This window comes from Streptomyces aculeolatus (genome assembly GCF_020400605.1).
Lineage (GTDB): Bacteria > Actinomycetota > Actinomycetes > Streptomycetales > Streptomycetaceae > Streptomyces > Streptomyces aculeolatus.
In genome coordinates this window covers 1-56,554 of record NZ_JAINRD010000031.1, presented here as the reverse complement: position 1 = coordinate 56,554, position 56,554 = coordinate 1, and the positions used below count along the sequence as shown (strand labels likewise).

Annotated in this window: 51 protein-coding genes, 3 tRNA genes and 1 pseudogene (1 of these 55 cut by a window edge); 24 read left to right on the top strand and 31 right to left on the bottom strand. The window is 70.0% G+C overall.

Going from position 1 to position 56,554, the window contains the following annotated elements; genetic code table 11:
• Window positions 1-2,164 carry the 3' portion of an ATP-dependent Clp protease ATP-binding subunit gene (locus tag LG396_RS34975; protein WP_018839279.1) on the top strand. The gene continues 365 nt to the left of window position 1, outside the view, so the window shows 2,164 of its 2,529 coding nt (coding positions 366-2,529); its start codon lies off the left edge, out of view; the stop codon is at window positions 2,162-2,164.
• 197 nt (window positions 2,165-2,361) lie between these two features.
• Here LG396_RS34975 and LG396_RS34970 read toward each other — a convergent pair whose 3' ends face one another.
• Window positions 2,362-2,922 carry a TetR/AcrR family transcriptional regulator gene (locus LG396_RS34970; RefSeq protein WP_100300546.1) on the bottom strand — a complete coding sequence of 187 codons (561 nt, stop codon included), beginning with the start codon at window positions 2,920-2,922 and terminating at the stop codon, window positions 2,362-2,364.
• 102 nt (window positions 2,923-3,024) lie between these two features.
• Here LG396_RS34970 and LG396_RS34965 point away from each other — a divergent pair, with 102 nt between their 5' ends.
• The 3 genes from LG396_RS34965 to LG396_RS34955 all read left to right on the top strand — a co-directional run bounded on the left by LG396_RS34965 (window position 3,025) and on the right by LG396_RS34955 (window position 5,741).
• Window positions 3,025-4,617 (top strand): MDR family MFS transporter, encoded by a 1,593-nt coding sequence (locus tag LG396_RS34965; RefSeq protein WP_225797805.1) that lies wholly within the window; start codon window positions 3,025-3,027, stop codon window positions 4,615-4,617.
• Window positions 4,618-4,854: 237 nt separating this feature from the next.
• Entirely contained in the window at window positions 4,855-5,241 is a 387-nt protein-coding gene (locus LG396_RS34960) for a helix-turn-helix transcriptional regulator (RefSeq protein ID WP_018844544.1), read from the top strand.
• Between the two features lie 59 nt (window positions 5,242-5,300).
• On the top strand, window positions 5,301-5,741 hold the full coding sequence (locus tag LG396_RS34955; protein ID WP_018839275.1) for a VOC family protein: 441 nt from the start codon (window positions 5,301-5,303) through the stop codon (window positions 5,739-5,741).
• 66 nt (window positions 5,742-5,807) lie between these two features.
• On the opposite strand, the gene LG396_RS34950 is transcribed toward LG396_RS34955, so the two are convergent.
• The 8 genes from LG396_RS34950 to LG396_RS34915 form a co-directional block, all read right to left on the bottom strand.
• The gene (locus LG396_RS34950) at window positions 5,808-6,764 is read right to left on the bottom strand and encodes an iron-sulfur binding domain-containing protein (protein WP_018839274.1); all 957 of its coding nucleotides are present in this window, start codon (window positions 6,762-6,764) and stop codon (window positions 5,808-5,810) included.
• 94 nt (window positions 6,765-6,858) lie between these two features.
• Window positions 6,859-7,464 carry a response regulator transcription factor gene (locus LG396_RS34945; RefSeq protein ID WP_100300550.1) on the bottom strand — a complete coding sequence of 202 codons (606 nt, stop codon included), beginning with the start codon at window positions 7,462-7,464 and terminating at the stop codon, window positions 6,859-6,861.
• Window positions 7,461-8,900 carry a sensor histidine kinase gene (locus tag LG396_RS34940; protein WP_372483625.1) on the bottom strand — a complete coding sequence of 480 codons (1,440 nt, stop codon included), beginning with the start codon at window positions 8,898-8,900 and terminating at the stop codon, window positions 7,461-7,463. Before LG396_RS34940 ends, LG396_RS34945 begins: the two co-directional genes overlap by 4 nt.
• Window positions 8,897-9,718 carry an ABC transporter permease gene (locus LG396_RS34935; protein WP_018839271.1) on the bottom strand — a complete coding sequence of 274 codons (822 nt, stop codon included), beginning with the start codon at window positions 9,716-9,718 and terminating at the stop codon, window positions 8,897-8,899. The genes LG396_RS34940 and LG396_RS34935 overlap by 4 nt, the downstream gene beginning before the upstream one ends.
• Window positions 9,715-10,740 (bottom strand): ABC transporter ATP-binding protein, encoded by a 1,026-nt coding sequence (locus LG396_RS34930; RefSeq protein WP_037743714.1) that lies wholly within the window; start codon window positions 10,738-10,740, stop codon window positions 9,715-9,717. The genes LG396_RS34935 and LG396_RS34930 overlap by 4 nt, the downstream gene beginning before the upstream one ends.
• A 129-nt stretch (window positions 10,741-10,869) precedes the next feature.
• Window positions 10,870-10,942, bottom strand: a tRNA-Gly gene (locus LG396_RS34925).
• A gap of 73 nt (window positions 10,943-11,015) precedes the next feature.
• Window positions 11,016-11,087 (bottom strand) — tRNA-Gly (locus LG396_RS34920).
• A 166-nt stretch (window positions 11,088-11,253) separates the two neighbouring features.
• Window positions 11,254-11,571 (bottom strand): histone-like nucleoid-structuring protein Lsr2, encoded by a 318-nt coding sequence (locus tag LG396_RS34915; protein ID WP_027745315.1) that lies wholly within the window; start codon window positions 11,569-11,571, stop codon window positions 11,254-11,256.
• 325 nt (window positions 11,572-11,896) lie between these two features.
• On the opposite strand from LG396_RS34915, the gene purS reads away from it, so the two are divergent.
• The 4 genes from purS to LG396_RS34895 all read left to right on the top strand — a co-directional run bounded on the left by purS (window position 11,897) and on the right by LG396_RS34895 (window position 16,793).
• Window positions 11,897-12,166, top strand: a complete 270-nt coding sequence (purS, locus tag LG396_RS34910) for a phosphoribosylformylglycinamidine synthase subunit PurS (RefSeq protein WP_018839268.1) — start codon at window positions 11,897-11,899, stop codon at window positions 12,164-12,166.
• Window positions 12,163-12,843 carry a phosphoribosylformylglycinamidine synthase subunit PurQ gene (purQ, locus tag LG396_RS34905; protein ID WP_018839267.1) on the top strand — a complete coding sequence of 227 codons (681 nt, stop codon included), beginning with the start codon at window positions 12,163-12,165 and terminating at the stop codon, window positions 12,841-12,843. The genes purS and purQ overlap by 4 nt, the downstream gene beginning before the upstream one ends.
• Before the next feature lie 94 nt (window positions 12,844-12,937).
• Window positions 12,938-15,187, top strand: a complete 2,250-nt coding sequence (gene purL, locus LG396_RS34900) for a phosphoribosylformylglycinamidine synthase subunit PurL (protein ID WP_225797803.1) — start codon at window positions 12,938-12,940, stop codon at window positions 15,185-15,187.
• 187 nt (window positions 15,188-15,374) lie between these two features.
• Complete coding sequence (locus LG396_RS34895; RefSeq protein ID WP_225797802.1) at window positions 15,375-16,793, top strand: WD40 repeat domain-containing protein; 1,419 nt, start codon at window positions 15,375-15,377, stop codon at window positions 16,791-16,793.
• A 28-nt stretch (window positions 16,794-16,821) separates the two neighbouring features.
• Here the strand turns inward: LG396_RS34895 and LG396_RS34890 are convergent, their stop codons facing one another.
• The gene (locus LG396_RS34890; RefSeq protein ID WP_018839264.1) at window positions 16,822-17,370 is read right to left on the bottom strand and encodes a PH domain-containing protein; all 549 of its coding nucleotides are present in this window, start codon (window positions 17,368-17,370) and stop codon (window positions 16,822-16,824) included.
• Window positions 17,371-17,388: 18 nt separating this feature from the next.
• Here LG396_RS34890 and LG396_RS34885 point away from each other — a divergent pair, with 18 nt between their 5' ends.
• The gene (locus tag LG396_RS34885) at window positions 17,389-18,234 is read left to right on the top strand and encodes a sterol carrier family protein (protein WP_225797801.1); all 846 of its coding nucleotides are present in this window, start codon (window positions 17,389-17,391) and stop codon (window positions 18,232-18,234) included.
• A gap of 129 nt (window positions 18,235-18,363) precedes the next feature.
• Here the strand turns inward: LG396_RS34885 and LG396_RS34880 are convergent, their stop codons facing one another.
• From LG396_RS34880 to LG396_RS34870, 3 genes are read right to left on the bottom strand one after another with little or no spacing between them, the layout of a single operon-like run.
• Window positions 18,364-19,659, bottom strand: coding sequence for a hypothetical protein (locus LG396_RS34880; RefSeq protein WP_225797800.1), 1,296 nt, complete (start codon window positions 19,657-19,659; stop codon window positions 18,364-18,366).
• Window positions 19,646-21,064, bottom strand: a complete 1,419-nt coding sequence (locus LG396_RS34875; RefSeq protein WP_225797799.1) for a hypothetical protein — start codon at window positions 21,062-21,064, stop codon at window positions 19,646-19,648. The genes LG396_RS34880 and LG396_RS34875 overlap by 14 nt, the downstream gene beginning before the upstream one ends.
• Window positions 21,064-21,798, bottom strand: coding sequence for a hypothetical protein (locus LG396_RS34870; protein ID WP_225797798.1), 735 nt, complete (start codon window positions 21,796-21,798; stop codon window positions 21,064-21,066). Before LG396_RS34870 ends, LG396_RS34875 begins: the two co-directional genes overlap by 1 nt.
• Window positions 21,799-21,958: 160 nt before the next feature.
• Here LG396_RS34870 and LG396_RS34865 point away from each other — a divergent pair, with 160 nt between their 5' ends.
• Window positions 21,959-22,510, top strand: coding sequence for a YciI family protein (locus LG396_RS34865; protein WP_225797797.1), 552 nt, complete (start codon window positions 21,959-21,961; stop codon window positions 22,508-22,510).
• 47 nt (window positions 22,511-22,557) lie between these two features.
• Here the strand turns inward: LG396_RS34865 and LG396_RS34860 are convergent, their stop codons facing one another.
• Together LG396_RS34860 and LG396_RS34855 are read right to left on the bottom strand one after the other, a co-directional pair.
• Window positions 22,558-23,010, bottom strand: a complete 453-nt coding sequence (locus LG396_RS34860) for a DMT family transporter (protein ID WP_225797796.1) — start codon at window positions 23,008-23,010, stop codon at window positions 22,558-22,560.
• A 47-nt stretch (window positions 23,011-23,057) separates the two neighbouring features.
• A complete protein-coding gene (locus LG396_RS34855) occupies window positions 23,058-23,378 on the bottom strand; it encodes a DMT family transporter (RefSeq protein WP_018854353.1) in 321 nt (106 codons plus the stop codon).
• A 144-nt stretch (window positions 23,379-23,522) separates the two neighbouring features.
• On the opposite strand from LG396_RS34855, the gene LG396_RS34850 reads away from it, so the two are divergent.
• The 4 genes from LG396_RS34850 (at window position 23,523) to LG396_RS34835 (ending at window position 27,170) form a co-directional block, all read left to right on the top strand.
• Window positions 23,523-23,882 (top strand): MerR family transcriptional regulator, encoded by a 360-nt coding sequence (locus LG396_RS34850; RefSeq protein WP_018844532.1) that lies wholly within the window; start codon window positions 23,523-23,525, stop codon window positions 23,880-23,882.
• Window positions 23,883-23,993: 111 nt separating this feature from the next.
• On the top strand, window positions 23,994-24,761 hold the full coding sequence (locus tag LG396_RS34845) for an SDR family oxidoreductase (protein ID WP_225797795.1): 768 nt from the start codon (window positions 23,994-23,996) through the stop codon (window positions 24,759-24,761).
• 40 nt (window positions 24,762-24,801) lie between these two features.
• Window positions 24,802-25,725: an RNA polymerase sigma-70 factor gene (locus LG396_RS34840; protein WP_225797794.1), complete on the top strand. Its 924-nt coding sequence runs from the start codon at window positions 24,802-24,804 to the stop codon at window positions 25,723-25,725.
• A gap of 194 nt (window positions 25,726-25,919) precedes the next feature.
• A complete protein-coding gene (locus LG396_RS34835) occupies window positions 25,920-27,170 on the top strand; it encodes an NsdA family TPR-like regulatory protein (protein ID WP_225797793.1) in 1,251 nt (416 codons plus the stop codon).
• 47 nt (window positions 27,171-27,217) lie between these two features.
• Here the strand turns inward: LG396_RS34835 and LG396_RS34830 are convergent, their stop codons facing one another.
• Window positions 27,218-27,568 carry a YdhR family protein gene (locus tag LG396_RS34830; RefSeq protein WP_225797792.1) on the bottom strand — a complete coding sequence of 117 codons (351 nt, stop codon included), beginning with the start codon at window positions 27,566-27,568 and terminating at the stop codon, window positions 27,218-27,220.
• A gap of 219 nt (window positions 27,569-27,787) precedes the next feature.
• Between LG396_RS34830 and purF the strand changes: the two genes are divergently transcribed.
• Complete coding sequence (gene purF / locus LG396_RS34825) at window positions 27,788-29,305, top strand: amidophosphoribosyltransferase (protein ID WP_225797791.1); 1,518 nt, start codon at window positions 27,788-27,790, stop codon at window positions 29,303-29,305.
• A 74-nt stretch (window positions 29,306-29,379) separates the two neighbouring features.
• Entirely contained in the window at window positions 29,380-30,465 is a 1,086-nt protein-coding gene (gene purM, locus LG396_RS34820; protein WP_037743747.1) for a phosphoribosylformylglycinamidine cyclo-ligase, read from the top strand.
• Between the two features lie 218 nt (window positions 30,466-30,683).
• Here purM and LG396_RS34815 read toward each other — a convergent pair whose 3' ends face one another.
• Together LG396_RS34815 and LG396_RS34810 are read right to left on the bottom strand one after the other, a co-directional pair.
• Window positions 30,684-30,962, bottom strand: coding sequence for a DUF3073 domain-containing protein (locus tag LG396_RS34815; protein ID WP_018839252.1), 279 nt, complete (start codon window positions 30,960-30,962; stop codon window positions 30,684-30,686).
• A gap of 394 nt (window positions 30,963-31,356) precedes the next feature.
• Window positions 31,357-32,439, bottom strand: coding sequence for a Leu/Phe/Val dehydrogenase (locus tag LG396_RS34810; RefSeq protein ID WP_018844526.1), 1,083 nt, complete (start codon window positions 32,437-32,439; stop codon window positions 31,357-31,359).
• A gap of 196 nt (window positions 32,440-32,635) precedes the next feature.
• On the opposite strand from LG396_RS34810, the gene LG396_RS34805 reads away from it, so the two are divergent.
• The gene (locus LG396_RS34805; protein ID WP_018839250.1) at window positions 32,636-33,469 is read left to right on the top strand and encodes a DUF8083 family protein; all 834 of its coding nucleotides are present in this window, start codon (window positions 32,636-32,638) and stop codon (window positions 33,467-33,469) included.
• A gap of 649 nt (window positions 33,470-34,118) precedes the next feature.
• The gene (gene bldC, locus LG396_RS34800; RefSeq protein WP_003949541.1) at window positions 34,119-34,325 is read left to right on the top strand and encodes a developmental transcriptional regulator BldC; all 207 of its coding nucleotides are present in this window, start codon (window positions 34,119-34,121) and stop codon (window positions 34,323-34,325) included.
• 353 nt (window positions 34,326-34,678) lie between these two features.
• Here bldC and LG396_RS34795 read toward each other — a convergent pair whose 3' ends face one another.
• From LG396_RS34795 to hrpA, 3 genes are all read right to left on the bottom strand, one after another.
• A complete protein-coding gene (locus LG396_RS34795; protein ID WP_100300568.1) occupies window positions 34,679-34,870 on the bottom strand; it encodes a DUF6274 family protein in 192 nt (63 codons plus the stop codon).
• A gap of 177 nt (window positions 34,871-35,047) precedes the next feature.
• Window positions 35,048-35,122: transfer RNA gene (locus LG396_RS34790), tRNA-Asp, on the bottom strand.
• Between the two features lie 69 nt (window positions 35,123-35,191).
• Window positions 35,192-39,220, bottom strand: coding sequence for an ATP-dependent RNA helicase HrpA (gene hrpA / locus LG396_RS34785; protein WP_225797790.1), 4,029 nt, complete (start codon window positions 39,218-39,220; stop codon window positions 35,192-35,194).
• A gap of 276 nt (window positions 39,221-39,496) precedes the next feature.
• Between hrpA and LG396_RS34780 the strand changes: the two genes are divergently transcribed.
• The gene (locus LG396_RS34780) at window positions 39,497-40,543 is read left to right on the top strand and encodes an ABC transporter permease (RefSeq protein WP_225797825.1); all 1,047 of its coding nucleotides are present in this window, start codon (window positions 39,497-39,499) and stop codon (window positions 40,541-40,543) included.
• Between the two features lie 5 nt (window positions 40,544-40,548).
• Window positions 40,549-41,238: a GNAT family N-acetyltransferase gene (locus tag LG396_RS34775; RefSeq protein ID WP_225797789.1), complete on the top strand. Its 690-nt coding sequence runs from the start codon at window positions 40,549-40,551 to the stop codon at window positions 41,236-41,238.
• Between the two features lie 69 nt (window positions 41,239-41,307).
• Here the strand turns inward: LG396_RS34775 and LG396_RS34770 are convergent, their stop codons facing one another.
• Together LG396_RS34770 and LG396_RS34765 are read right to left on the bottom strand one after the other, a co-directional pair.
• The gene (locus tag LG396_RS34770; protein WP_225797788.1) at window positions 41,308-41,451 is read right to left on the bottom strand and encodes an aromatic-ring hydroxylase C-terminal domain-containing protein; all 144 of its coding nucleotides are present in this window, start codon (window positions 41,449-41,451) and stop codon (window positions 41,308-41,310) included.
• On the bottom strand, window positions 41,448-42,947 hold the full coding sequence (locus LG396_RS34765; protein ID WP_225797787.1) for a hypothetical protein: 1,500 nt from the start codon (window positions 42,945-42,947) through the stop codon (window positions 41,448-41,450). Before LG396_RS34765 ends, LG396_RS34770 begins: the two co-directional genes overlap by 4 nt.
• A gap of 402 nt (window positions 42,948-43,349) precedes the next feature.
• On the opposite strand from LG396_RS34765, the gene LG396_RS34760 reads away from it, so the two are divergent.
• A complete protein-coding gene (locus tag LG396_RS34760; RefSeq protein ID WP_225797786.1) occupies window positions 43,350-44,609 on the top strand; it encodes a M20 metallopeptidase family protein in 1,260 nt (419 codons plus the stop codon).
• A 724-nt stretch (window positions 44,610-45,333) separates the two neighbouring features.
• Here the strand turns inward: LG396_RS34760 and LG396_RS34755 are convergent.
• The gene (locus tag LG396_RS34755) at window positions 45,334-45,534 is read right to left on the bottom strand and encodes a hypothetical protein (RefSeq protein ID WP_225797785.1); all 201 of its coding nucleotides are present in this window, start codon (window positions 45,532-45,534) and stop codon (window positions 45,334-45,336) included.
• Window positions 45,535-45,979: 445 nt separating this feature from the next.
• Between LG396_RS34755 and LG396_RS34750 the strand changes: the two genes are divergently transcribed.
• Both LG396_RS34750 and LG396_RS34745 read left to right on the top strand, forming a co-directional pair.
• Complete coding sequence (locus LG396_RS34750) at window positions 45,980-47,350, top strand: AAA family ATPase (RefSeq protein WP_225797784.1); 1,371 nt, start codon at window positions 45,980-45,982, stop codon at window positions 47,348-47,350.
• Between the two features lie 77 nt (window positions 47,351-47,427).
• On the top strand, window positions 47,428-48,249 hold the full coding sequence (locus LG396_RS34745) for a hypothetical protein (protein ID WP_225797783.1): 822 nt from the start codon (window positions 47,428-47,430) through the stop codon (window positions 48,247-48,249).
• Window positions 48,250-48,297: 48 nt separating this feature from the next.
• Here the strand turns inward: LG396_RS34745 and LG396_RS34740 are convergent.
• The 3 genes and pseudogenes from LG396_RS34740 to LG396_RS34730 form a co-directional block, all read right to left on the bottom strand.
• Window positions 48,298-48,482: pseudogene (locus LG396_RS34740) on the bottom strand (IS3 family transposase); the annotation flags it as partial.
• A gap of 219 nt (window positions 48,483-48,701) precedes the next feature.
• Entirely contained in the window at window positions 48,702-51,473 is a 2,772-nt protein-coding gene (locus LG396_RS34735) for an NACHT domain-containing protein (protein ID WP_225797782.1), read from the bottom strand.
• Between the two features lie 193 nt (window positions 51,474-51,666).
• Window positions 51,667-52,239: a hypothetical protein gene (locus tag LG396_RS34730; protein WP_225797781.1), complete on the bottom strand. Its 573-nt coding sequence runs from the start codon at window positions 52,237-52,239 to the stop codon at window positions 51,667-51,669.
• 153 nt (window positions 52,240-52,392) lie between these two features.
• Between LG396_RS34730 and LG396_RS34725 the strand changes: the two genes are divergently transcribed.
• Window positions 52,393-53,316 carry an FkbM family methyltransferase gene (locus LG396_RS34725; protein ID WP_225797780.1) on the top strand — a complete coding sequence of 308 codons (924 nt, stop codon included), beginning with the start codon at window positions 52,393-52,395 and terminating at the stop codon, window positions 53,314-53,316.
• 69 nt (window positions 53,317-53,385) lie between these two features.
• Here LG396_RS34725 and LG396_RS34720 read toward each other — a convergent pair whose 3' ends face one another.
• The 4 genes from LG396_RS34720 to LG396_RS34705 form a co-directional block, all read right to left on the bottom strand.
• Complete coding sequence (locus LG396_RS34720; protein ID WP_225797779.1) at window positions 53,386-53,724, bottom strand: SAM domain-containing protein; 339 nt, start codon at window positions 53,722-53,724, stop codon at window positions 53,386-53,388.
• Window positions 53,725-53,923: 199 nt separating this feature from the next.
• Window positions 53,924-54,835, bottom strand: coding sequence for a GntR family transcriptional regulator (locus LG396_RS34715; protein WP_225797778.1), 912 nt, complete (start codon window positions 54,833-54,835; stop codon window positions 53,924-53,926).
• A 534-nt stretch (window positions 54,836-55,369) separates the two neighbouring features.
• Window positions 55,370-56,128, bottom strand: coding sequence for a glycosyltransferase family 2 protein (locus LG396_RS34710; protein WP_225797824.1), 759 nt, complete (start codon window positions 56,126-56,128; stop codon window positions 55,370-55,372).
• A 5-nt stretch (window positions 56,129-56,133) separates the two neighbouring features.
• On the bottom strand, window positions 56,134-56,554 hold a 421-nt coding region (locus tag LG396_RS34705; protein WP_225797777.1), incomplete at its 5' end, for a UTRA domain-containing protein.

Below are 56,554 nucleotides of genomic sequence, written 5' to 3'. Positions count from 1 at the left end.
GGTCCTCGTGAAGCTGGGCGCCGATCTGAACCGGGTGCGGCAGCAGGTCATCCAGCTGCTCTCCGGTTACCAGGGCGGCAAGGAGACCGCCACCGCCGGCGGCCCCGCGGAGGGCACGCCGTCGACGTCCCTGGTGCTCGACCAGTTCGGCCGGAACCTCACGCAGGCGGCCCGCGAGTCCAAGCTCGACCCGGTCATCGGGCGCGAGAAGGAGATCGAGCGGGTCATGCAGGTGCTGTCCCGCCGTACGAAGAACAACCCCGTGCTCATCGGCGAGCCCGGCGTCGGCAAGACCGCCGTCGTCGAGGGCCTGGCGCAGGCCATCGTCAAGGGCGAGGTGCCCGAGACCCTGAAGGACAAGCACCTCTACACCCTGGACCTCGGCGCGCTGGTCGCGGGCTCCCGCTACCGCGGTGACTTCGAGGAGCGCCTGAAGAAGGTGCTCAAGGAGATCCGCACCCGCGGCGACATCATCCTGTTCATCGACGAGCTGCACACCCTGGTGGGCGCGGGGGCCGCCGAGGGCGCGATCGACGCGGCGAGCATCCTCAAGCCGATGCTGGCCCGCGGCGAGCTGCAGACCATCGGCGCCACGACGCTCGACGAGTACCGGAAGCACCTGGAGAAGGACGCGGCCCTGGAGCGCCGCTTCCAGCCGATCCAGGTCGCGGAGCCGTCGCTGCAGCACACGATCGAGATCCTCAAGGGTCTGCGCGACCGGTACGAGGCGCACCACCGCGTGTCCATCACGGACGCCGCCCTGGTCGCCGCGGCCCAGCTCGCCGACCGGTACATCTCCGACCGCTTCCTGCCGGACAAGGCGATCGACCTGATCGACGAGGCGGGCTCGCGGATGCGCATCCGCCGGATGACCGCGCCGCCGGACCTGCGGGAGTTCGACGAGAAGATCGCCGACGTGCGGCGCGAGAAGGAGTCCGCGATCGACTCGCAGGACTTCGAGCTGGCCGCAGGGCTGCGCGACAAGGAGAAGCAGCTCCTGGCGCAGAAGGCGCAGCGGGAGAAGGAGTGGAAGGCCGGCGACATGGACGTCGTCGCCGAGGTGGACGAGGAGCTCATCGCCGAGGTCCTGGCCACCGCCACCGGCATCCCGGTCTTCAAGCTGACCGAGGAGGAGTCCTCGCGGCTGCTGCGCATGGAGGACGAGCTGCACAAGCGCGTCATCGGGCAGGAGGACGCCATCAAGGCGCTCTCCCAGGCCATCCGGCGTACGCGGGCGGGCCTGAAGGACCCGAAGCGCCCCGGCGGTTCGTTCATCTTCGCCGGCCCGTCCGGCGTCGGTAAGACGGAGCTGTCGAAGACGCTGGCGGAGTTCCTCTTCGGCGACGAGGACGCGCTCATCCAGCTCGACATGTCGGAGTTCAGCGAGAAGCACACCGTCTCGCGGCTGTTCGGCTCCCCGCCCGGCTACGTCGGGTACGAGGAGGGCGGCCAGCTGACGGAGAAGGTGCGCCGGAAGCCGTTCTCGGTCGTCCTCTTCGACGAGGTCGAGAAGGCCCACCCGGACATCTTCAACTCGCTGCTGCAGATCCTGGAGGACGGCCGCCTGACCGACTCCCAGGGCCGGGTCGTGGACTTCAAGAACACGATCATCATCATGACGACCAACCTCGGCACCAAGGACATCTCCAAGGGCTTCGGCCTGGGGTTCGCCGCCGGGGGCGACGTCAAGACCGGCTACGAGCGGATGAAGTCGAAGGTCAGCGAGGAGCTCAAGCAGCACTTCCGGCCGGAGTTCCTCAACCGTGTGGACGACATCGTGGTCTTCCACCAGCTGACCCGGGACGACATCATCGAGATCGTCGACCTGCGGCTGGCCGAGCTGGACAACCGGCTCAAGGACCGCGACATGGCCATCGAGCTGTCCACCGAGGCCAAGGACCTGCTGTCCAAGCGGGGCTTCGACCCGGTGCTGGGCGCCCGGCCGCTGCGCCGCGCGATCCAGCGGGAGATCGAGGACGTGCTCTCGGAGAAGATCCTCTTCGGCGAGCTGCGCCCGGGCCACATCGTGGTGGTCGACACCGAGGGCGAGGGTGACGACGCGACGTTCACCTTCCGCGGCGAGGAGAAGTCGGCGCTGCCCGACGCCCCGCCGGTCGACGCCGCCGCCGGCGGCGCGGGCCCGAACCTGAGCAAGGAGGCGTGAGCCCGTAGCGGCTCGGCTTCCGCCGTACGACGCAGAGCCGCCCCGGACCGTGTGGTCCGGGGCGGCTCTGCGTGTACGTGCCGGGTGCGCCCGGGTGCGTAGGGGAGAGGCCTGCGGGAGGCGTACGGAGCGGTGCGTACGGGCGCGTACGTGACGCCCGTGCGGGCAGCGGCGCGGTACGCCGTGCCGTCTCCGGGTCAGCCCTTGTAGCCCGCCGTCACCAGCTCCTGCGCGACCTCCAGGCAGGCGAGGCGCTTCTCCTCCGGGTCGCCCTTGGCGTCGGCCAGGGCGAACATCCCGGCGTGCATGGTGAAGATCGCGGCGACGCTGCGGGCCTGGTCCTTCAGGTCGGCGTCCTTGTCGCGCAGCATGCCGATGATGTCGCCCATGCGCGCCTTGAAGGTTTCGCCGAGGCTCAGCTCGCGGATGCTCGCCTGGTTCTCCTGCATGAACCGGAAGAGGGTGCTGCCGCCGGAGAGCAGCGCGCTGTACCGCGCCAGCAGCTCCAGCCTGGTCTCCAGCGTGGCCGGCTGGTCGCGCCCCCAGGCGATCAGCTCGTCGACCCGCGCGAAGTGGTCCTCGACCAGGCTGACGAGGATGTCCTCCTTGGTCTTGAAGTGGTAGTAGAGCGCGGCCTTCGTGACGTCGAGCTGTTCGGCGATCTCGCGCAGGGAAGTCTTGTCATAACCCTTGTCGGCGAAGAGCTCCAGTGCCACGTCCTGGATGCGCTGGCGGGTGTCGCCCCTGGTCGTCCCCATGATCCCTGCTTCCGTCAGATACTTACTTGACGCCCGGCAAGTAGCGGCGTACGTTCTCATGGTACCCACTAGCCGGGCGGCAAGTAAGTAGGGAGAGGGCCCATGGCGGAGACCAAGGATCAGGAGGCGGTTCCAGCACCGCCGCGCAACGTCAGGGTGATCATGCTCGGCCTGATGATCACCATGATGCTCGCGATGCTCGACAACCTGATCGTCGGCACCGCGATGCCCACGATCGTCGGCGAGCTCGGCGGCCTGGACCACCTCGCCTGGGTGGTCACCGCGTACACCCTGGCCATCGCCGTCTCCACGCCGCTGTGGGGCAAGTTCGGTGACCTCTACGGCCGCAAGGGCATCTTCATGTCCTCCATAGTCGTCTTCCTGATCGGCTCCGCGCTCTCCGGCATGGCCCAGGACATGGGCCAGCTCATCGCCTTCCGCGCGATCCAGGGCCTGGGCGGCGGCGGTCTCATCGTCGGCGTCATGGCGATCATCGGCGACCTCGTACCGCCCCGCGAGCGCGGCCGGTACCAGGGCATGATGGCCGCCGTCATGGGCATCGCGACCATCGGCGGCCCGCTGGTCGGTGGGACGATCACCGACCACCTCGGCTGGCGCTGGGCGTTCTACATCAACCTGCCCCTGGGCGCCGTCTCGCTCTTCGTCATCTCGACGGTCCTGCACCTGCCGAAGAAGCGCATCAAGGCCCGCGTGGACTACACGGGAGCAGCCCTGCTCTCGATCGGGCTGACCGCGCTGGTGCTCGTGACCTCCTGGGGCGGTACGGAGTACGACTGGGGGTCGGTGCAGATCGTCGGCCTGTCCGTGCTCGGCGCCGCCTCGCTCGCGGCCTTCGGCTGGGCCGAGACCCGCGCCGCGGAACCGATCATCCCGCTGCGCATCTTCCGCAACGGCAACTTCACGCTGATGAACGTGATCGGCTTCATCGTCGGCTTCGTGATGTTCGGCGGCGTCACTTTCCTGCCGCTGTTCCAGCAGAGCGTCCAGGGTGCCTCGGCCACCAACTCCGGGCTGCTGCTCCTGCCGATGATGCTGCCCGTCATGGTCGTCTCGCTCTTCGTCGGCCGGGCCGTGACCAAGACCGGGCGCTACAGGATGTACCCGATCATCGGCGGCGCCGCCCTGACCGTCGGGCTGTACCTGCTGTCCACGATGGGCACCGACACCTCCCGCCTGACCTCCGGTCTCTACATGGCGGTGATGGGCGCCGGACTCGGCTTCATGATCCAGATGTCGATGCTCGTCGGGCAGAACAGCCTGGAGATGCGCGACATGGGCGCCGGCAGCTCGACGATCACCCTGACCCGCACCATCGGCGGCTCCTTCGGCGTCGCGCTGATGGGCGCGATCTTCAGCAGCCGGGTCGCCGACACGATGGCCGAGGAGACCGGGCCCGCGGGCGAGAAGGCGGTGGGCGGCGGGCAGTTGACCCCCGAGCTGATCGAGCAACTGCCGACGCACATCAAGGACGGGTACCTGAGCGCCGTCTCGAACGGCACCCACCAGGTCTTCCTGTGGGGTACCGCGGTCGCGGTGCTCGCGTTCCTCGCCTCGTGGTTCGTCAAGGAGGTCCCGCTGCGCGGGGCCGCCCCGGCGAAAGAGGACGCCGGACCGGCCGGGGACGCCGGTCCGGGCTCCGCGCAAGCGGAGGCGGAGGCCCCGGTGAAGGTCTGAGCGGACCGGGGCCCCCGATGGCGGGCCGTGCGCCTCCGGCGGTAGCGGGCGGGGGGCGCGCGGCCCGTCCGTGCGTTCACGGCCTTCCCGAGGATCTTTGCCCCCGCGTACGGGCCCTCCCTGCCCCGTCCGTGCGTACGGGCCGGAGGCCGGCGGCGGTCCGCTGTCAGTGGCGCGTGCCATGCTCGAAGAGTGCTTCGCCCCGATCTGCGCGCACTGCGCAGCGCCAAGGACGCCATGGACCGCGACTGGGCCGACCCGACGGTCGACCTGGACGCGGTGGCGACGCACGCCGGCTACTCCCGGTACCACTTCATCCGCGCCTTCAAGGCCGCCTACGGCGAGACTCCCGGCCAGTACCTGACGCGCCGCCGCCTGGAGCGCGCGGAGCACCTACTGCGCACGTGCAACCTCTCCGTCACCGAGGTCTGCCACCTGGTCGGCTTCTCCGCCCTCGGCACGTTCTCCGCGAGCTTCAAGCGGCGTACGGGGCTCTCCCCGAGCGCGTACCGCGACGCGCACGTGGGCCGCGGGACCGCGCTCATACCCGGCTGCTTCGCGCTGCTGTGGGCCGGCGGGTTCGACCCGCGGATCAGGGAGCGCAACTCTGAGGAAGCGGGCTGAGGCCGCGCCCGCCTAGCGTGGCCGCAGTACCGAAGCACCACCCCACCAGGGAGAACGCCATGATCACGAACCTGGCCATCACCACCGTCTGGACCACCGATCAGGAGCGCAGCCGCGACTTCTTCGCCGACAAACTCGGCTTCGAGGTCCGCGACGACATCGAGATGGGGGAGGGCATGCGCTGGATCACGGTCGGGGTCCCCGGCCAGCCGGACGTCATGCTGGCCCTCATGCGGACCACGGGGCCCGGCCTCGACCCGGAGTCGGCCGAGGCGCTGACGACGCTCGTCAGCAAGGGCGTGCTGGGCGCCGGCGCGTTCCACACCGACGACTGCCGGGCGACGTACGAGAAGCTGCGGGAGCGGGGCGTGGACTTCATCCAGGAGCCGCAGGAGCGGCCGTACGGAACCGAGGCGATCTTCCGTGACGACAGCGGCAACTGGTACTCGCTGACGCAGCGTCAGGAGGGCGGGCTGGACCACAGCAAGCCCTGGGCCTGACGCCGAGCGCGCCCGCCCGCCGGCGGCGGCGGGCGCGCCGTCCGCTGTCCGGGGAGGCGGCGGCCGTCAGCTCTGCGGCAGCCGGTACAGACCGTCGGCCAGCGGTTCCACCAGGCCGTCCGACACCAGGCTGTCCAGCGCCCGCGCCCGCTGCACCGGCTCGTGCCACACGGCGTCCAGCCGCTGCTGCGGCACCGGCCCGTCCGCGTCCCGCAGCACCGCCAGCAGCCGACCGCGCACCTGCCGGTCCGTGCCCGCGTACGACTGCGTGCGGCGCGGCGGGCCCGCATGCGCGGGGTGTCCGGCGAGCCGCCAGGCGCACAGCGTCGCCACCGGGCAGTTGCCGCAGTCGGGCTTGCGGGCCGTGCAGACGAGCGCGCCCAGCTCCATCGTCGCGGCGCCCCAGCGGGCCGCCTCGGCGTCCTCGTCGGGCAGCAACTCGCGTGCGACGCGGCGCTCCACGGCGGTCGTCGCGCCGGGCGGGAACTCGGTGCCGCCGACCAGCCGGGCGTAGACCCGGCGGACGTTGGTGTCGAGCACGGCGTGCCGCTGCCCGTACGCGAAGGAGGCGACGGCGGCCGCGGTGTACTCGCCGATGCCGGGCAGCGCGAGGAGCTGCGGGTGCCGCTTGGGCACGTCGCCGTTGTGCCGTTCCTTTATGGCGGTGGCGGCGGCGTGCAGCCGCAGGGCGCGGCGCGGGTAGCCGAGCCGGCCCCAGGCCCGCACGGCCTCGCCGGGTGCCTCGGCGGCCAGGTCGGCGGGGCGGGGCCAGCGCTTCAGCCACTGCGTGTAGACGGGGAGCACGCGGCTCACCGGCGTCTGCTGCAGCATGAACTCGCTGACCATGACGCCCCACGGGCCGGCTTCCGGCCGGCGCCACGGCAGGTCGCGGGCGTGCTCGTGGAACCACTGGAGGACTGGCCCGTGCAGCGCCGCGGGCTCGGGCGCAGACGCGGGCGCGTGGGCGGGCGCGGCGCCGGCGGAGGCGGGCGCGGATGCGGTACTTGCTGTGGTCGCAGTCATGGCACCCCTGATCCTGGCACAGAAAGGGGCGGGGCCCCGGGCAGCGCCAGGGGCCTTGCGTGTTGTGCCGCGGGGAGGTGCGGAGCGGGCGGTCTCACAGCCAGCCGCGCTCCCTCGCCAGCCGGGCCGCCGCGTGCCGGTTCTCCGCGTCGAGCTTCGTCATCGCCGACGACAGGTAGTTCCGCACCGTCCCCGGCGTCAGCGACGCGCGCCGGGCGATGTCCGAGACCGGGGCGCCGTCCGCCGCCAGCTCCAGCACCTCCGCCTCCCGCGGCGTCAGCGGGGAGTCGCCCGCCGCGATGGCGTCCGCCGCCAGCTCCGGGTCCACGTACCGGCCGCCCCCGTGCACCGTGCGGATCACCTCCGCCAGCCGCTGCGCCGAGACCGTCTTGGGCACGAATCCCCGCACCCCCGCGGACAGCGCCTGCTTCAGCGCGCCCGGGCGCCCGTGGCTGGTGACGATCATCGCCGCGCAGCCGGGCGCCGCCGTACGCAGCGAAGCCGCCACGGCGACGCCGTCGAGCCCGGGCATCTGCAGGTCCAGCACGGCGACGTCCGGCTGGTGGGCGCGGGCCATGGCCAGCGCCTCGTCGCCGCCGGCCGCCTCGGCGACGACCGTGAGGTCGTCCTCCAGGGCGAGCAGCGCGGCCAGCGCGCCGCGGATGAGGTGCTCGTCGTCGGCGAGCAGGACGCGGATCACGACGCCTCCAGGTCGATACGGGCCGCGAGCCGGAACCGCCCGCCGGTCCTGCGCTGTGCGCTCAGCGTGCCGCCGACGGCCGCCAGCCGCTCCCGCAGCCCGGTGAGCCCGGCGCCGTCGGCGGGGGTGCCGGGCTCGGAGTCCTGGGCGCCGTCGTTGTCCATGACGAGTTCCGCCGCGCCGTCCGCGGCCCGCAGGATGATCGTGCACATACGGGCGTCCGCGTGCCGCAGCACGTTCGTCGTGCCCTCGCGGACCACCCACGCCAGCGCCGACTGCGCCCCCTCCGGCACCACGACCCGCCTGCCCGGGGCCGTCAGGTCCGTCTCGTCCACCGCGCAGTCGACCCCGGCCGCGCGCAGTACGGCGCGGGCGCCGGCCAGCTCGGCGTGCAGGTCGGCGGCGCGGTAGCCGCGTACGACCGCGCGGATCTCGCGCTGCGACTCCTGCGCGACGCGCTGCACCTCGGCCATCTGGTCCGCGGCCTCGGGCCGGCCGCGCTGCGCGAGCTGGACCGCCAGCTCGCTCTTGAGCGCCATGACGGCGAGGTTGCGCCCCAGGACGTCGTGCAGGTCGCGGCCGAAGCGCAGCCGCTCCTCGGCGACGGCCAGCCGCGCCTGCGCGGCGCGTGCGGCGTCGAGTTCGTCGACGAGCTTCACGCCCCACGCGGAGGCGCGGTAGGTGAGCCCCATGAAGGGCGCGCCCAGCGCCGTGGTGGCCGCGGTGACGGCGAGCCACTGCTCGCGCGGCCCGACGACCGCCGCGGCCAGCAGCGTGGCCGCGCACAGCGCCGTGACGACGATCCCGCTCGTGCGCAGCGGCAGCGCCAGCACCACGGGCCCGGCGGCGAACATCAGCACCCACACCAGGAACGGCCCCAGCTCCGCCGGATCCAGCCGGTCCGCGGCGCGCAGCGCGAGGGCGGCGGCCAGCAGCGCCGAGACGATGGCGAGGTGCAGGGCGACCAGCCGGCCGGTGGGCCCCGCGGCGCCGAGGAAGGGGGCGGTGAGGGAGAGCTTGATCTGCATCGTGAGGTGCGCGAGGAGCAGCACGACCACGACGGCGAACGGGACCGTGCCCATGCCGTCGCGGGTGTTGCTCAGCCACACGCCGATCAGCACGGCCTCGAAGAGCGCGAGGAAGTACATGGTGGAGACGGTGTAGTGGCGCCAGCGCTCGGGCCCGCTCATGCGCCGTGCGCGCTGCAGCCAGCGCAGTACGCCGCCTCCCGGCCCGGCCTCCGCGGCCGGGCCCGCGGTCGGCTCGGGGTCCCGGAAGGGGCCCGCGTCCGCATCCGGCTCGGCCATCCCGTACGTCACCTCCGCCCCGCTCGTCCTGCGCGCCCCGCCCGCTCCACCCGGCGTGATCGCCGCGTACGGCCGTACCGTACGCCCACCGTCTGCCGGCGGCCGCACGACCGCGCGTGCCCCGCTCACGCGCGCGGCTCCCACCGGAACCACCGGCGCACCGCCCACGCCCCCGCGGCCGTCCACGCCACCGCCACGACGAGCGCCTCGAGGACGGCGCCGCCGCCCAGCTCCCCGGTCCAGCCGCCGCGCACCAGCTCCACCACCGGCGACAGCGGCAGCCGCTGCGCCACCTCGGCGACCGAGTCCGGCAGCACCTCGAACGGCACGAACAGCCCCGAGCCGAACATCGACACCAGCAGCAGCGGCATGCTCGTCAACTGTGCACTCTCGGCCGACTTTGTCACCGCCGCGGTCGCCGCGGCCAGCACCGTCAGCATCGCCATCCCCAGCAGCACCCCCAGCACCGCCAGATGCGGCGCTTCGGGCGCGGGCGAGTCCATTGCCAGGCTCACGGTGACGGCCAGCACCAGGCACTGTGCCAGGGCCACGCACAGGGCGGGCAGCGCGGCGCCGGCGAGGAGTTCGCGGTCGGTGAGCAGGCCGGTGCGCAGCCGCTTGAGGACGAGTTCCTCGCGGCGGGCGACGTAGACGATGACGAGGTTCGCGTAGACCACGAAGATCAGCGCGAAGACGATTGCGCTCGGCAGCACCACGGTGGCCGCGGTGAGGCCGGTGTCGGACAGGTCCAGCTCCTCGACCGTCGACCGGGTCGCGAACGCGAAGCCCGCCGGGGTGACCAGGGCGCCGAAGAGCACCAGCTTGCTGCGCCACATCAGCGTCAGCTCGGCCCGCCCGATCGCGGCCAGCCGGGCGAGCGGGCCCGGGACGTCGGCGGCGCGGTCGTCGAGGTGCGGCTGCGGGCCGGCGGTGGTGGTGGCGGTCATCGGGCGTTCCTCTCGTCGGTACGGACCACGTCGGCGGCGCGCGCCGCGGGCGGCCCGGCGCCCTTCTCGCGCCGCTTGGCTGCCCCCGCCCTGCGGTCGTCCTCCGCGGCGCCCGCGATCTTCAGGAACGCCTCCTCCAGCGACGCCGAGCGGGCGTCCAGACCCGCCAGCTCCACGCCGTTGTCCTGCGCCCACAGCAGCAGCCCGGTCAGCGTCCGCTGCAGCGCGTCCGTACGCAGCCGTACGCTCGTCCCCGCCAGCTCGTGCCCCGTCACGCCCAGGGCGGGCAGCGGCGGCAGGTCGCCCGGCAGCCAGCCGACCGGCAGCCGGAACGAGACGGTGGCCGGGTGGGCGCCGACGATCTCCTCGACGGTGCCGGCCGCGGCGATCCGCCCGCCGGCCATGATCGCCAGCCGGTCCGCCAGCTCCTGCGCCTCCTCCAGGTAGTGCGTGGTGAGCAGCACCGTTGTGCCGCCGGCGCGCAGTTCGCGCACCAGCTCCCACGTCGCGTGCCGCCCCTCGGCGTCGAGGCCGGTGGTCGGCTCGTCGAGGAAGAGCACCTCGGGCCGGCCGAGCAGCGCGAGCGCCAGGTCCAGGCGCCGCCGCTCGCCGCCGGACAACTGCGACACCCGTACGTCCCGCCGGTCGGAGAGCCCGACCAGTTCCAGCGCCTCCGCGACAGGGCGGGGCCGCGCGGTGCAGCCGGCCCACATCCTTACCGTCTCGGCGGCCGTGAGCTGCGAGGGCATCCCGCCCTCCTGGAGCATCACGCCGGTGTACGGGCGTACGCGCCCGCGCTCGCGGTACGGGTCGCGCCCCAGCACCCGCACCTCGCCCCCGCTGGGCTCCGCCAGCCCCTCCAGCAGCTCGACGGTGGAGGTCTTGCCGGCGCCGTTGGTGCCGAGCAGGGCGAACAACTCGCCCCGGCGGACGGCGAAGTCGACGCCCCGCACCGCCTCGAAGTCCCCGTACGTGCGCCGCAGCCCTGCGGCGCTGATCACGTTCTCCTGTGCACTGACCATGTCTTCAGGCTTCCGCCGCCGCGGCCGCGGGTGCAGTGCACGCTGTCATCGGACGCGATGACAGATGTCATGGCGGCGGACTTCCGGGAACACGAAAAGGGCCCCGGCCGAAGCCGGGGCCCTCCACTGAGCGGACGACGAGATTCGAACTCGCGACCCTCACCTTGGCAAGGTGATGCTCTACCAACTGAGCCACGTCCGCGTGCATCCGAACGACTCTCATCGTCCGGCGCGTGCTCCACTCTACCCCACAATCAACAGGGCTTCTGTGGCGGAGCGGGTGACAGGAATCGCACACTGCGCCTCCCTCTTGGAAAGAGGGCGCTCTACTACTGAGCTACACCCGCGTGGCCTCGGGGGTTCTCCCCTTGGCGCGTGCCCCGACTCTATCGGATCCCCGGGGGCAGATGGCAAGCCGGGCCGCCGAACGGCCCCAAGACGGCCCGGCGGACGGCCGGATGCGCGGCCGGCGCACGGTTGTACGCGCGGTCGTGCGCGCGACCGGCGGCAGTGTCAGTGGGCGGCTTCGAACGCCTCGTAGACCTTCTTCGGGATGCGCCCTCTGGCCGGCACCTCCATGCCCTGCGACCCGGCCCAGGCGCGCACGGTGGCGGGGTTGGGCGCGATGTCGGTGCGGGTGAACGCCCGGCCCGACGCCGCCTGCTTCCGCCCGGCGCGCAGGAAGGGCGCGAGCGTGCTGCGCAGTTTCTTGGCGTTCGAGGCATTGAGATCGATCTCGTACGACTTCCCGTCGAGTCCGAAGTTGACCGTCTCGGTCGCTTCTCCGCCGTCGATGTCGTCGAAGAGGCTGACCACTACGCGCTGCGCCACGAAACCGGTCCTTCCGTCGGTCGCGCCTGCCGCTTTCCCGCCCGCCGCGCGACCTGCGCGGAAGACCGGGGCTGCGGGAGCGCCGGCTCATTTTTGATCAGTGCTTTACCATTTGTATCGCGACGGATTCAGTTGCGGAAGCCGAGCAAATGGGCCCGCGTGTCACGTCGCAATGCGGACCCTACTTTTATTCGACCCTTTACCCAAGTGGATATCACGGGCGATGCGGAACCGTAACCGGCCCGGCGCATATCTACCCGGGTAGATTTGTCCGCAAGGTACGCTGTCGTCACCGCTTCTTCACAACCCTTACCTGGAGTAGCCAGTGGCCCGCGTCGTAGTCGACGTCATGCTCAAGCCGGAGATCCTCGACCCTCAGGGACAGGCGGTGCAGCGTGCGCTGCCGCGCCTCGGCTTCGCCGGGATCGCCGACGTCCGCCAGGGCAAGCGCTTCGAGCTCGAAGTGGAGGGACCGGTCGACGACGCCGCCCTCGAGCAGATCAACACAATGGCCGAGACGTTCCTTGCGAACACCGTCATCGAGGACTTCACCGTACGTGTCGAGGAAGTCGCGCACCGGGGAGAGGCGAAGTGACCGCTCGTATCGGCGTCGTCACCTTTCCGGGATCTCTCGACGACCGCGACGCGCTGCGGGCGGTTCGGCTGGCGGGCGCCGAGCCGGTCTCGCTCTGGCACCGGGACAAGGATCTGCGGCAGGTCGACGCGGTCGTGCTGCCGGGCGGTTTCAGTTACGGGGACTATCTGCGCGCGGGTGCCATTTCCCGCTTTGCGCCCGTGATGGATACGGTCGTCGAGCAGGCCAGGTCCGGTATGCCGGTCCTCGGCATCTGCAACGGCTTCCAGGTGCTCACGGAAACTCATCTGCTGCCCGGCGCGATGTTGCGCAACAACCACCTCCACTTCATCTGCCGGGACCAGAAGCTCCGGGTGGAGAACGCCGGCACGGCCTGGACCGCCGACTACGCCGCGGGCCAGGACATCCACATCCCGCTCAAGAACATCGACGGCCGGTACACCGCGGACGAACGTACGCTCGACGAGCTGGAGGCGACCGGCCGCGTCGTCTTCCGCTATCTGGACGGCAACCCCAACGGCTCGCTGCGCGACATCGCCGGCATCGCCAACGAGGCGGGCAACGTCGTCGGCCTCATGCCCCACCCCGAGCACGCCGTCGAAGCCCTCGTCGGCACCGGCCGCACCGACGGCCTGGCCTTCTTCACCTCGATCCTCAAGAGGCTGGTCCACGCATGACGCGCACGCCCCTCGACACCGGAACGGCGAGGGAGCGAGTTCGCGCCCTGAGCCACGACCGACTGAACCTCCGCGCGCGAAGGAGCGAGCGAGCGTGACCCTCGACACCGTCAAGCATGCCTCCGGTACGCCCGGCGCCGAGCAGCCCTGGGCCGAACTCGGGCTGAAGCAGAACGAGTACGAGCAGATCCGCGAGATCCTCGGCCGCCGCCCGACCGGTGCCGAACTGGCCATGTATTCGGTCATGTGGTCCGAGCACTGCTCGTACAAGTCGAGCAAGGTGCACCTCAAGCAGTTCGGCGACAAGGCCCCGCCCTCCGACGCCCTCCTCGTCGGCATCGGCGAGCAGGCGGGCGTCGTCGACGTCGGCCAGGGCTACGCCGTCACGTTCAAGGTCGAATCGCACAACCATCCCTCGTACGTGGAGCCCTACCAGGGCGCCGCCACCGGCATCGGCGGCATCGTCCGCGACATCATCGCCATGGGCGCCCGCCCCGTCGCCGTGATGGACCCGCTGCGCTTCGGCGCCGCCGACCACCCCGACACCAAGCGCGTGCTGCCCGGCGTCGTCGCCGGCATCGGCGGCTACGGCAACTGCCTGGGCCTGCCCAACATCGGCGGCGAGGTCGTCTTCGACCCCTGCTACCAGGGCAACCCGCTGGTCAACGCCCTCTGCGTCGGCGTCATGCGACACGAGGACATCCACCTCGCCAAGGCCGCGGGCGTCGGCAACAAGGTCATCCTCTACGGCGCGAGGACCGGCGGCGACGGCATCGGCGGCGCCTCCATCCTGGCCTCCGAGACCTTCGACGACGCCAAGCCCAGCAAGCGCCCCAGCGTCCAGGTCGGCGACCCGTTCCAGGAGAAGCTGCTCATCGAGTGCACCCTGGAGGCGTTCCACGAGGACCTCGTCGTCGGCATCCAGGACCTCGGCGCGGCCGGGCTCTCCTGCGCCACCTCCGAGCTGGCCTCCAACGGCACCGGCGGCATGCGCGTCGAACTCGACGTCGTACCGCTGCGCGACGCGACGCTCTCGCCCGAGGAGATCCTCATGAGCGAGTCGCAGGAGCGGATGTGCGCGGTCGTGGAGCCCGCGAAGGTCGACCGCTTCCTCGCCATCTGCGAGAAGTGGGACGTCACCGCCACCGTCATCGGCGAGGTCACCGACGGCGACCGGCTGGAGATCTACTGGCACGGCGAGCAGATCGTCGACGTACCGCCGCGCACCGTCGCCCATGACGGCCCGGTCTACGAGCGGCCGATGGCCCGCCCCGCCTGGCTCGACGCGCTCCAGGCCGACGACGCCGCGAAGCTCCCGCGCCCCGCGGCGGGCGACGAGTTGCGCGCGCAGGTGCTGCGGCTCGTCGGCTCGCCGAACCAGGCGGACAAGTCGTGGATCACCTCGCAGTACGACCGCTTCGTCCTCGGCAACACGATCCTGGCGCAGCCCGAGGACTCCGGCATGATCCGCATCGACGAGGAGACCGGCCTCGGCGTCGCGCTGGCCACCGACGGCAACGGCCGGTACGCCAAGCTCGACCCGTACGCGGGCGCGCAGCTGGCGCTGGCGGAGTCGTACCGCAACGTCGCCGCCACCGGCGCCCGCCCGCTCGCGGTCACCGACTGCCTCAACTTCCCCTCGCCGGAGGACCCGGCGGGGATGTGGCAGTTCGCCGAGGCGTGCCGCGGCCTGGCCGACGCCTGCCGCACCCTGGGCACGCCGGTCACCGGCGGCAACGTCTCCCTCTACAACCAGACCGGCGACCAGCCGATCCACCCGACGCCGGTCGTCGGCGTGCTCGGCGTGATCGACGACGTGGCGCGGCGCACGCCGATGGCGTTCGCGAAGGAGGGCCAACTGCTCTACCTCCTCGGCGAGACGAAGGAGGAGCTGGGCGGGTCGGCCTGGTCGCAGGTGGTCCACGAGCACCTGGGCGGGCTGCCGCCGGCCGTCGACCTGGAGCGGGAGCGGCTGCTCGCCGAGATCCTGATCTCCGCCTCCCGCGACGGCATGATCGACGCGGCGCACGACCTGTCGGACGGCGGGCTGGTCCAGGCGGTGGTCGAGTCCTGCCTGAAGGGCGGCCACGGCGCGCGGCTGGTGGTGTCCGAGGGGCTGGAGGCGGCGGTGTTCCTGTTCTCGGAGTCGCAGGGGCGCGCGGTGGTCGCGGTGCCGCGGAGCGAGGAGATGCGGTTCACCGACATGTGCGGCGCGCGGGGCCTGCCGGCGGCGCGGATCGGCGTGGTCGACGGGGACGCCGTCGAGGTCCAGGGCCATTTCGGCATTCCGCTGGCGGAGCTGCGGGAGACGTACGAGCGGACGATCCCGGAGCTGTTCGCCTGACCGAAGAACGTGCCGGACGGGGCGGGTGTGCGACCGACCGGTCGCACACCCGCCCTCGTCATGGTGCCGCTGTCCGGCCGCCGTGCAGCGGCGGTTGTCAGTGGTGGGTGTGATCCTTGCTTCTCCGGCCCCGCGCAGGTGTACGCGCCGGGGCCGCGGAACCGCACGGACACCGAGGAGAGGCGCCATGACCGACTTGTACGGGGTGAGGGTGTTAGCGGTCGACCCGCCGCGGCGCCGTATCCGGCTGCGCTCCACCGTCGTCTACTACGACAGCGGCTCGCACGCCCCGCTGACCGACGACGCCAGCTTCTTCCTCCGTGTCCTGGGGGAGAGCGCGGACGGTGCCCCGCTGGGTGACGCGGTCACCCAGGACCAGCGCCTCGACGAGGTCTGGGTGGACGCCAACACCCGGTGGTTCGTCGAGAGCGTGGAGCGCGTCGCCACGCGGCACTTCCCCCTCACGGACGAGGAGGTCGACGAGCTGCTGGACGACGAGGACCGCCTCGGCTTCCCCTGGGAGGAAGGTCTCCGGTTCGACGAGATGGCGCCGGAGGCCGCCGCCGACCTCGTCCTCAGCGAGGAGACGAACGTCGGCGCCGACTACGACGTCGTGGTCACCGACCCGCGGTGGATCGAGCACCTGACGGCCGGCGACTGGTGGCGGACGGCGGCGTACCCCACGCACGCCGACCGGCCGCTCGCCGGCGAGGCCCCCGCGATACCCGATCTGCGCCGCCCCGCGGCCGTCCTGAAGCCCTTCGGCGGGGACGACGAGCCCCGCCACCTGGCGTTCTCCGACGACGGCCGCCATCTCGCCGTCACCAGCGAGGAAGGCGAGCTGGTGGTGTACGACACCGGCGGATGGCGTGAATGCCTCCGCGCCCACCCCGACGGCTACCTTTCCCCGTGGCTGATGTGGGTGCCCGGCGAGCCGGTGGTCACGCTCCGCCACCACGAGGAACTGCGCCCGCAGTTGGCGTACGACGCGGTGCGGGGCACGCCGGCCGAGGCGCCGCCGCAGGCGGGGAGGCTGCGCTCGGCCACCGGCCGGTACCGCACGGAGTGGGTGCCCGGTCCCGCCGTCGGCCTGCTCTCTCCGACCGGGGAGGCCGGAGCGGTCGCGTTGGACCGGAGCGGGCAGGAAGGCGACGGCGGCACGGGGACGGTGGACACGGTGGATCCTGATCCGTACGACGCGGTCGCGTTCACCGCGGACGAGTCGAGGATGTTCGTCGCCATGGGCGCGCGGGTGTACGTGACCGATCCGGCGGACGGCCGCGTCCTGGACGTGATCGAGAACGGCGACCTCACGGTCCGGGCCCTGACCGTGAGCCCCGGCGGCGACCATCTGGCGATATCGGGGGAGTCGCCGGGGAAGCTGGAGGTGCTGGTCCAGCGGGTCGCTGACCACCGCATCGTCACGCGGCACGCCATCGGCCGGGGCTGGTACCCGTTGCAGACGTACGAGTTGGCGTGGTCGCCCGACGGCCGCTGGCTGGCGGCAAGCCTGCGGTCGGTGGAGGTGCGGAGCGACTGGGAGGCGAAGGGCGGGGAGACCCACGTCTTCGGTGTGGGCCTCCCCACGGAACGGGCAGCCCCGTGAGGCGTCCCGCGGCGCTACGGGGGCGGGGTCAGCGCGCGGGCTCCGCCCCGCCGCCGAGGGCGTCCACGGCCCGGTAGATCTCGGCCTTCAGCCCTTCCGGGTCGGGTACGTGCCGCAGCGTCATCACGCCCTGCTCGGACGCGGACTGCACGTTGAGGGTCCCGTAGCGCATGATCCGCTCCCACAGGTTCGCGCGGAACGACACGTCGTTGACGCGCGACAGGGGGATGCTGCGGCCGGACTTGGACAGGAAGCCGCTGCGCTTGTGCAGCCGCTTGGTGGTGAGGATGTACATGGTGCTGCGCCACTGCAGCAGTGGGATGAGCCAGAAGTAGCAGGCGAAGATCGCCCCCACCGCCAGCACCCCGAAGCTCGTGTACTTCCCCCAGTCCTCGTCCGTCGGCAGCCACCACACGAGCACTCCCGCTGCCACCGCGATGACGCACAGCGCGAGGAACTCGTTGACCAGCGTGGTCCAGTGCTGGCGGGTCACGTACACCAGCGACTCGTCTTCTGCGAGGTAGCGGTCGGCGATAGGCATGCGCGCATGGTGGCACACGACCGCGTTGTCACACATCGGTCGTACGCTCCTGTCATGCCGACCGCCAAGCGCAGCGGCGCCCGCAGGGCGCGTACGTACGATCCGGGCAGGACGTGGACCGCGCTCACGGAGCAGGTGCGCGCGCTGGCCGCTGCGGCGCGCGAGCTGGACGAGCGCCGGCTCGCGCTGCCGTCGGGGCTGCCGGGCTGGGACGTACGGCTGCTGCTGGCCCATGTCGTCGACCAGATCGAGGCGACGCCGCGGCTCCTCGCCGAGCACCCGCCGGCGGCGGGCGCCGGCAGCCGCGCGGTGGACCTGTCGGCGTGGGCGGTGTCGACGGCCGGCATCGCCGACAGGCTGGACGACCGCACCCGCCGCGAGGCCGACCGCGTCGCCGCGGAGTACGGGGAGGGCCCGGCGGCCCTCGCCTCGGCACTCGACGCGGCGGCGGCGCGGCTGGCGGCGGTGGCAGCGGAGGCCGTACGGACCGACCGCCTGCTGCCGCACCACTCCGGCGCGATGACGGCGCTGGACATGACCGTCACCCGCCTCGTCGAACTCGTCGTGCACAGCGACGACCTCAACCGCGCCGCCGGGCTCGGCATCCCCCTGGACCGGGGCGCGCTGGCCGCCGCGGTCCGCGTCCTGGCCGACGCCCTGGCGGTGAAGGCCCCGGGCGCGGCGGTGGAGGTGCGCATCCCGCCGTACGCGGCGATCCAGTGCATCGAGGGCCCGCGCCACACCCGGGGCACGCCGCCGAACGTGGTGGAGACGGACCCGCTGACCTGGCTGCGGCTGGCGGCGGGGCGTACGGACTGGGGGACGGCGCTGGCGGAGGGCGCGGTGGCGGCGAGCGGCGAACGGGCGGACCTGACGGCGGTGCTCCCGGTCCTGGCGTGACGGCGCGCGGCGCGACGGCCCGCGGCGCGCCGCCGAGCGGTACGACGGCGCGTGGCGCGGGAGGCGTCCGGTGCCGGTGGCGCGAGGTACCGGGAGCGTCCCCGGCGGTGCCCCGGCCGGTGGCGGGTGTCAGGACTCCACGGCGCGGGTGAAGTCGCCGCGGGCCACTCGTGCCGCCAGGGGGTCGCCGGCCAGCGAGCCGTACCCGGTGGCGGCCCACAGGCTGCGCTCCGCGGGGACCTCGAAGTACGGCAGGTCGCGGCCGTCCACCCGCTCGGTCAGCACCTCCGGGGCGCGGCGGGCCTGGACCGCGGCGGCACACGCGGCGCAGGCCGAGACGCGGAGGTGGTCGCGGCGGCCGAGGGGACGCCACTTGAGGCGGCGGGCGCCGCGGCCGTGCAGGGGGTTGAAGAAGCACAGCGGCAGGGCGGTCCGCGAGCCCTGGAGCGCGTCGCGGCCTTCGAGGACCAGCGCCAGGACACCTGCCAGGTCGGCGCGGCCCCGGGCGCCGTCGAGCACGGTCCCCGCGGCGGCGTACGCGTCCAGAGCGTGCTGGAGGCCGACCGGGTCGGCGCCGTGCGGATGGGCCCGTGCCGCCTCCCCGAGGGCGATGACCTCGCCCTCCGCGCGGCGGCGCAGATCCGCCTCGTCGGCAGCCGCGGCGGCGGCGAACACCGCCCGGGGGAAGGTGAACGGAGCCGGACTCCCGCCCTCCCGGCGCCGGCGCACCAGTAGCAGGGCGGCGAGCGCGGTCAGCGCGACCGCGGCGGCGGCGATCAGGGCGACGGTGCCGGCGCCGACGCCCCCACCGTCGCGGGAGCCGCTCGCTTCGCCGTCTTCCGGTGCCGGGGCGGCCGGGGCGGTGGTGGGCGTGCCGCTCGGCGTCGGGGTGCGCAGGTCGGCGGTGGCCTCTTCGTAGACCTCCTCCCCGTTGCCCGCGGCGACGATCTCGACGGCCCTGGCCAGCCGGGTGCCGAGACCGGCGTCGCTCATCTCGTCGAGGTGGAAGACGGCGGCCGCGGCCGGGCCCGCCTGGTGCCTGCCGTGCGGCCACTCCCAGCCCTCCACCACGTCCGTGGTGTCGCTGTTGGTGAGGATGACGGCGTCCTGGCCCAGCCGGTCGTGCACCGCGCCGGCGAGCTGCTTGGCGTCGCCGCCGAACGCGTCGCCCGTCGTGAGGGGCACCACCACGACGTACAGCGGCAGCCCGGTCTCGTCGATCTGCGCGACCAGCTCCCGCTGCCGGTCCGGCGGCAGCGCGGTCCCGTACCCGTCGTCCACATACACCGGCGACTGCCGCAGCGCGTCGGCGATCTGCTCCGCGGCGCTGGGCTGCGCGGCGGCGGAGCCCGAGCCGAGCAGCACCGTGACGGCCCCGGCGAGCAGGGCGACGAACAGGCGTCTGGCAGTGTCAGTGCGGCACACCGGCGTACTCCCGGACCTGGCGGATGAGTTCGGTGATCCCGGTCGCGGCGGCGGACAGCGGTCCGGGAACGGAGTCGTACGGGACGGGCCCGTGGGCGGTCGGCAACTGCAGCAGCATCCCGTGCGGCGGGACGGCGGAATGCCGGCAGCCGGCGCAGAACGGCAGGGGTCCTGGCCCGGCGGCCTCGGGCCCGTGGAGCGGGTTGGTCGTGCAGCAGCGGTAGTCGGCGGCGGCGTGCGGGGTGCCGCCGAGCGCCGCGTGCCCGGCGCGGGCGAGCACCAGGGCGCAGACGAGGGCCGCCGGGTCGGCGTCGCGGTCGACGTGGCCGTCCTGCCGCCCGTCCACCGCGAGCAGCGCGGCGTCGAGGCAGTCCGCGGCCCGGACGACGGCGGGCCCCAGAGGGCCGCCGGGTGCACCGGGCCCGCCGGTCCCGCCTGGTTCGGCGAAGCCGGGACCGTCCGCCACGGCCGCGTACCGCCGGGCGAGCGAGCGCAGCGCGTCCTGCGCGGCCAGGTGCAGGTCCGCCCGCCCCGGCGCGCGGAAGTCGGCCGCACCGGGTACCGCCAACGGCGCTGCCCCCGCCGGCTTCGCCGACAGCTGGGCGGGCAGCGGCGCCCACATCGCGGTGCGGCGCCGCCGCCGCACCCGCAGCGGCGTGAACGCCGCTACCACCAGGCCGAACAGCGCCGACGCCAGGACGGCCCCGACGGCCAGACCGGGCCCGAAGTCCGCGCCGAACACCGACGGCAGCGGCTCCGGCTCGTACTCCTCCTCGTCGTCCTCCGGGAGCTGGTACGGCGGCTCTCCGGGCGTGCTGTTCCGGGGGGCTTCCTCCAGCAGGGTCATCAGCGTGCCGAGCCGCTCGGGGAGCCGCAGGTCGTCGGAGTCCACGTCGGCTCTCAGCACCCGGCGGGGCAGCTCGAATTCGAGGTAGTCGCTGTCCAGCAGCGTGGCGTAGTTGGCGACCTCGATGTCGCCGACGTACGGATCGGCGACGACGTAGACGCCATCGCGGCCGACCCGCTCGTGCAGCCGCCGCAGCAGCTCCAGGGAGTCGCCGCCGGACTCGTCCTCCCGCTGCATCGGCACGATCGCGAGGTAGACGTCGTGGTCGAAGCCCCGGACCCGGTCGAGCAGCTCGCGGTGCTCCGCGGCGTCCAGCGCCCGCTCGCTCTCCGGATCGTCGTAGACCGGCTCCTCGGCGAGCGCCTCCCCGACCCGCTCCACGCGCAGCCGCAGATCGGCCTTGCTCGGTACGTGCGCCGCGGACGGTCCGGGTGCGGGCGCGGTGCCGGCCGACGGCGTGGAGCCGCCCCCGAACCGCTGCCCGGCGACGACCGCGACCAGCACCGCGACCAGGACGGCGGCGAGGATCTCCGGCCGCCCGCGCAGCCACGCCCACATCAGCGCCGCTCCCGTCCGCCGGCGTACGGAACCCGCCGCAGCCGCCGGACGTAGGCGGCGATGAGGAGGATGAACAGCGGCAGACCGGCCAGCGAGATCCCGGTGAGGAAGCTCTGGTTCTTCCGGTCGGTGACCGACACGTCCTCGGTGTCGTCGCTCTCCGGCTCCTCCGGGGCCCGGTGGAGCGGCTCCGGCCTGGCGGTCGGCGACTGCCCGTCGGGCCCGCCGCCGTACTTCTCGCGCGCGGCCTGTGCCCGCTCGGCGACGTCGTCGGAGGTCAGCGCCTCGACGAAGAGAGTGAAGGACTCGATGGGCCAGGCGTCGAAAGGCATTTCGTACGTGACCACCGACTTTGCGTCCTGCACGGGCACGTCCACCCCGTACGACGTGGCGTCGATCCAGGACATACCGGCGTCGACCAGCACATACAGCCCGTCCTCACCGAGCCGGTCGTGCACAGCGGCGAGCAACTGCTCGACGAACGCGGGCGCGTTCGGCAGCACGAGGACGTACGTCGGCACACCGGTCCGCTCGGCCGCCTTCGCGAACTCCCCCGCCGCCGAGCGGGGGACGGCGAGGGGTACCTGGTCCGAGACGTAGACGGGATCCTCACGCAGCCGCTCGGCGAGATAACCGGCCTGCGTCTCCCCGCCGTCGGCGGCGGCCGGCCCGGCAGCGAGCCCCAGCACCAGCGCGGCCACGATCCCGGCGAACCCACCCCTGCGGCGCCGCACAACCTCGCCCCCTCCCGGCGAACCGGTGCCCGACTTTACCCGGCGACTCCGACACCCGCGACGGTGCGGTCACGGACAGCGACGTGCTGCCGCGTGCGCGTGGTGCGCGGGGCAGGGGCGCCTCAGTTGCGCTACCGGGTCAGCAGGTAAGACTGGCGGAATGGAGTTCTTCTGTTACCACCGCGACCGGCCCCGTTCTCTGGCGCTCCGTTACCAACTGCTGGAGGAGCACTGGTCCTACATGGACGGGTACGCGGCGGAGATGATCGCCCGTGGCCCCACCATGGCCGGCGACGGCGAAACCCCCACCGGCAGCGTGCACATCCTCGACCTGCCGGACGCGGCCGCCGCCCGCGCGTTCGCCTTCGACGAGCCCGGCTACCAGGCGGGCGCGTACCGCGACGTGCTGCTGCGCCGCTGGCGCAACCTGCTGGGGCGCACGATGTGGGACTTCCCCGGCGGCCGCGAGGACGGCAACCGCTACCTCGTCCTGGGCCTCGGCGAGGGCCCGGGGGCCGACCTCGACCTGCCGCCCGGCCGGGACGAGTTGGTCGCGTACGGCCCGCTGCTGTCGGACGACGGGACGGCCTGGCTGGGCACGGCGGCGCTGGTACGGGCTCCGGACGCGGACGCGGCGCGGGGGGTGCTGACGGCGGGCGCGTACGCGGCGGTGGAGGTGCACGACTGGTACTTCGGCGGCCGGCCGGCCTGATTCCGCCGGCCGGCCGCCTGTCGCCTGCTGCCTGCCGCACCGCGGCCTCACGGGTGGGCGGGGTGCGCGGCCCGGTCGGAGTCATCGGGGCGTTCCGGGCGGTCGGCGAGCTTGAGCCAGACGACGCCCGCGATGATCACGGCGAGCCAGAGTGCCTTGGCGGCGCTGAGGGTCTCGTCGAAGACGACGGGGCTGAGCAGGGCGGCCCCGACGGCCCCGATCCCCGCCCACACGGCGTACCCGATGCCCACGTCTATCGTGCGCAGGGCGACGCTCAGCGCGTAGAGCGTCAGTAGGAAGAAGACGACCGCGACGAGTGACCACGAGAGCACGGTGAATCCTTCGCTGCCGCCCACGGCGAGGGCGTAGCCGACCTCGAAGGCGCCGGCGAGGAGGAGGACGAGCCAGGCGCGTGCGCGGTCGCTCGGGGCGGCGACGTCCTGGCGTTCGGCGGTGGTGGCGGAAGCGGGGGCGGTGGCGGTGGCGGTGTCGACGGACATGCGGGTTCCTTTCCGATACGTCGTACGGGGGCTGCCGGACCGGGCGCTCACGCCGCGCCGCTGAGCTGGAGGCCGACGACTCCGGCGATGACCGCGGCGATGCCGAGCAGCTTGCGCCACCCCAGGCGCTGGCCGAAGAGGCCGGCGCCGAGGACGACGATCCCGACGCCGGCCACGGAGGTCCACAGGGCGTAGCCGACGCCGACGTCGAAGGTCAGCAGCGCCCGGCTGAGGAGGTAGGTGGCGACGCCGCCGCTGACCAGCGTGGCGGTCGTCCAGGCCGGCCGGGTGAAGCCCTGGGCCTTGCCGGCGGACAGGGCGACGGCGATCTCGAAGACGACGGCGAGGGCGAGATGGAGCCAGTGCATGTCGGTTGTCCTTCGTATGCTGGAGTCACGGAACGGGCGGTGGAGCCGGATCGGCGAGGCGGCTCCGGACGCCTGGATCGTGACACTTCACACCGGTGTCAACTGCAAGAACGGACGTCGGCGGACAGCCGCGAGGGAGGCCTCATGCGCATCGGTGAGCTGGGAGCCGCGGCCGGCGTCAGCACGCGCTCCCTGCGGTACTACGAGGAGAACGGCCTCATCCGCTCCGAGCGCACCCCGGGCGGGTGGCGCGACTTCGACGCCTCCATGGTCGAGCGGGTCCTCATGATCCAGCACCTGTTCGCCGCCGGACTGACCAGCGCCACCATCAACGAACTGCTCCCGTGCCTGGAGGCGCCGCCCGAGGAGCGCACGGGCGTGATGGAGCAGTTGCTCGCCCAGGAGGTCGCGCGCCTGGAGGCCAAGCGGCGCGATATCGACCGCGAACTCGACACCCTGCGGGCGCTCCGCAGCGAAACGGCCCTGGTCGGGGAGGCCCCGTAGCCGACGCGTCCGTGTGCCGCATGTCAGTGGCGGCAGGGCTGTCTCGTCCCAGGTGGTGAAGAGAGGTTCTGCGAAGGACCTCGACCCGCCACGACGGACGAGGAGACGCCCATGGGCGAGGAGAGCACGGAACGCAAGGTCGCGCTGGTCACCGGCGCGAACAAGGGGATCGGCCGCGGCGTCGCCCAGCAGCTCGCCACCCTGGGCATGACGGTCCTGGTCGGCGCCAGGGACCTGCGGCGCGGCGAGGAGGCGGCGCTCTCCCTGCGCATGGCCGGCGGCGACGCGCACGCGCTCGCGCTGGACGTCACGGACCTGGCCACCGTCCGCGCCGCCGCCGAGTGGATCGAGGAGGGCTTCGGCCGCCTCGACGTGCTGGTCAACAACGCCGGCATCACCGGCTCAGGGCAGGTCTCGCCCGCGGACGCCCACGACCAGATCCCCAGCTCCGTCGACGTGGACATGGTCCGGGCGGTCTTCGAGACCAACGTGTTCGGGGTGATCACGGTGACCAACGCGATGCTGCCCCTGCTGCGGCGGTCGCCGGCGCCCCGCGTCGTCAACGTCGCCACGCACGGTGCGTCGCTGACCCTCACCAGCGACCCGGACGGACCCTTCGCCGCGCTGCTGCCGTCCGCGGCGTACTCGCCGTCCAAGAGCGCGCTCTTGGCGCTGACCGTGCAGTACGCGAACGAGCTGCGCAAGGACGGCGTTCTCGTCAACGCCGCCGCTCCCGGCTACGTCGCCACGGACAGCAACAACCACGAGGGCTTCCTCACCGTCGCGCAGGGCGCCGCGGTCGTGGTGGACCTGGCCATGCTCGGCGCGGACGGCCCGACCGCCGGGTTCTTCAGCGCGGAGGGCCCGGTGCCGTGGTGACGGAGGATGGCCGGAGGGAACGGGGAGAGGAGGAGCCGGGATGGGGAAGGCGGAGGAGTTCGAGGAGCTGCGGCCGCTGCTGTTCTCGATCGCGTACCGGATCCTGGGCAGCGTGAGCGAGGCCGAGGACGCGGTCCAGGAGTCCTGGATGCGCTACCAGGCCACCACCACGCGGCCCGCGTCGGCGAAGGCGTTCCTGTCGACCGTGGTCACGCGCCTCTCGATCGACGTGCTGCGCTCGGCCCGGGTCCGGCGCGAGGAGTACGTCGGGCCGTGGCTCCCGGAACCGCTGCTGACCGACCCGTACGAGGACCCGGCACGGGCGGCGGAGCTGGCGGACTCGCTGTCCACGGCGGCCCTGCTCCTCCTGGAGCGGCTCTCCCCGCTCGAACGCGCGGTCTTCGTGCTGCGGGAGGTGTTCGCCTTCGACTTCCCGGCCATCGCGGCGACCGTGGGCCGCTCGGAGGCGGCGTGCCACCAGCTCGCGGTACGGGCCCGCCGCCACATGGGCGCGGGCCGGGCCCGGTTCGAGGCCGACCGGAAGGACCGGGAGGAGCTTGCGGGACGGTTCTTCGACGCCTTCCGGGAGGGGGACGTGGACGCGCTGACCGAGCTGCTGGCCGCCGACGTCCAGATGATCGGCGACAGCGGCGGCAAGGCCCCCCGCTTCCAGCCCGTCATCTCCGGTGCGGAACGCGTGGCGGGGGTGCTGGCGGTGTTCGTACCGCTGGTCATCAGGGGGGCCGGGGTGGTGGAGCCACGGCAGGTGAACGGCCAGCCGGGGGCGATCCTGCGCGACCGGGAGGGCCACGTCCTCAGCACGTGGACCCTGGACGTACGCGACGGACGGCTCCAGACGATCCACACGGTGAACAACCCGGACAAGCTCAGCCACATCGGCCCCCTGGCAGACGCCTGGCAAGCCCTCAGAGAAGCCACCGCGGCACCTCCGCCCGAACATTGATCACCGCGACTCCTCCTGACGGGCAGCGGGCGGCATCCCGGCGACCTTGAACTGTGAGGCGGAGATGCGGTGCTGTTGCTCTGGTTCCGGGTCGTGCCAGTGGGTTGCCTTGTTACCGGCAGTTGCACCCGCGCTTGCCTTTCCGTCGTGCTGCTGCCGCGAATCCGCTCTGTCACGGTGCCAAGGAGACGAAAGTGGCGAACGATTCGAAGCAGACCGTCCAAGCCCGTAAGAGCAAGACCGACGAGGCTGTGACCGACTTACCCCTCAGAACACGGGGCGCAAGCCTCGATCACCGTGGCCGGATCGCCTCTGGGGACCGGACGTCGAATCCTCTCGGCGAAAGCCCACCGCGCAAACGGCGGTTCGCGCGGCGGCCCAGGTCGGTGTCCCGGGCGCGGGAGTTCGTCACCGCGAATCGGCTCTCCGGTCTCTTGTGCCCATCCCCAGACGGCTGGGCTGCCCCCGACACGGAGACCGCGGATGACGAGACCGCGGCGTGGGAGTTGGCGCGGCGCGTGAACGCCAGCGATGTGGGTGGCGAAACGCTGACGCATCTGGAGCGGACTTTCGATGATCTGGCCACGGCCTATCCGATAACGCCTCCGCAGGTCTTGTTACAGCGAGTCCGGAGGCACACTGCGTACGTCGCGCAGCTCCTGGACAAACGGGCGACCCTCGCCGAGCACCGTCGGCTCCTCACCGTCGGCGGCTGGCTGTCGCTGCTGGGTGCGACACTGCACGTCGACCTCGACCAGCAGGACGCGGCGACAGCGCACATGCGGACAGCCGCGGCCTTGGCGCGCGAAGCCGAGCACCGCGAGATAGAGGCGTGGTGCTACGAGACGGACGCTTGGCGCGTACTGACAGCCGGTGACTACGCCCGCGCTCTCGAACTTTCCCGCGCGGCACAGTCCTTGGCTCCGACCGGGACATCGGCGCTGGTTCAGGCGACGGCACAGGAAGGCCGCGCGCTGGCGCGGCTGGGAGAGACCCAGGACACCTACGCGGCTGTCGAGCGTGTCCAGCAGATGGCTGCCGCCATGGGGTTGTCCGATCGGCCGAAGGAACACCACTACCAGTACGACCCCGCAAAGGCCCTTGCCTACACCGCGACCACGCTTGCGTGGCTGGGGGACCGGGCTGCCGAGCCGTACGCACGCGAGGTGATCGCTCGGCTGAGCCCGTCAGCCGACGTACAGAGGTGGCCGCGCCGGGTGGCCTCGGCCAATATCGACCTCGCTCTGGTGCTCCTCGCCGACGGCCGGCTCGATGAAGCGTGCGACGCGGCTCGGCTGGCCATACTCAGCGGGCGGATCGTGCCCTCGAACCACTGGCGCGCGCTGGAGGTCGTGAATGCCGCGGAATCGCGAACGATGCCGGAAGCGGCAGACTTGCGAGAGGCGTACGAGGGGATGAAAGCGTTGCCCGCCCCGCCGGGGTGAGCACTCCGAGCGGGCAAGTCGTCCCGTGCCGTGGAGGCCGTGCAGGATCACTCGGCGCCCTCCGTGCTCTTCGAGAAGGCCAAACCCCGGAGTGCGAGTTGTTCCACCTCGAAGCGGCCTTCGACGGTGGCCTCGACGTCGAAGGACTGCGCGATCTCCGGCTGGTAGCCGATCAGTGCGGTGGCGCGGCTCGGCAGCGGCTGCTGTGCCGCCTCCTTCGACTCGAACAGGAGGGCAGCCCCCCACCTGTCGTTCTCCGAGTCGGAGAGCCACATCTTGAAGCGCAGTCCCGGTACGTCCGCGAACGCGGAGACGGATTCCTCCCGCAGGTAGCGGCGCAAGGACTCGATGGTCTGGCCGGAGGCCGACAGGTCCCACCAGACGATGACAGCGTGCACAGCGTTATTCCTCCCGCGGTTCCGGCCCGGGCGGCCGGCGCACGGAATCGTGCCTCCACCCGGTCGGCCCGGCAGTGACGAGCCTCACGTTCCGTACCGGCTGTGCGCCGCCGAGCCGCCCGATACCCGCGCTGGGGCCGTGGAAGAGGGGGTCGGGGCCGTCGTGGGGGTGGTCACCTCGCTCGGCGGGTTCGGATCCAGACGGGTTACAGTGTCTTTGTGCGTGGTGACGGACGACTCAGCCACGACCTGCTTCCCGGAGAGAAGGGCCCCCAGGACGCCTGCGGCGTCTTCGGCGTCTGGGCCCCGGGCGAGGAGGTCGCCAAGCTCACCTACTTCGGACTGTATGCACTGCAGCACCGGGGACAGGAGTCCGCGGGCATCGCGGTGAGCAACGGTTCTCAGATCCTCGTCTTCAAGGACATGGGCCTGGTCTCGCAGGTCTTCGACGAAACCTCTCTCGGCTCCCTCCAGGGCCACATCGCCGTGGGCCATGCCCGCTACTCGACCACCGGTGCGTCCGTGTGGGAGAACGCGCAGCCCACCTTCCGGGCCACCCCCCACGGGTCGCTCGCGCTCGGCCACAACGGCAACCTCGTCAACACCGCCGAGCTGTCCGAGATGGTCGCCGCGCTGCCGCCCGACGGCGCGTCGCGCAGCGGCAGGGCGCCGGCGACCAACGACACCGATCTCGTGACCGCGCTGCTCGCCGGCCAGGTGGACGACGACGGCAAGCCGCTGACCGTGGAGGAGGCGGCGCCGCTGGTGCTGCCGCGGGCCAAGGGCGCGTTCAGCCTCGTCTTCATGGACGAGCAGACGCTCTACGCGGCGCGCGACCCCCAGGGCATCCGCCCGCTCGTGCTCGGCCGGCTGGACCGCGGCTGGGTGGTGGCGTCGGAGAGCGCCGGGCTCGACATCGTCGGCGCCAGCTTCATACGCGAGGTGGAGCCCGGCGAGCTGATCGCGATCGACGAGAACGGCCTGCGCGCCAGCCGCTTTGCCGAGGCAAAGCCCAAGGGGTGTGTCTTCGAGTACGTCTACCTGGCCCGGCCCGACACCGAGATCGCCGGCCGGAACGTGTACCTCGCCCGCGTCGAGATGGGCCGCCAGCTCGCCGCGGAAGCCCCCGCCGAGGCCGACCTCGTGATACCCACACCCGAGTCCGGCACCCCCGCCGCCATCGGGTACGCGGAGGCCAGCGGCATCCCGTACGGGGCCGGGCTGGTCAAGAACAGCTACGTGGGCCGGACCTTCATCCAGCCCTCCCAGACCATCCGCCAGCTCGGCATCCGGTTGAAGCTGAACCCTCTCAAGGAGGTCATCGGCGGCAAGCGCCTCGTGGTCGTGGACGACTCCATCGTCCGCGGCAACACACAGCGCGCGCTGGTACGGATGCTCCGCGAGGCCGGCGCCGCCGAGGTGCACGTGCGCATCTCCTCGCCGCCGATCAAGTGGCCGTGCTTCTTCGGCATCGACTTCGCCACCCGCGCCGAGCTGATCGCCAACGGCATGTCGGTCGACGAGATCTGCCAGTCGCTGGGCGCGGACTCGCTCGCGTACATCTCCACCGACCGCATGATCGAGGCCACCGGCATCCCCAAGAACGACCTCTGCCGCGCCTGCTTCGACGGCGAGTACCCGATGGAGCTGCCCGACCCGGAGCTGCTGGGCAAGAATCTGCTGGAGACAGAGATCGTCGGCGGGCGCGACGCCGCCGACGCCCTGCGCCGCCCGTAGCGCGGACGCCCAGGCCCCTTTACGCCCCATCCCACCCCAGACCCCAGGTGAACGACCCGGAGGACCCCAACGCCATGTCCGGTGCCAGCCAGCCCCCCGCCCCCGCCGCCTCCTACGCGGCGGCGGGCGTCGACATCGAGGCCGGTGACCGCGCCGTCGAGCTGATGAAGGAGTGGGTGAAGAAGACCCGGCGCCCGGAGTCGGTCGGCGCGCTCGGCGGCTTCGCCGGCCTCTTCGACGCCTCCGTGCTCAAGCGCTACGAGCGCCCCCTGCTCGCCTCCGCGACGGACGGCGTCGGGACGAAGGTCGCGGTCGCGCAGCGCATGGACGTGCACGACACGATCGGGCACGACCTGGTCGCCATGGTCGTGGACGACCTGGTCGTCACGGGCGCGGAGCCGCTGTTCATGACGGACTACATCTGCGTCGGCAAGGTGGTCCCGGAGCGGGTCGCGGCGATCGTCAAGGGCATCGCCGAGGGCTGCGTGCTGGCCGGCTGCGCGCTGGTCGGCGGCGAGACGGCGGAGCACCCCGGGCTGCTGGGCCCGGACGAGTACGACGTGGCCGGCGCCGGCACGGGCGTGGTGGAGGCGGACGCGGTGCTGGGCGCCGATCGCATCCGTACGGGGGACGCGGTCGTCGCGATGGCCTCCTCGGGCCTTCACTCCAACGGGTACTCGCTGGTACGGCACGTCCTGCTGGACCGCGCCGGCTGGGCGCTGGACCGGGCGGTGCCGGAGTTCGGCCGCACGCTCGGCGAGGAGCTGCTGGAGCCGACGAAGATCTACTCGCTGGACTGCCTCGCGCTGCTGCGGGCCACCGAGGTGCACGCCTTCTCGCACGTCACGGGCGGCGGCCTCGCCAGCAACCTGGCCCGGGTCGTGCCGGACGGGCTGCGCGCGGTCGTCGACCGTACGACGTGGGCGCCGGGCGCCGTCTTCGACGTGGTCGGGGAGGTGGGCCGGGTCGAGCGGGCGGAGCTGGAGCGGACGCTGAACATGGGTGTCGGCATGGTCGCCGTCGTGCCGCAGGCGTCGGTTGACGTCACGCTGGCGCTGCTCGCGGACCGCGGGGTCGACGCTTGGGTCGCCGGCGAGGTCCGCGGTCAGGACGGGGCGGGGGCGGGTGATGTCGAGCTTACGGGCGACTACGCCCGCTGAGTCCGCTGCCGGCGGCCCGTACGGCCGCATGTGCGCCGGGAGGCGCGGAGGCGGCGGCTACGGCCTCCGCGGTGGCGGGGGTGCGTGCCGGTGCGCCTACGGGCCCGTACGCCGCCGGCCGCCTGCGGCCGGCCACCGGTTCCCGGCAGCAAAATCGGCAGCAAAAAGGGCCCGTCCGGGGATGCCCCCGAGCCGAGCTCCGATTTGCTGCCTGCCGGTCAGGCCCCGCGACGCTGCTCCGACGAGCCGGCCGAATCCTCGCCGTCCTCGTCGTCCTCGTCCTCGTACAGCTCCGCGTAGCGTGCGTACAGGTCGTCGTCGGGCGACTCTTCCTCGACTTGCTGCTGTTGTTGCTGTTGCTGTTGACCGTTCGACGGCGGCTTCTCCGTCGATGCGCCCAGCTCTTCGGCAAGGCGTGAGAGGTCAGTCCCACCGCTGCTGTACTTCAGCTGGCGGGCGACCTTCGTCTGCTTGGCCTTGGCCCGGCCGCGCCCCATGGGTCGACCCCCTCAAACGACGGGGCTCGATGGCCCCAGAGTCTGATACGCGTTCATGATCGGATGCGGACCCTCGGTGAAGAGGGACCGTCCATCGGGGTTCAACGGTACCTGTTTCTGCACCCTGACGGTACGTCGCTGGCAGCACAGGCCCCGCCGCCGATCCCGATGAGACCCGCGTCCCCGCTGGTCAAGACCCGATTCTATCGTCTGACGAGGAGCGACCCGCCGCGCGGTGGTGACATGCGTTACGTGACGTCGCCTCTTTGCCATGGTGAACGTTCCCGTGGACCTCGCCCGCCCCGGCGCGCGCGGGGCGGACCAAGGGCGGGCGAGGGACAGCGGAGGGATGGCCAAGGGGTAGCGGAGGGGCGGTCGCGGGGGCGTACGGCGCTCAGCCGCGGCGCCTGGCCTCCGCCATACGCTGCTCCGCGATCCGGTCCGCCGCCACCGCCGGGGGTACGCCGTCGGACGCCGCCCGGTGGAATATCTCCACCGTCGTGTCGAAGATCCGGGCGGCCTTCGCCCGCGCCCGGTCCATGTCGAAGCCGTGCAGCTCGTCGGCGACCTGGATGACGCCGCCCGCGTTCACCACGTAGTCGGGGGCGTAGAGGATGCCGCGGTCGGCCAGGTCCTTCTCCACGCCCGGGTGCGCGAGCTGGTTGTTCGCCGCGCCGCAGACCGCCTTCGCGGCGAGGACCGGCACCGTGTCGTCGCTGAGCGCCCCGCCCAGCGCGCACGGCGCGTACACGTCCAGAGGCTCGCGGATGAGCGCGTCCGTGTCCGCGACGACCGCCACGCCGGGGTGCGCGGCCCGTACGCGCGCGACCGACTCCTCGCGCACGTCGGTGATCACCACCTCCGCGCCGTCCCCGACCAGGTGGTCCACGAGGATGTGCCCGACCTTGCCGACCCCGGCGACGCCGACCCGCCGCCCGCGCAGCGACGGCGTGCCCCACAGGTGCTCGGCCGCCGCGCGCATGCCCTGGAAGACGCCGAACGACGTCAGCACCGAGGAGTCGCCGCAGCCGCCGTTCTCGGGGGAGCGGCCGGTGGTCCACCGGTTCGTACGCGCGACGACGTCCATGTCCTGGACGTACGTGCCGACGTCGCACGCCGTGACGTAGCGCCCGCCGAGCGAGGCGACGAAGCGGCCGTAGGCGAGCAGCAGGTCCTCGGTCTTCACCGTGTCGGGGTCCCCGATGATCACGGCCTTGCCGCCGCCGTGGTCGAGGCCGGCCATCGCGTTCTTGTACGACATGCCGCGGGACAGGTTCAGCGCGTCCAGGACCGCGGCCTGCTCGGGGTCGTCCGCAGCGGCGTAGGAGTGGAAGCGGGTGCCGCCGAGGGCCGGGCCCAGGGCGGTGGAGTGGATGGCGATGACCGCCTTGAGGCCGGTCTCGCGGTCCTGGCAGAGGACAACCTGTTCATGTCCGCCCTGGTCGGAGCGGAAGAGTGTGGAGAGAACGTCGGTCACGGTGGTGACTCCGGTTTGGTCGCGGGCTGCTGCCCTCCAGGGGTGGGGAGGGCAGGTAGTGGCTCAAGCGTAGAGCGGCGCCCGCCTCCCGGACCCCCCGGCGGGGTCTCGGGTCCCCAGGAGGCGTCCCCCCGGAGGACTCAGCACCATAGTCTGCGGGAGACTCGGATACGTACGTGGGAGAGGGGAGAGTGCGTTGGCCGTGGTGTCGTCACTGGTGATCCCGTATGCGACGTATCTGCGCGTGTACGAGCCGCTGGCCGCCTTCCCCGAGCCCGAACGCACCCACTGGTACCGCTACGCCGCCCGCAAGGCCGCCCCCACCAGCCAGGACGAGCTGCTCCGGGCGCTGGCCGGGCTGGCCGGCACCCCGCCGACGGCGGCCCCGGCGCACGAGAGCGGCGACGCCTTCGTCACCGAGGTGGACGGCGTGACGTGCGTCTGCCCCTGGCGCACCCGGCTGCGCAGCTGGCTGGCGCTGGACGAGCTGGTCGAGGAGCTGCCCAGGCCGGTGCTGGAGGCGGCGCTGCCCGAGGTCGTACGGGAACAGGCGCTCGCCGATCACGCGCGCTGGCGGGTGGACAACCCGGACGCCCGGCCGTGGATCAGGTCCGCGGTGTGGACGGTTCCGATGCGCTGGTTCGTGCTCTTCTCCGACGAGGAGAGGGAGTACGAGACGGGCGCGCGCACCCTGCTGCGCTACCGCACGCCCATGGTGCAGGCCCGGCGCCGGGTGGCGCGCGGGCTGAAGGCGCTGCGCGACGCGGTCGGGCAGGCGCCGCTCGTCGAGGGCCTGGTGGACGTCGGAAAGTGGCTGGAAGAGTTCCATCCGCGGTCGCTGGTGGAGCTGGACTACGGCGGGCTCGTCCACGTGCTGCCCAAGGAGCACCTGGCGGAGGACCGGTCCGCGGCGGAGGTCGCGGAGGGCCTCGCGGCGCTGGCGGCGGGGGACGAGGAGCGGGCCGGGCGGGCGTACCAGCGGCTGACGGACCGCTGGGGCGTGGTGCGCGAGCGGCAGTTCGCCAGCTAGGCGGTACGGGGCGCCGGTCGGCGCGTACGGGCGGGGCGGTCGGCCGCGGCCCGGGTTGCGGGCCTTGGCGCGCATCCGGGCGCCATGCCGGCAAGGGGCCGGACAAGCGCTCACTAGTGCGACGAACAAATCCGGACTAGTGTCCCGCCATGCCCCGGCACGGAAGGGGCCGTTCGGTCCCTGCCCCTGGGGACCTTGGTCCCGGACGAAGGTCCCGAACCAGGCTATTTGGTCAAGCGTGATGGAAAGCACGTACCTGGGTCTTGCCGTCACCGCGTAGCCTGGGTGACGATATAGGGCAAGGAGTCCAGATGGGGTATGTTCCGTCCAACTTAGGGTGGAATGCCGAGCATTGATCCTCTCGTGGGAGACCTTGTGACCCCTGGTGGTGCTGTGACTGATCGTCACGAAGGTGTGACTGTCCGCTATGGCACGGTCCAGCGGGATCCGTCGAGGTTGAACACCTCAGAGGGCAATTCCATCGGTTTGGCCGACGCCGCTGGACAGATGGTGTAGTTGTAGTGCCGAGGACAAGCCGTTCGTCCTATTACCGACTCGACCCCCGTTGGCCATATCGGTCAACGAGGGTCAAGGTGCAGAATTTAGAGGAAAGAACCGAGAAGGTTCGGTTCTCCCGAGGAGGCCGCTCATGACCGCTCGCACCCCTGACGCCGAGCCGCTGCTGACCCCCGCCGAGGTAGCCACGATGTTCCGCGTTGACCCGAAGACGGTCACGCGCTGGGCGAAGGCCGGCAAGCTCACGTCGATCCGCACGCTCGGCGGGCATCGCCGCTACCGCGAGGCGGAGGTCCGTGCACTGCTGGCGGGCATTCCGCAGCAGCGCAGCGAGGCCTGACCACCCGCGTCGCCGGGGTCGGCCGGGACCCCCTAGCCCGGCTCACACCCCTCGAACCACAGGCGACGCAGCAACGTCGATCGCGCTGGACTCCGCCGGGTTCAGCGCGATTTGCCGCACGGCCCCCGATGGCCGCCCTCCCGAGGGCGACCGCCGGGGGCCGTTCGCGTACGCGACGTCCGGAAGTGTCGGTGCCCGTCCGGGCATGGGTGCAATGGCATATACAAAATTGACCTGACCTAAGGGGGGCGTAAATCCCCCTGTTTCGAAACTGGTTGAGTGATCCCCGTCACACTCGTGGCGGCTTGCGGCGCCGCGGCCGCTGCGATATTGACCCCCCGTCAACTCCTGCCCTACGCCGGGAGCGTTGCCTCCGGCTCGGTCGTCTCGTTCGCATCCGCGACGTCGGCCGGCGCGGACTCCATCGCCAGCCGCAGGAGGCGGCTGCAGACGGCGCAGTGGGGGGTGAGGTGCCCGTACGACGAGGCGGCGGAGAGGTGGGCGCGCAGAAGGGCCTTCGTCTCGTGCCGCACGGTCGTCGTCATAGCCCTTGAGTACCCAGTGACCGGACGCCCGTCAAGGAAACGTGCAGCCGGTCTAGACCGCGTACCAGCGTGAATGCGTCACGGGAGAGACAGAAAGCCTCCGCCGTGACGGCGGAGGCTGAGGGGATCTGCAGAAATACCGGGCGCGGCCTCGGACAAGGCCGATCCCGAACTGTGCGGTCCTGACGGGATTTGAACCCGCGGCCTCCACCTTGACAGGGTGGCGAGCACTCCAAACTGCTCCACAGGACCTTGCTGGCGCGAACGCGCGAGCCCGACTCTACAGCAGCTCAGGCCCCCGGTCGAACCGGTTGCCGCGGCTCACCGCCCCGGCGGGACCAGCGCGTCCACCGCCTTCACGATCCGCTTGTCGGAGACCGGGTACGCGGTGCCCAGCGCGTGCGCGAAGTAGCTGACCCGCAGCTCCTCGATCATCCACCGCACGTCCCGCACCGCCCGCGGCACCGGCCGCCCCCGCGGCTGCTGCTCCAGCAGCCACGCGTACTCGTCCTGCATCTCCTTGACCTTCGCCATCCGCGCCCGGTCCCGCTCCGCGTGCGTGGGGAGCTGCTGGAGCCGGCGGTCCGCCGCCACGAGGTACCGCAGCAGGTCCGGCAGCCGGCCCGCGCCGTGCTCGGTGACGAAGCCGGGCTTGACCAGCCACGCCAACTGCTCGCGGACGTCCGCCGCGGACTCGGTCAGCACGGGGCTCTTGACGGTCCGCAGCCGGCCCTCGCAGGCGTGCCAGGCCGCCAGCACCTCCTGCACCTGCCGGATGGTCTGCATCGTCGCGTCGACGATGTCGGCCCGTACGGAGTCGAAGAGCTTGCGGAAGCCCTCCTCGTCCCACGCGGGCCCGCCGCGGGCCGCGATGAGCCGGTCGGCGGAGGCGGTGACGCAGTCCTCGAAGAGGGCCTGTACGCCGCCGTGCGGGGTCCGGGAGAGGGCCAGCTTCGCCTGGTTGGACAGCGTGCTGTTGGCGAACTTGGCGGGGTTGGAGGGGAGTTGGAGCAGGATCAGGCGGCGCGTGCCGGCCCACATGGCGGCCGCCTGCTCCACCTCCGTGTCGTACAGCCGCACGGCGACGGTCTCGCCCTCGTCCACCAGCGCCGGGTACGCCTTGACCGTGTGGCCGCCGCGGCGGGTCTCGAAAGTGCGCGGGAGGGTGCCGACGGTCCAGGAGGTGAGGCCCGTGCGGCGCTCCAGCGCGGGCCCGCCGGCGGCGCTCTCCGCGCCGGCACCGCGGGCGCCCTTCCCGGAGCCGCTTGCGGCGCCCCTCCCCGCGGCCTTCCCGCCGCCTGCCGCCTCGTCGAACGCGCGCGTGATCGCCGCCTGCGTCTTGGGCTTCAGCCTCAGCCGCAGCTCCTCCAGGTCCTTCGACTCCGCCAGCTGCCGCCGCCGCTCGTCGGTCACGCGGAACGTGATCCTCAGATGGTCCGGCACCTTGTCCCAGTCGAAGTCCTCCGCCGCGACCGGCACCCCCACCATCCGCTGCAGCTCGCGCGCCAGCGTGGTGGTCAGCGGCTCCTGTACGGGCACGGCGCGCTCCAGGAACGCCTTGGCGTAGTTCGGCGCCGGCACGTAGTTGCGCCGGATCGGCTTGGGCAGCGAGCGGATCAGCTCGGTGACCACGTCCTCGCGCAGCCCCGGGATCTGCCAGTCGAAGCCGTCCGGGACCACCTGGTTGAGGATCTGCAGCGGTACGTGCACGGTGACGCCGTCCGCGTCCGTGCCGGGCTCGAACTGGTACGTCACCCGCAGCTTCAGCTTGCCCTGCCACCAGGAGTCCGGGTAGTCGTCCTTGGTGACGCCCTCCGCCTGCTCGTTGATGAGCATCGACTTCTCGAAGTTGAGCAGATCCGGCTCTTCGCGCTGCTTCTTCTTCCACCAGGAGTCGAAGTGCGCCCCGGACACGACGTCCTCGGGCACGCGCTGGTCGTAGAAGTCGAAGAGGGTCTCGTCGTCCACGAGGATGTCGCGGCGGCGGGCCCGGTGCTCCAGCTCCTCGACCTCGGTGAGGAGGCGGCGGTTGGCGGCGAAGAACTTGTGGTGCGTACGCCAGTCGCCCTCGACCAGCGCGTGCCGGATGAACAGGTCGCGGCACGTCTCGGGGTCGATGCGCCCGTAGTTGACCGAGCGCCGGGCCACCAGCGGCACGCCGTAGAGGGTGACGCGCTCGTACGCCATGACCGCGGCCTGGTCCTTCTCCCAGTGCGGCTCGCTGTACGTGCGCTTGACCAGGTGCTGCGCCAGCGGCTCGACCCACTCGGGCTCGACCCGGGCGTTGACCCGCGCCCACAGCCGGGAGGTCTCCACCAGCTCGGCCGACATGATCCAGCGCGGCGGCTTCTTGAAGAGCGCCGAGCCCGGGAAGACGGCGAACTTCGCGCTGCGCGCGCCCAGGTACTCGTTCTTCGCGTCCGTGTCCTTCAGCCCGACGTGGCTGAGGAGCCCCGCCAGCAGCGACTGGTGGACCACCTCGGGCGCCGCGTCCTGGTCGGCGGGGTGGATGTCCATGCCGCGGGCGATGGTGCGCAGTTGGGAGTAGATGTCCTGCCACTCGCGTATGCGCAGGTAGTTGAGGAACTCGCGCTTGCACATGCGGCGGAACGCGGACGAGGACAGCGCCTTCTGCTGCTCGCGCACGTACGTCCACAGGTTGAGGAACGTCACGAAGTCGCTGGACTCGTCGCGGAAGCGGGCGTGGTGCTGGTCCGCCTGCTGCTGCTTGTCGGCGGGGCGCTCGCGCGGGTCCTGGATGGACAGCGCGGAGGCGATGACCATGACCTCGCGTACGCAGCCGTTGCGCTCGGCCTCCAGCACCATGCGGGCCAGCCGCGGGTCGACGGGCAGCTGGGCGAGCTTGCGGCCGGTCTGGGTGAGGCGCTTCTTCGGGTCCTTCTGGCCCGTGTCGAGCGCGTGCAGCTCTTCGAGGAGCTGCACGCCCGCCTTGATGTTGCGGCTGTCCGGCGGGTCGATGAAGGGGAACTTCTCGATGTCGCCGAGGCCGGCGGCGGTCATCTGGAGGATGACGGACGCCAGGTTCGTCCGGAGGATCTCGGCGTCGGTGAACTCGGGGCGGGCGAGGAAGTCCTCCTCCGCGTACAGCCGGATGCAGATGCCGTCGGCGAGCCGGCCGCAGCGGCCCTTGCGCTGGTTGGCGCTGGCCTGCGAGACGGGCTCGATGGGCAGGCGCTGGACCTTGGTGCGGTGGCTGTAGCGCGAGATGCGGGCGAAGCCGGTGTCGATGACGTACCGGATGCCGGGGACGGTCAGCGACGTCTCGGCGACGTTCGTGGCCAGCACGACCCGTCTGCCGCCATGGCGCTGGAAGACGCGGTGCTGCTCGGCGTGCGAGAGACGGGCGTAGAGGGGGAGGACCTCGGTGTTGCGCAGCTTCTGCTTGGCGAGCGCGTCCGCGGTGTCGCGGATCTCGCGCTCGCCGGAGAGGAAGACGAGGATGTCGCCGGAGCCGTCGCCCTCCGCCTGCAACTCGTCGACGGCGTCGCAGATGGCGGTGATCTGGTCCCGGTCGGTGTCCGCCTCGTCGCCTTCTTCCGCGAGCGGCCGGTAGCGCACCTCGACCGGGTACGTACGCCCGCTGACCTCGACGATCGGCGCGTCGCCGAAGTGCCGGGAGAAGCGCTCCGGGTCGATGGTCGCCGAGGTGATGACGACCTTGAGGTCGGGGCGGCGGGGGAGGAGGCGGGCGAGGTAGCCGAGGAGGAAGTCGATGTTCAGGCTGCGCTCGTGCGCCTCGTCGATGATGATCGTGTCGTACTGGCGCAGCTCGCGGTCCGTCTGGATCTCGGCGAGCAGGATGCCGTCCGTCATGAGCTTGACGAGGGTGTCGCCGCCGACCTGGTCGGTGAAGCGGACCTTCCACCCGACGGCCTCGCCGAGGGGGGTGTGCAGCTCCTCGGCGACGCGCTCCGCCACCGTGCGCGCGGCGATACGGCGGGGCTGCGTGTGGCCGATGAGGCCGCGGACGCCGCGGCCCAGCTCCAGGCAGATCTTGGGGATCTGGGTCGTCTTGCCGGACCCGGTCTCGCCCGCGACGATCACGACCTGGTGGTCGCGTATGGCCGCGAGGATGTCGTCCTTCTTCTGGCTGACCGGCAGCTCCGGCGGATACGACACGGGGGGCACCGCGGCGCGGCGGCGCTCGGCGGTCAGCTCCGCGGCGTCGAGAGCGGCGGCGATCTCCGCGAGCACGGCGGACCGCGCCTCCGGCTTGCGGACGCGGCGGGCGCCGTCGAGGCGGCGGCCGAGCCGCTGCTCGTCGCGGAGCGTGAGAGCGGACAGGCGGGCGCCGAGGTCGGCGAGGCTGGGGGTGGCGGAAGTGGACATACGGACTCAAGGATCTCACCCGGGCGGGGGCGGCGGCGAATCATTTCGGCGCAGGTTCAGAGCGGGCAAAAGCCGTAAATAATACTAAGCTGGTCGTCTGTGACGGAGGACGACGGCCGACGAGGGGACGGTACGGGCCGGGGCGGCGCGGGTCCGCGTCCCCGCCCGCGGCGCCGGGTGCTGCCGACGCACGTACGCCCCCGCCCGCGACTGCGCCGCAGGCCCCGCCACGGGCTGCGGGGGCGGTGGCTGTCCGGGTTGCGTCGGCTGCCCGGGGTGCGGGGGCTGCGGCGGCGGGCTCCGCGGCGGCGGCCGGTCCCCGAGCACCTCCGCGCGTTCCGGGCCGGCCCCTTCCTGACGCCGGTGGTGCTGGTGCTGCTCCTCGCCGCCGTCGCGGGGCTCTTCGCCGGTTCGTACACCGCCGCGATGGCGAACCCCACACCGCACAACCTGCCGGTCGCGGTCGTCGGCGACGTGGACGCCGAGCCGGGCGGGCGCGCGTTCGTCAGCGGGCTGGAGGAGGCGCTGGAGGCGTCGGTCGAGCTGCGCCCGTACGCGACGTACGCGCAGGCCAGGGACGCGGTGGAGGAGCAGAAGGTCTTCGCGGTGCTGCGGGTCGGCCCCGGCCGGATGCGGGTGGACCTCTCGGGCGCGGCGGGCGCGTCGGTGGCGCGGCTGCTGATGGAGGACGCGCCGCGGGTGGCGAAGCGGGTGGGGGTGCCGGTGACGGTACGCGACATCAAGCCGATGCAGTCGGGCGACCCGCAGGGGCTCGCCCTCTTCTACATCTCGCTCGCGGCGGTCATCGTCGGCTTCATGGGCGCGATCCAGCTCAGCGTGCACGCACGCTCGCTGAACCCGGCGGAGCGGATCGCGTTCACGGCGGCGTACGCGCTGCTCGGCGGCTTCACGATCTACGCGGTGGTGGACCTGATGCTGGGGGTGGTGCGGATGCCGTTCCCGCAGTCGTGGCTGACGCTGGCGCTGACGATGTTCACGTCCGGGATGGTCTTCACCATGTTCAACACCCTGATGGGGCGGTGGGCGATCCTGCCGACATGGGTGGTGATGGTGCTGGTCGGCAACCCGTCGTCCGGCGGGGCGGTCTCGTGGCCGCTGCTGCCGTCGCCGCTGGGCGAGATCGGCCGCTGGCTGCCGCCGGGCGCGTCGGTCAACGCCCAGCACACGGCGGTGTACTTCGCGGGGCACCAGCACCCGTTCCCGTACCTGGTGCTGGCGGGGTGGGCGGTCGCCGGCACGGCGGTCTTCTGGACCTGGCGCCACCGGCACCCGGGCGGACGGGAGCGGACCGCCGTAGTTTAGGCGGGATGGAGTGGGACGAGGGGCGGTTGCTGGCGCTGCAACTGGCGGGGGACCACGGGCTGCCGACTGTCCGTACGCCGGGGGTCGGGGCGGTCTGGGCGTGGTCGCCGGGGGCGCGGCTGGTGGCGGTGGCGGAGGGCCTGGCGGGGACGGAGCACGAACACGCCCTGCTGTCGGCCCCGCCTCCGTACGCACCCGGGACGGCACCGCACCCGATGGAGGCCCTGGCCCGCACCCTGGGCGGCACCCTGACGGGCGGCCCCACCTACGTCGTCCCCCCGGCCCTGCCCGCGCTGCCGCCGGCCGGGCTCCCACTCCTGGTGTCGGACGTTCCGGGTCGGCGCCGGGCCCGTGACCTGCGGCGGCCGGCCAACTGGGAGCCGGGGGAGTGGGCCGACCTCACGACGGGCGCGCTGGGCCCGTGGGCGATGGCGATCGCGGACGACACCCCGGTCTCGATCTGCCACACCCCGGCGTCGACCCCGGCCTCCGCGGAAGCCGGCGCCTGGACCCACCCCGCGTACCGCGGCCGCGGCCTGGCGCCGCACACGGTCGCGGCCTGGGCGAAGCTCCAACGCCCCCGCAACGAGGCACTCTTCTACAGCACCACAGCCGCGAACACCGCGTCCCGCGCGGTGGCCCGCACCCTGAACCTCACCCCGCTGGGGTGGGTGTGGACGGTGGCTCACCCGTAAACGGTCGCCGCCCGAAGGGCGTTGTGCCGCAGTCCGCCCACTGGAGGCCCCCGACCGGCGCGGCGCGGGTCAGCGGGCCGCGGGGCGGTGGGTGGTGGCGAGCGCCCGGTCCACGGCGGCGGACAGCGCGGTGTCGTCCCCGTCGCTGCCGGCCCAGGCGACGTGCCCGTCGGGGCGGACCGCGCTCCTCGCCCGGAGGTGACGGAGAATCACGGTGCGAGGAGTTGCGCGAAGTCCGTGAACTCCGTTCCATTGCGCACGTTCGATCCCTCCAGGACGGCCGCCTTCAGGATGTCCGGGTTGACGTCCTCACTGCGCCGGGGAGAGACCACGCCGGGCGTGTGCTCGTAGTTCCACACGATGACGTCGAGGAACACCGGGGCCTTCAGTTTCCATCCGTGGGACAGCAGTGCCTGCGAAATCGCGGGGTAGGGCGTGTGCTCCGGATTGCCGAGCCAGTCGCGCAGATCCGTCTCGGAGACGCTGAAGTCCACGCCGATTCCGCCCAGCGCGCCGATGACCTCGGCGGGGGACATCTCAGCCGGCGTCGGTGCGGGCGGCGGCAGCGGACGTCCGTCCGGCGGCGTGTGCGGGTTGTAGCCGTTGGTGCGGAAAATGCACCAGATCCGCGGCTCGTCGGCCCGATAGGAGCCAAGGCGCTGGACATGGACCTCGCCCGTGGTGTCGGTGATATCGAACTTGAGGTGCAAGTCGTCCTGGCGCGGATAGTTGTTGTCGTAGACCCAGAGCTTGACCTCCTGACCGCTCTGCTCGTAGGCGTAGGCGAGCACTTGGTGGTTCTCGCCGATGTCGAGCGAGTCGGTCTGGATCAGCCCGAGCGGTGAGAGCCTCCCCGCGTCGATGTCGTCCCGGATACGCGGCCATTCGTCCCGGTAGGTCACCCAGGAGCGGCCGCGGGCCAGCCCGGCGACCTGGACGACCCCCTCGTCTCCGTTGGGATAGAGCGGCGAGGAGTACCCCAGCCACCGGTGCCCGGAACCGGTGATGTCGAAGCTGTCGAGCAGCCGGTCCCTGATGAACTGGAAGAGGGGGTCGCTTTCGGAATCGGGTGATGTCGTCGTGGCGGGCGGCAGCTTGCCGGCGGCGAAGTAGTCCATGGCGCCGAAGGTCATGCCACCGCACATTCCGGCGCGGGCCTGCGTGATGGGGAGCCAGCCATCGTCGACACGGGCGATGTCCAGCACGTCGGCGGCCTCCCCGCCGAGTTCGTCGAGCAGTCGATTCCAGAGGAATCCGACGGCCATCGCGGGCAGGCCCGCATTCCAGCGGTTGGAGAACTGGAAGCCGTTGACCGACGGGGTGAAGCCGGCGACCTGACGGCGTGCGGTCTGCCGGAGGCGAACCACGAGCCGCCCGTGGTGGCCCTGGCCGCCACTGTGCGCCACCTCGAATCCCGGCGGTGCCCATACGTGGAACGTGTTGCCGTACTGCGACTCGATGAGCGGGCTGTTGAAGTGCACATACAGCTGCCGCGTCGGGTCGCCGTCTATGTTGTAGCGGACCCTGCCCTCGGTGCCGCTCGTCGGCTCGATGAACAGGTCGCCCTCTGCCCGCCACTCCGCGGTGGCGCCGGGGGCGATGGGGCTGGCCCGAGAGGGGTACCACGGATCGGTCCAATCACCTGATTCCAGCTCGTCCGTGGCCCAGACGAGAGGAACAGGCGAATCATTGTGGATCTCCACTGCCATGCGTATGCGTGACACGCGATCGCCTCGCTTCATTGTCATCCGGACACGAATCACTCCGTGACAATGCGTCCCGATTGCTCGGGGTTGTCGCTTCCAGGCTCCGACAGCGGTTCACACAGTGCAACTCAGGCACGGCTATGGCGCAGGTCAGACCCAAGGTCACCGGTCCGAACCCCGGCCCCGGCCACACGCCGCCCCCTCTTCGGAGGGGCTCTTCTTCCTTCCACGGCGACCAGGCAGCGCGGGAAGCACATCCAGCGGCGCGCCGCTGGCGAGGGGGTGTAGTCAGCAACACCCCGCAACCGGTGGTTCGCCGTATGGGCCGCCGCCTACAGGTGCGGCGACTATTCCGTGACGGTGAATCGCGGAGGGGAAACTGTGAGTCGTCTTGAGGAGAGGCGCGTGCTGACGCGCCGTACGGTGCTGGGCGGTGCGACGGCGGCCGGTGCGGGGCTGGTGTGGGGGGCCGCGGGGAGCGCCGCCGCGGACGGGAGGGCGCGGCCGGTGTCGCGGCAGGCGGTGGACGCCGAGGTGGGGCGGCTGGAGCGGGAGCTGATCGCGCTGCGGCGGGACATCCACCGGCATCCCGAGGGTCCGGGCGAGGAGGAGCGCACCGCCGGCGTGGTGGCGCGGGAGCTGCGGTCGGCCGGGCTTGCGGTGGCGACCGGGGTCGGCGGCCACGGCGTGGTCGGGGTGCTGCGCGGCGCGCGCCCGGGGCGGACTGTGGCGTACCGCGCGGACATGGACGCGGTGCCGCCCGGCGACATCGTCGGTGGCGGCACGGCGACGTCCCACCTGTGCGGGCATGACCTGCACACCACGGTGGGCATCGGCGTCGCACAGGTTCTGGCCCGGCTGCGGCGGCACCTGCGCGGCACGGTGGTCTTCGTCTTCCAGCCCGCCGAAGAGAGGCTGGCAGGGGCGAGCGCGATGATCGAGGCGGGTGTGCTGGACAGTCCCCGGGTCGGGGAGATCCACGCCCTGCACTGCGGGCCGTTCCCGGTGGGCAAGTTGGCGGTGACACCGGGGTACGGGCTGCCGGGGCAGGACCGCGGCCGGGTGACGCTGTCGGGGCCGGACGCCGCCGGTGCCGCGCAGCGGCTGGCCGCGGAGATCGGCGCGCTCGCCACCGTGACGCCGCCGCAGACGACGGCGGACGTGGCGCAGCAGGTCGTCGACCTCCAGACGCCGAACGGTCCGCTGGCCCGGTTCGTCGTCGCCCGGGCCCGGGCCGAGGGGGCCACGGTGGGCTTCGCGTCGCGCTGCTGGCCGGAGGAGCGGTACGTGGGGGTACGGGCGGACATCCGCCGGCTGGCTGCGTCGTACCCGGGGGCCGAGGTGAGCTTCGAGCCCGGCCCGTTCCCCGCCATGGTCTGCCCGGAACCCGACGCCCACCGGCTGGCCCGCCATCTCCACCGCACGCTCGGCCGGGACGCGGTCACCCGGCTGCACGCCGTCTTCCCCTTCAACGGCGAGGACTTCGCCCTCTTCCTGGACCGGATGCCGGGCACGTACACCTTCCTCGGCGTCCACACCCCCGGCACTCCCATCACAGCGGGCTATCCGCACTACCCCGACTTCACCCCGGACGAACGCGCCATCGGCACCGGCGTACGAGCGATGGCGGGCTGGCTTGCGGAACGCGCCGGAAGCTCGCGGTGACCCTGGTGTCCTGAGACAACACCGACACCAACGGTTTCGGTTCCTCGGGAGCCGTTGGCGTGAAAGAGCACGAGAATGCCCCCTCCGTGATCTTGGAGGGGGCATTTTTGCTGCTCATATGCTGTGGCTGGGGCCGGGGTCGAACCGGCGACCTTCCGCTTTTCAGGCGGTCGTGAGGGCATCCGGCATCGACGGTGGCCACAGCGTTGGTGGCGTCGGCGACCGCTGTGGGTTGTACCCGCCCTGAGGCGTTGATGTCAGGGTTGATGTCAGACATCAACGCCTCCTCCAACACAAGCTGCTGAAACATCCTCGATGTGAGGGGCCCCGCTCCTGCCCAGCGCGTTTCGGCAGCCCGCACAGCCCTAGAGGGACAACGGGACAGGTGGGACAGCCCTCGGGCATCACCGGTCGGTGAACCAGGCTACGCCCGCGCTGCCAGCGGTGCTTCCCAGCCGGCAGCCGATACGACACCCGCCGGACCATGAGATGCACGCGCCCGACACTCAAATGGAAGATCGGACGGGGCTCCGGCACGGAGGAACACGGTCGTGCACATCTCCTCCCGGTTACAGTCCGCGACGCAACGCCACCGCTCCCGGACAGATAGCAGACCCGGTGCCCCGTGTTAGAGAACGGGGGTCTCAGCTACCTACTAGCGAGGGTGAGTAACGGGACTTGAACCCGAGGCCACCTGGACCACAATTGGGGCCGACGCGATGTGCTACTGGGCTATGAGGTCTGCACTGCAGGTCACAGCTTCGGAAATCCCGTCGCGCAAGCGGGAGGAGGAGGCCGTGCGGGGATGTTGTTGGTAGGTGACGCGGTCGGAGACTCCTAAGTCTTCGCGGGAGCTGCCGTGGAAGGCGTTGATGCGCTGGAACACTGCGCGGTGCAGATGAGGCGACTCATCGAACGTGTCCATGATGCGGCTGGTGGGCCGCCAACCGTTTACGACTTGGTCGCGGCCGAGGAGCGTGATCGTTTGAAGGCACGGACGCGGAGGCGGCTGGCTTCGGCAAGCTCCCCTGTGTTGCTTTCCGCTGCGCTCGGTCTCGAAGATGCCTCCCCGATGCCGGATTGCGGCAGGCGGCGTCGCTGTTCAGGGTGGACGGCAGCGCCACGGCCGCAACAGTGGCCGAGGGGGCGGCGATCACGCAGTTCGGCCTGTCCAGTCTGCAGGATCCCTGCATCCGCCCATACGACATGAGTGTGTTCGGTAATGTGACCCGGTGTACTTCACTACGGCGCCCAACGCGCGGGAGTCAGCACGCACTCGTCCAGGCATAGCGTGGCTCGGAAGCGACGACTGGGATGACTACGGGTTCAGGACGGTCTTCCATTTGCGTTGCTACAACGGTAGCCGGGGCGTGAACGTCGGTGCAGTGAAGATCGGCTCCTTCGGCATGGAGGCCGGCCGGACTTCCCTGCCTCGGCGCTTCGAATCCCTTGAACCGGGGTTCTTCTCCCTGGGGATCGACGAGAGCTACTACGCCACGCTCCGCGACGAGTTCGATGAAGAAACGCGTCTGGCCATCTTCTCCGGTCTGCGCGATGTTGCCCGCGATGCCGAGCTCTTCGAACAAGCATGCAACGAACGCGTCATGCGGGACTCGCTGCTGCGTAGCATCGGTGCCGATACGGTCCGTACGCAGTATCACAGGATCGCCCATGGCGGACCCACACTCTCACGCTTCCACGTCCGCTACCGGCAGGAGACGCTGTCCGGGAGCGCCCCGGTACTCACCATCGAACTGAGGGTAGATCCCGACAAGAATCCTCCCAGCAACATCCATGCGGTCATTGGAAGCAACGGCGTAGGCAAGACACACCTGCTACACAACATCGCTCAAACCACACTCACCCCACACGGCAGATGGCGCCAAAGCTCGCTTGAGGACAGGCTCGATCGTCGGCAGCACCCATTCGCCAACGTCGTGTACATATCGTTCAGCGCTTTCGACTCCCAGGGCCCGCACCCGGTCAGAAAAGCGGTCAACAGGGTCGCTGACCGCGTCGACTACCAGTATGTCGGCCTAAAAACGGCCGACGGTCAGGGAGTGAAGACCCACACGGATTTGGGACCCGAGTTTGCCGAGTGCGTACAGAGGTGCGTGGAGGATCACCCCGCGAAGGCTAGCCGCTGGCGTGACATCCTGGCCAAGCTCGAAGAAACGGATCCCCTCTTCCACGACCACGAGATCGCCAGGCTTGCGTGCGCCGAGGACCGGCCAGATCCCGAGGCGGTCTTCAACGGGCTCAGCTCGGGACATAAGATCGTCTTGCTTACTTTGGCCCGGCTGGTGCAGCACACCACCGAACGCACCCTTGTCCTGATCGACGAACCGGAGGCTCACCTCCACCCACCGTTGCTGTCGACACTCGTACGAACACTGTCCGAGTTGCTGAGAGACCGTAACGGCATCGCGATCATTGCCACCCACTCGCCCGTAGTGCTCCAGGAGACGCCTCGTGAGGCAGTCTGGGCCCTGCGCAGGGCTGGCGACGATCTCCGCGTCGATCACCCCGAGATCGAGACGTTCGGTGAGAACGTCGGGGCGATAACCCGGGAGATCTTCGGATTGGAGGTGCGCCGCACGGGATTCAACCGGTTGATCCAGTCGCTTGCCGAGGACGGCATGTCCTTCGAGGACATTCTCCATGAATTCGATGACCAACTGGGTGCCGAAGGACGCGCATTGGCCCGCTCCGCGACCCGCCGCCGTGAAGGCGGGCGGTGATGCGCCGACTAGACCCTCCTCAGATCGGAACGCGAGAAGCGTTCCGCATGTGTATCAGTGCAAGGATCAGCCTGCCGATGCGGACAGTACTCGGCAGTTATGAGCTAAATGTTGTGATTGCTGCCGGTGAGTATGAGCAGGCGTGCCGCACTTCCACACTGCACCATCTGAAGCCCGCCGCGTTTGCTCCCCCTCCTTCTCAGAAAGGCGATAAAGACGCGCTGATCGCCATGTACGAACGGCGGATGGGCCCACACCATCCTGGCCGTCCCGTGTACGAAGAGGCCCGGAACCGCAAGACCAAGTGCCCGATGTGCGGCGTCGGTTCAGTGCGCCAGGTCGATCACCACATGCCCAAGTCGATCTATCCCTACCTTGCCGCAGTTCCGATCAACTTGCTGCCCATCTGCTCGGATTGCAACTTCGCGAAGAGTGACAGTGCCCCGACCTGCTACGAGGAACAAACCCTCCACCCCTATTTCGATGACATCGACGAGGATAGATGGTTGAAGGCGCGGCTTATAACGAGCTTGGACGACGGCAGCGCCTATGAGGCAATGCCCCTGGACAGGCCGGCGAGCTGGGTGATCGAATTCTACGTGGATCCGCCTTTTTCATGGGATTCGAGGCTTGCGGGGCGCGTCAGACACCACTTCGAGACCTTCAACCTTGCCCAGTTGTTTGAGGACCAAGCCGCGGACGAACTGCCGGGCATTGAGTTGTCTATCGAGGAGGTTTTCCGGGACGGCGGGGCGCTAGGCGTCAGTGAGTACATGGCGGGACTCGCCCGCTCGCGTGCACGCCTTCACAAAAACTCCTGGATGGTGGCTCTATATGAAGCGCTCGCTGCACACGACTGGTTCTGTAGCGGGGGCTTTCGCCAGGTAGCGGCTGGCTAAAGATTCTCCCGCTTGGGGGATTGCTGCATGGTCGGGTGACAGCAGGGTTTATGCAGCCAGAGCTGCGGGCGGGCTTATGATGTTCTCGTACTCGATCGGGGTCAAACGGCCAAGGCGTCGCTGGCGCCGGCGCCGGTGGTAGGTGCACTCAATCCAGATAACGATCGCGATCCGCAGTTGCTGCCGGGTGGCCCAGGCACGTCAGTCGGGACGTTCTTCTGCAGCAGCGCGAATTAGTTCTTCGCAGGTCAGTCCTGCTAGCAGGACAGTGGGACAGTGAGGACACGTCCGCGATGTTTCAGCATCCCGCTGTCGGCCGTGTCGAGGCCGTCACCTGCCCATGCAACCTCTACCATTTCCCAGCGGCTTCCGGAGCATAGCTGAGATCTGGTTACTGCATTTCTGCCATGCTCTCCAACTTTTGCTTGAACGGCCTTCCGCACCTCAAGAATTCAAGATCTCCTCATGATCCAGTCGACCACTGCGTTATGTGCGGCCTCTGGGAGTGTCCACTCATTGATGACGTCAATCGCGGCCATCTGGCGAGCAGGTACCTGTCTTGCGGTGGCGATCCAACGCATCTTCTCATCCTCAAAATCTGCCCCAGAACACCGTTCAAATATCGGAAGTGCCAGTAGCAGGAGTGCCGCTCTACCTTTCGGGGAAAGTGAAGCTAGGTGATCTGAACGAATGCGGCTTGCAAGGCTCTCCCAAGTTGGTTCCGGAGATGATCCATGTTCGTGGGCCATGACAACTGCGTCATAAGTGTCCGCAAGGACCTCGTCGACATCGGTAAAGAACGTTGTGCGTTGCCTGACTAGGTTATTTATAACTTTCGCGGCGAAAGGGAGTAGCGCCATGTGCATAGCCCATACTTCCTCGTAGAGGCAATTTAACCCGTGGGTCGAGATTTGAGCTGTAGTCGGCCGAGATGCAAGGTTTTTCCAGTGCTCTGCTGTTGGCGGATTCGTTTGCGCGGAGAGTGACGCGCGGAGCTTATAATCCACTCGCCGGGCGTTAGGCGTGGTCCTCAACCCCAACGAACCCATGCAAACCGCATAAAGCAGGCCGCCGGTGTTCGGGTCTGGTCCGCTATCGGCGAGTTCGGTAAGGATTTCGCTCATTGCTGAGGTGATCCTGCTCGAATTCTCCATCGTGCTGTTCTGCAAGAGAAGTTGCGTTGGGTTATCGTGAAATCCCGCGTTCCCTGGTGCATCTACGCGTGCCGTTGCCGGCAGTGACATTGAGAACGCGAGACATGATTCCACGATCCTTCTAATGACCCTTTGAGACGGTGCCACATTCTCAAGGCAGCGCGCAAGAAACGCTAGTAGGTCAGCCCTTCTTTGCTCTTCTGTCTCTGAATTCTTCACTTCCCTCAGCGCGAGATCAAGAATGTTATTTGCCCCGTTTGACGTTGTGCGATTCAGGATCTGCACGCACAATTGAGAAACAAGGTCCCAGCCGCTGTCACCGATCTTGTCGGATACCTGTTCCCAGACAGCTTCCGGTAGGGGGAGGTCTCGGACGATTTGAGACGCAGCGAAGAACTCAAGAAACGTCTTGTGGACGAAGCCGTATATTGGGAATAGGGAGTCCGAGCCAACGTCGGTCAGTACCCAGGCCCTACCAGCACAGAATTCCAGAAAATCGTCCGCGACATGAAGGGACTCCGGCTCGTTCTCGAACCAATCGCTAAACACCTGCTCGGCAAGGAACTTCTTTGCCTCGCCTCTTGGTAGTGTCTGCCTTCCCTGGGGGTCGGTTAGCATTCGCAGTGCCAGCTTTTGTACTGCAGGCATTAGGTAGGCAGGGAACTGGAATTCTATCTCTATGCCGCGAGTTTTGTCCCATGTGCGAAACAGGAGTTCTGCGCAACGTTCATAGATCTCGGGCCTGTTGTTCGGAATGTACCCGGTTGATGTATAGAGGACACATAGGAGGGAGAGCATGAGCGGGTTTCGGCGAAGATCGCCGACCTCTGCGCTTTCGTGCAAAAAGGACGTACGGATCTCATCAGTTGAAGCTGCCTGTGATCCCGACACTCCTTCGAGGGCGAACCATTGTTTGGCATAACGGTCAACCCTCTCATCATCGAATGGTTCAACTTCGAAAACTTCGAACAGGTCTGAGTCGAGTGGGGCGTCCTTGTAACCTATCTTTCGTGAGGTTACAACTATGCGCGTCAACGGATACAAGTCAGCGAATGAGTCAACTAGCTTCGCGAAGCCTTCCCGAAATCGACTATCGCCGAGTTCGTCTACTCCATCAATTACCACGGTGGCCTTGCCATTTAGAAGCAAATACTCTAGTGCATCTTCTGGCGGCCTAACCCCATATGGGTTATTGCATGAAGCTTCTAGATAGTGAATTAGATTGTGCTGTCCAGCTCTGATGTCTGTTGTGTATTTCCTGACAATAAGCAGCAAGGGGACCTGAGTCTCAAGTTCTGGAAACCGTCCAGCAGCAATGTCATGAACTAATTTCGATGTGAGTGTTGACTTGCCTGCGCCGGGGTCACCCAATATGACGCTGCGAATGCTGCTCGAAATTACGGTCTGCAGCGAAAGCTCGCTGTCGTCAGCTCTCTCGCTGCTTAAGTGTGGGGTTACGTACAGTTTGTCGTGGGGGACGGAGGCTGCCTTCACGGCGTTGGGCAGCGATAGCTTAGCGTGTCGCCTTTTTACTTGCCCCCTGATTCGGGCCGAGAATTCATTTATCTGAGTCAGGTTCTCGATGCGCTCCAGCAGTGCACTGTTCCGCGCTGCTGCCGCGGCAATTGCAGAAGATCTAGCTACTGAATCGGCATTTCTGAAGGATCCTGGGTGAGCGCTGCTGACGGCATGGATTGAGCCGTAGATGAGATTTTCCAGTACGTCTGTTGCTTGAAAAAGGTCTCCCTCGATCAGGATCTCTTCGTGACGAATGTTGGAGCGAAGCTGCGCCCGGAGATCTACCCTTTCTTGATCCTTGTTTCCTTTGAGGAGATTGACCATCGCCTGGAGGGTTAGTGCGGAGAACTGGGGTGAATGCACGAACCTGGCTATCCGTCGAAGCTGCGCAGGGTCCAACTGCTCTAGGAATCTTTCAGCGGAATCGGTTACGAGGCTTGACTCTGCAGTCCGGGCAATTCGGTTTATTTGCGCACGAGAGTAGGCTTTCTTGCCGACGAGTGGCAGTAGCCCTGCAACTGTCCGCACTGCTGCGGTCTCGACAAGACCCATGTTTCCCCCCGGGATGGTGAACGCTCGGCCTGGTTGATCAACCTGAAGCAGGTCGCCCAGACCTGAATCTTACGCTTGACGTTGACATAGCGTGTCCTAGCGCGGGTGTGGACACTGCGTTTGTGTGTAGGGGTAAGTGACGCTGTGATGTCCCCGGACGTCACAGCCTCCTGCCCCAACTGGCGTGCGAGGCTTAGGTGGTGCCGTTACTGTCGTGTTCTTGTCGTATTGGTGGTAACAGGAGATCGCGTTGGGGGTGTTGTTGGCCGGTTACGCGGCCGAAGACTCCTAGGTCTTCGCGGGCGGTGTCGTGGAAGGCGTTGATGCGCTGGAACACCGTGCGGTGGCGTTGGCGCCATTCGGCGAGTGTGCCTGTGGTGCGGCCGGTGGCTTGCCAGTCGATCTCCTGGGCTATGGCGTTGACCTCGTGGCCGGCTTCTACGACTCGGTCGCTGCCGAGGAGCATGATGCGCTCGAAGGCTCGTCCGCGTAAGCGGGTGGCTTCGGCCAGCTCCGTTGTCAGGTCCTGTTCGCTCCGCTCGGCCTCATACATGCCCTCCCGGTGCTGGTAGAGGGAGGAGGCGAGGAAGACGCAAGCGCGGACCTGGTCGATGTAGTCGCCGTAGGCGTCGAGCTTCCTGTCGTCCCACCGGGTGTGCAGCTCGTGGCGGAGACGCCGGCGTTCCGAGAGCGTGTTGGTCACGTAGGTCATCGCAGCGCCGACGAGAACCGCGGAGATCGTCAGGAGTTGCTGACCCAGCTCCACGTCGTTCCGCCCTCCCCGGCCAGACTCGTCAAGACGTCTTGAGGATTCTAGGGAAGGGGTCGGCACCCGGGGAACGGGCATCTTGAGCCAGTCCTCGGGCTCCTCGACAGCGGCGTTATCGTTCGGGGTGACCCCGGCGGAGAGGCATACGCAATGCGGAGCACGATCGCAGAGACGCTGGTCACCCTCGGCCGGCGGTACGTGCGCGACGCCCCGGTACCCGTTGGGAAGGCGGCGCTGGCCGCGCGCTTCCTGAACCCATATCTCCGCGATCACCCTAGGCAGCGGGTCTCGGAAGCACTCTTCGGGGCGCGGTTCGCCGTCGATACGCGCGACCTCATCCAGCGGTACGTGTACCTGTTCGGCATCTGGGAGCCGAACATGACGGGCTGGCTGCAGGGAAGGCTTCGGCCCGGGGACACGTTCGTGGACGTCGGCGCCCACGTCGGGTTCTTCAGCGTGCTCGCGTCGCGGCTGGTGGGGGATGCCGGACACGTGGTGGCCATCGAAGCGTCTCCGGAGTTCTACGGCCGGCTCCGGCACCATGTCGGTCTCAACGGCTTGGACAACGTGCGGGCGGTCAACGCCGCAGTGTCTGACAGCCGGGAGACTCTGACGTTCATCCTGGCCAGTTCGATCAACACGGGGGCGAACAGCATCGTCCCGTATGACGGGCCGGTTGAGTCTTCCTTCGTGGCCGAGGCGTGCCCGCTGCCGGACCTGTTGGAGCCAGCCGAGGTCGCAGAAGCGCGCATCATCAAAGTTGATGTCGAAGGCGCGGAGGGGAAGGTGGCCCGGGGCCTGGCTCCGCTGCTGGATCAGCTCCGGCCTGACGCTGAGATCACCATCGAAGTGACCCCGGAGCGCATGGCGCACCTGGGCGACTCCGTGGACGAGCTGATGGAGACGATGACGCGGGCCGGCTTCCACGCCTACCGCCTGGCCAACGACTACGCGCCGGCGAGCTACCCGCCAGCGCTTCGGCAGCCGGCTGCCGTCCCGACGCGACTTCGAGGGCAGGTCAACGGCGAGAGCGATCTGATCTTTTCGAGGGTGGACGCGGACGAACTTGCGTGAGCTGACGAGCGGGGGCCAGTCCCCGACGCTGACATGTCGGGGTCCGGCCCTCCTTGTCGCGCTTCTCGGCTACGGGCGTCGAGGCTTGAGCGCTCTGCTGGCCTTGCGGCACCACGCTCGATACCAGTCGGTCAGGGGCCGCTTGGCTACGTCGTGACCGCCAATCGTGTCCAGCCGGGTACCCCGCGACTTGGCGACTCGCAAAGCATCGCGCAGGGCCTCGCTCAGCCGCTGCGTCACGAATCGCAGTTCGGCCTGGCTCGGCTCGTCCTTGAGTAAGTCCTCGGATAGACGCAGGACGTCCTCGCCGGTGTCGAGCTGCTGGCCCTCCAGGAGATCGGCGTACTCCGCGAGCCACCCGCCCTCTCGTACGTAGCAGGGCCGCCCCTGGTCATTTACCCAGGGCAAGAGACGTAGTTCGGGGCCTTGTGGGCTCACGTCTGCACCTCTGCCTCTACGTGGGCGCTTTCGACGTGTCGCTTCCTCAGCACGCGGGCGTCCGTGACGCCGCTCCAGTCATGTCTGTCTCGCGCAGCTCGCAGCTGCTGGTCCAGGCTCAGACATTCCTCGCAGTGCTCGTCCGCGACGTCACTCCTCCATTCGTCAATCACGCGGTATCTCCTTGCCTCTCTCTGTCGGGTTGGGACCGTGAAGGAGCTGGTTTGCTTCGTGTTACGGCTGTCCGCGCTGGGGAATCGCGCTCTTCGCTGCCTAGTCGGAAGTGCGTGGTATAGATCGCCTCCGCGCACTGGCCCGGTAGAACAACCGCTGAGGCTTCGACCACCCGGCCGGAGATATCGTTGAAGGTCCGAGCGACCACCAGCACCGTCCCCCTCGGGCTGATCTGCAGCGTGCGAGCCTCGGAAGACGTGGGCATTCGCGCCACAAGCCGCTCCGTGCTGGATGCCAGTTGCACGCCTGACTCCGTCAACTGGAGACGGATGTCGTGAGCCCAGGGGTGTAAGGGCCGGTTCGGCGAGATCAGTGCAGCTAGCCGCGCTGGTACGTAACTCTGGGTCAGGCTCCGAGGGCGGGTGCCCCGACGGGCAAGATAGGTGTACGCAATCACCTTGTCGCCCTCTGTTATCTCAAGGAGGGCAGCGACGGAGGCGTCTGCGGTCGTCTCCGTCGTGCTGACGTCGGTGTTGAGGTCGTGCCCGTTTGGCATGAGTGCAGTGCCGGGGTAGATCAGTCGCTCTGCCGGCCAGCGGACGAAATTGCCGCTGCCGTGGCGCTTGTCCAGCAAGCCTTCGTTCTGCAGTTGTTCTAGCGCCAGCCTGAGCGTAGGGCGGCTGACGCCGTACTGAACTGCAAGCTTGTCCTCGGCCGGAAGCTGCGTACCGTTCGGGTAGTTCCCCTGATTGATCAGGGCTTTCAACTCTTCAGCGACATCCCGGTATTGGGTCGCCATGCCTGTGGTCACCTCCAATCGCGCTCGTGTGGCAACTGAGGAAAAGCGGGTCTCCTCCTTGCTGTGCACCGAGGTCGGCGGCAACTGGTGCTCGTGCGTGGGGGCCATGAGGAAGTTCCTCCTCATGCGTGTTCAGCTAGGAGCAGCGTTGGGCAACTCCTTAAGTTATCTTAAGGAGTTGCCTCGTGAAGTCAAGCGGCGGCAGTGAAGGGGGCGCGCCCCTCGCCGGGCAGGGCAGCGCTGACCGGTGCCCTTGCCCGGTGATCCCTCGCGGATTCCCTGCTTCAACCTGTCGGATGCTCGCCACGCGCACCAGGGTTGCCGACCGTGGCCTGCGGTCGTAAGGGCAAGTGGAGTACCCCATTGGGGAACTACTTGGGAGTAGATACCCCAGAGGGGTAATCATTGGTGTTCAAATGCGTAGCGTGTGCGGTTCTCCCCTGCGGGAGCCCTTCCTCGTAGCCGAGCCGACCCATTCGCAGGAACAGGGTGCGGGGTTCCTGAACCGTCCCAGACGACCGGAGCATGGGGCCGGCTCAGACGTTGGGCGTGCTGGAGGAGTTCACTGCCGGGTTGCGGACGGCGGCGGCCCGGAGGTGTTACGCAGGCTTTCGGCAGCTTGGTGGGCGAGTGGCCGCCTGGTCAGTCCTTGGCCGGGGTGGCCCAGTCGAACTCCGTCAGGGTGTGGGCTCTGGCCGCGATGACAGACATGCGGGCTTCCAGCTCGGCCGTGTTGCTGTGGGATGCCTGGCTGGTCATCTGGCCTGGCCACTTGCGGTAGAGCAGGCCCGATTCGCGGATGAACCAGCCTCGGCTGACCGCGTTGAGGGCGAGGAGGAGGCCCGTGTCCTCCGAGGCCGGCAGTGCCATCCAGCCGCCAAGGGCGAGTAGCAGGTCACGGCGTACGCAGAGGGTTGCCGGGTGGACCTGGGCGCGGAAGTTGTTCGCCTCCCAGTGTTCCAGTACTGCTCCGCGCTCCACCGGGCCGTCGTCCGGGTCCTGGTCGAAGCCGGCCGTGGAGCCGTCCGGTAGGAGGTCGAGGACGCGTGAAGTCGTCCATCCGACATCCGGGTTGGTGTCGAGGACGGCGATGTCCCGGGCCAGTGCGCCAGGGGTGAGCTGATCGTCGGCGTCGAGCACCTTCACGTAGTCGCCGTGGGCTTCTGCCAGTGCCATCGTGCGTGTTACCCCGGGTCCGCCGCCGCGGCCCTGGCGGAAGGTCACGCGGACGTCGTTCGGCACGTGGGGCGCCACTTCCTCGCCCGTGCCGTCCTCTCGGATGGACCAGTGCCACTCCCAGCCGGCCGGAAGCTCCTGCATCTCCAGGGACTTGTACGCATCCTGCAGATACGCGGCGGACGGCGCATGGACGGCGGTGACAACCGAGATGCGGCGGGCCATCGTGGTCACCACCGGTCCAGGTGCGTGACGACGTGCACGTGGGTGCGGTCACCCGGCAGCGTGATGTCCGAGATCTCGACCGGCCGGTCGTTCGTGTCGTACGAGATCTTGCGCGCCAGGAGGACGGGCATCCCTGGCGGAAGTTCCAGCTCCTCCGCCTCCTCCGGCGTCGGCGGCCGGGTGGTGAAGCGTTCTTCTATCCGGGCCAGCTCGATGCCGACCGTGTGGAGCTGGTTCATCGTCCCGCCCGGCCACGGTTCCTTCGTCTCGTCCAAGAGGTCCGGGTTCTCCGCGACGATGTCGCAGACGAGGTACGAGGTGACCAGCGCGAAGGGGGCCCGCTCCGCGGCGTAGCGCGTGCGGTAGGTGCGCTCGACGAGGGCCGTGCCTGCGGGTACGCCGAAGGCGTCGGCGATGTCCTTGGGC

What these genes read in the sequence shown, in the direction of transcription:
- LG396_RS34970 (WP_100300546.1), bottom strand. Translation starts at nt 2,922, where the DNA reads ATGGGGACGACCAGGGGCGACACCCGCCAGCGCATCCAGGACGTGGCA.
- LG396_RS34965 (WP_225797805.1), top strand. Translation starts at nt 3,025, where the DNA reads ATGGCGGAGACCAAGGATCAGGAGGCGGTTCCAGCACCGCCGCGCAAC.
- LG396_RS34960 (WP_018844544.1), top strand. Translation starts at nt 4,855, where the DNA reads ATGGACCGCGACTGGGCCGACCCGACGGTCGACCTGGACGCGGTGGCG.
- LG396_RS34955 (WP_018839275.1), top strand. Translation starts at nt 5,301, where the DNA reads ATGATCACGAACCTGGCCATCACCACCGTCTGGACCACCGATCAGGAG.
- LG396_RS34950 (WP_018839274.1), bottom strand. Translation starts at nt 6,764, where the DNA reads ATGACTGCGACCACAGCAAGTACCGCATCCGCGCCCGCCTCCGCCGGC.
- LG396_RS34935 (WP_018839271.1), bottom strand. Translation starts at nt 9,718, where the DNA reads ATGACCGCCACCACCACCGCCGGCCCGCAGCCGCACCTCGACGACCGC.
- LG396_RS34930 (WP_037743714.1), bottom strand. Translation starts at nt 10,740, where the DNA reads ATGGTCAGTGCACAGGAGAACGTGATCAGCGCCGCAGGGCTGCGGCGC.
- LG396_RS34895 (WP_225797802.1), top strand. Translation starts at nt 15,375, where the DNA reads ATGACCGACTTGTACGGGGTGAGGGTGTTAGCGGTCGACCCGCCGCGG.
- LG396_RS34890 (WP_018839264.1), bottom strand. Translation starts at nt 17,370, where the DNA reads ATGTGTGACAACGCGGTCGTGTGCCACCATGCGCGCATGCCTATCGCC.
- LG396_RS34885 (WP_225797801.1), top strand. Translation starts at nt 17,389, where the DNA reads ATGCCGACCGCCAAGCGCAGCGGCGCCCGCAGGGCGCGTACGTACGAT.
- LG396_RS34875 (WP_225797799.1), bottom strand. Translation starts at nt 21,064, where the DNA reads ATGTGGGCGTGGCTGCGCGGGCGGCCGGAGATCCTCGCCGCCGTCCTG.
- LG396_RS34865 (WP_225797797.1), top strand. Translation starts at nt 21,959, where the DNA reads ATGGAGTTCTTCTGTTACCACCGCGACCGGCCCCGTTCTCTGGCGCTC.
- LG396_RS34860 (WP_225797796.1), bottom strand. Translation starts at nt 23,010, where the DNA reads ATGTCCGTCGACACCGCCACCGCCACCGCCCCCGCTTCCGCCACCACC.
- LG396_RS34855 (WP_018854353.1), bottom strand. Translation starts at nt 23,378, where the DNA reads ATGCACTGGCTCCATCTCGCCCTCGCCGTCGTCTTCGAGATCGCCGTC.
- LG396_RS34850 (WP_018844532.1), top strand. Translation starts at nt 23,523, where the DNA reads ATGCGCATCGGTGAGCTGGGAGCCGCGGCCGGCGTCAGCACGCGCTCC.
- LG396_RS34845 (WP_225797795.1), top strand. Translation starts at nt 23,994, where the DNA reads ATGGGCGAGGAGAGCACGGAACGCAAGGTCGCGCTGGTCACCGGCGCG.
- LG396_RS34840 (WP_225797794.1), top strand. Translation starts at nt 24,802, where the DNA reads ATGGGGAAGGCGGAGGAGTTCGAGGAGCTGCGGCCGCTGCTGTTCTCG.
- purM (WP_037743747.1), top strand. Translation starts at nt 29,380, where the DNA reads ATGTCCGGTGCCAGCCAGCCCCCCGCCCCCGCCGCCTCCTACGCGGCG.
- LG396_RS34815 (WP_018839252.1), bottom strand. Translation starts at nt 30,962, where the DNA reads ATGGGGCGCGGCCGGGCCAAGGCCAAGCAGACGAAGGTCGCCCGCCAG.
- bldC (WP_003949541.1), top strand. Translation starts at nt 34,119, where the DNA reads ATGACCGCTCGCACCCCTGACGCCGAGCCGCTGCTGACCCCCGCCGAG.
- LG396_RS34795 (WP_100300568.1), bottom strand. Translation starts at nt 34,870, where the DNA reads ATGACGACGACCGTGCGGCACGAGACGAAGGCCCTTCTGCGCGCCCAC.
- hrpA (WP_225797790.1), bottom strand. Translation starts at nt 39,220, where the DNA reads ATGTCCACTTCCGCCACCCCCAGCCTCGCCGACCTCGGCGCCCGCCTG.
- LG396_RS34775 (WP_225797789.1), top strand. Translation starts at nt 40,549, where the DNA reads ATGGAGTGGGACGAGGGGCGGTTGCTGGCGCTGCAACTGGCGGGGGAC.
- LG396_RS34765 (WP_225797787.1), bottom strand. Translation starts at nt 42,947, where the DNA reads ATGGCAGTGGAGATCCACAATGATTCGCCTGTTCCTCTCGTCTGGGCC.
- LG396_RS34755 (WP_225797785.1), bottom strand. Translation starts at nt 45,534, where the DNA reads ATGGACACGTTCGATGAGTCGCCTCATCTGCACCGCGCAGTGTTCCAG.
- LG396_RS34745 (WP_225797783.1), top strand. Translation starts at nt 47,428, where the DNA reads ATGCGGACAGTACTCGGCAGTTATGAGCTAAATGTTGTGATTGCTGCC.
- LG396_RS34735 (WP_225797782.1), bottom strand. Translation starts at nt 51,473, where the DNA reads ATGGGTCTTGTCGAGACCGCAGCAGTGCGGACAGTTGCAGGGCTACTG.
- LG396_RS34725 (WP_225797780.1), top strand. Translation starts at nt 52,393, where the DNA reads ATGCGGAGCACGATCGCAGAGACGCTGGTCACCCTCGGCCGGCGGTAC.
- LG396_RS34715 (WP_225797778.1), bottom strand. Translation starts at nt 54,835, where the DNA reads ATGGCCCCCACGCACGAGCACCAGTTGCCGCCGACCTCGGTGCACAGC.
- LG396_RS34710 (WP_225797824.1), bottom strand. Translation starts at nt 56,128, where the DNA reads ATGGCCCGCCGCATCTCGGTTGTCACCGCCGTCCATGCGCCGTCCGCC.